Source organism: Allobosea sp. (assembly GCF_048595345.1).
In the GTDB taxonomy this organism is placed as follows: domain Bacteria; phylum Pseudomonadota; class Alphaproteobacteria; order Rhizobiales; family Beijerinckiaceae; genus Allobosea.
In genome coordinates this window covers 1-56,835 of the sequence record NZ_JBMDWH010000059.1, presented here as the reverse complement: position 1 = coordinate 56,835, position 56,835 = coordinate 1, and the positions used below count along the sequence as shown (strand labels likewise).

The 56,835-nt window shown below is 67.8% G+C and carries 48 protein-coding genes and 1 riboswitch (1 of these 49 only partly in view); of the genes, 23 read left to right on the top strand and 25 right to left on the bottom strand.

Annotation, left to right across the window (positions count from 1 at the left end; translation table 11 throughout):
* The 7 genes from aroQ to ACOJTB_RS06675 form a co-directional block, all read left to right on the top strand.
* Positions 1 to 224, top strand: partial view of a type II 3-dehydroquinate dehydratase gene (gene aroQ, locus ACOJTB_RS06705; RefSeq protein WP_420101748.1) — the final stretch only. It extends 235 nt beyond the left edge of the window; only the last 224 of its 459 coding nucleotides appear in the window; its start codon lies off the left edge, out of view; its stop codon occupies positions 222 to 224.
* Positions 221 to 1,276, top strand: coding sequence for a Gfo/Idh/MocA family protein (locus tag ACOJTB_RS06700; RefSeq protein ID WP_420101747.1), 1,056 nt, complete (start codon positions 221 to 223; stop codon positions 1,274 to 1,276). Before aroQ ends, ACOJTB_RS06700 begins: the two co-directional genes overlap by 4 nt.
* A complete protein-coding gene (locus tag ACOJTB_RS06695) occupies positions 1,273 to 2,103 on the top strand; it encodes a shikimate dehydrogenase family protein (RefSeq protein WP_420101746.1) in 831 nt (276 codons plus the stop codon). Before ACOJTB_RS06700 ends, ACOJTB_RS06695 begins: the two co-directional genes overlap by 4 nt.
* 15 nt (positions 2,104 to 2,118) lie before the next feature.
* Positions 2,119 to 4,026, top strand: coding sequence for a bifunctional sugar phosphate isomerase/epimerase/4-hydroxyphenylpyruvate dioxygenase family protein (locus ACOJTB_RS06690; protein ID WP_420101745.1), 1,908 nt, complete (start codon positions 2,119 to 2,121; stop codon positions 4,024 to 4,026).
* Between the two features lie 48 nt (positions 4,027 to 4,074).
* Positions 4,075 to 4,285: riboswitch (cobalamin riboswitch) on the top strand.
* A gap of 230 nt (positions 4,286 to 4,515) precedes the next feature.
* Positions 4,516 to 5,550: an ABC transporter substrate-binding protein gene (locus ACOJTB_RS06685; RefSeq protein WP_420101744.1), complete on the top strand. Its 1,035-nt coding sequence runs from the start codon at positions 4,516 to 4,518 to the stop codon at positions 5,548 to 5,550.
* A 10-nt stretch (positions 5,551 to 5,560) separates the two neighbouring features.
* Complete coding sequence (locus ACOJTB_RS06680) at positions 5,561 to 6,598, top strand: FecCD family ABC transporter permease (protein WP_420101743.1); 1,038 nt, start codon at positions 5,561 to 5,563, stop codon at positions 6,596 to 6,598.
* Positions 6,595 to 7,398: an ABC transporter ATP-binding protein gene (locus tag ACOJTB_RS06675; protein ID WP_420101742.1), complete on the top strand. Its 804-nt coding sequence runs from the start codon at positions 6,595 to 6,597 to the stop codon at positions 7,396 to 7,398. The genes ACOJTB_RS06680 and ACOJTB_RS06675 overlap by 4 nt, the downstream gene beginning before the upstream one ends.
* Before the next feature lie 29 nt (positions 7,399 to 7,427).
* Here the strand turns inward: ACOJTB_RS06675 and ACOJTB_RS06670 are convergent, their stop codons facing one another.
* The 12 genes from ACOJTB_RS06670 to ACOJTB_RS06615 form a co-directional block, all read right to left on the bottom strand.
* Positions 7,428 to 8,951, bottom strand: a complete 1,524-nt coding sequence (locus tag ACOJTB_RS06670) for a PAS domain-containing protein (RefSeq protein ID WP_420101741.1) — start codon at positions 8,949 to 8,951, stop codon at positions 7,428 to 7,430.
* Positions 8,952 to 9,075: 124 nt separating this feature from the next.
* Positions 9,076 to 9,270, bottom strand: coding sequence for a cbb3-type cytochrome oxidase assembly protein CcoS (gene ccoS, locus ACOJTB_RS06665; protein ID WP_420101740.1), 195 nt, complete (start codon positions 9,268 to 9,270; stop codon positions 9,076 to 9,078).
* Positions 9,267 to 11,468, bottom strand: coding sequence for a heavy metal translocating P-type ATPase (locus tag ACOJTB_RS06660; RefSeq protein WP_420101739.1), 2,202 nt, complete (start codon positions 11,466 to 11,468; stop codon positions 9,267 to 9,269). The genes ccoS and ACOJTB_RS06660 overlap by 4 nt, the downstream gene beginning before the upstream one ends.
* 2 nt (positions 11,469 to 11,470) lie before the next feature.
* Positions 11,471 to 11,992 carry a FixH family protein gene (locus ACOJTB_RS06655; RefSeq protein ID WP_420101738.1) on the bottom strand — a complete coding sequence of 174 codons (522 nt, stop codon included), beginning with the start codon at positions 11,990 to 11,992 and terminating at the stop codon, positions 11,471 to 11,473.
* A gap of 36 nt (positions 11,993 to 12,028) precedes the next feature.
* The gene (ccoG, locus tag ACOJTB_RS06650) at positions 12,029 to 13,465 is read right to left on the bottom strand and encodes a cytochrome c oxidase accessory protein CcoG (RefSeq protein ID WP_420101737.1); all 1,437 of its coding nucleotides are present in this window, start codon (positions 13,463 to 13,465) and stop codon (positions 12,029 to 12,031) included.
* A 1-nt stretch (position 13,466) separates the two neighbouring features.
* Positions 13,467 to 14,351, bottom strand: coding sequence for a cytochrome-c oxidase, cbb3-type subunit III (ccoP, locus tag ACOJTB_RS06645; RefSeq protein WP_420101736.1), 885 nt, complete (start codon positions 14,349 to 14,351; stop codon positions 13,467 to 13,469).
* Positions 14,352 to 14,354: 3 nt separating this feature from the next.
* On the bottom strand, positions 14,355 to 14,510 hold the full coding sequence (locus ACOJTB_RS06640; RefSeq protein ID WP_420101735.1) for a cbb3-type cytochrome c oxidase subunit 3: 156 nt from the start codon (positions 14,508 to 14,510) through the stop codon (positions 14,355 to 14,357).
* An 11-nt stretch (positions 14,511 to 14,521) separates the two neighbouring features.
* Positions 14,522 to 15,286, bottom strand: a complete 765-nt coding sequence (gene ccoO / locus ACOJTB_RS06635) for a cytochrome-c oxidase, cbb3-type subunit II (RefSeq protein ID WP_420101734.1) — start codon at positions 15,284 to 15,286, stop codon at positions 14,522 to 14,524.
* 11 nt (positions 15,287 to 15,297) lie between these two features.
* Positions 15,298 to 16,884 (bottom strand): cytochrome-c oxidase, cbb3-type subunit I, encoded by a 1,587-nt coding sequence (gene ccoN, locus ACOJTB_RS06630; RefSeq protein WP_420101774.1) that lies wholly within the window; start codon positions 16,882 to 16,884, stop codon positions 15,298 to 15,300.
* Positions 16,885 to 17,036: 152 nt separating this feature from the next.
* A complete protein-coding gene (locus ACOJTB_RS06625; RefSeq protein WP_420101733.1) occupies positions 17,037 to 17,768 on the bottom strand; it encodes a Crp/Fnr family transcriptional regulator in 732 nt (243 codons plus the stop codon).
* Between the two features lie 12 nt (positions 17,769 to 17,780).
* Positions 17,781 to 19,124: an oxygen-independent coproporphyrinogen III oxidase gene (hemN, locus tag ACOJTB_RS06620; RefSeq protein WP_420101732.1), complete on the bottom strand. Its 1,344-nt coding sequence runs from the start codon at positions 19,122 to 19,124 to the stop codon at positions 17,781 to 17,783.
* Positions 19,125 to 19,245: 121 nt separating this feature from the next.
* Complete coding sequence (locus tag ACOJTB_RS06615) at positions 19,246 to 20,418, bottom strand: zinc-dependent alcohol dehydrogenase (protein ID WP_420101731.1); 1,173 nt, start codon at positions 20,416 to 20,418, stop codon at positions 19,246 to 19,248.
* Positions 20,419 to 20,584: 166 nt separating this feature from the next.
* Here ACOJTB_RS06615 and ACOJTB_RS06610 point away from each other — a divergent pair, with 166 nt between their 5' ends.
* A complete protein-coding gene (locus ACOJTB_RS06610) occupies positions 20,585 to 20,854 on the top strand; it encodes a hypothetical protein (protein WP_420101730.1) in 270 nt (89 codons plus the stop codon).
* Between the two features lie 83 nt (positions 20,855 to 20,937).
* On the opposite strand, the gene ACOJTB_RS06605 is transcribed toward ACOJTB_RS06610, so the two are convergent.
* Positions 20,938 to 21,162 carry a hypothetical protein gene (locus ACOJTB_RS06605; protein ID WP_420101729.1) on the bottom strand — a complete coding sequence of 75 codons (225 nt, stop codon included), beginning with the start codon at positions 21,160 to 21,162 and terminating at the stop codon, positions 20,938 to 20,940.
* A 32-nt stretch (positions 21,163 to 21,194) separates the two neighbouring features.
* A complete protein-coding gene (locus ACOJTB_RS06600; protein WP_420101728.1) occupies positions 21,195 to 21,419 on the bottom strand; it encodes a hypothetical protein in 225 nt (74 codons plus the stop codon).
* A gap of 201 nt (positions 21,420 to 21,620) precedes the next feature.
* On the opposite strand from ACOJTB_RS06600, the gene ACOJTB_RS06595 reads away from it, so the two are divergent.
* Together ACOJTB_RS06595 and ACOJTB_RS06590 are read left to right on the top strand one after the other, a co-directional pair.
* Positions 21,621 to 21,812 carry a DUF3008 family protein gene (locus ACOJTB_RS06595; RefSeq protein WP_420101727.1) on the top strand — a complete coding sequence of 64 codons (192 nt, stop codon included), beginning with the start codon at positions 21,621 to 21,623 and terminating at the stop codon, positions 21,810 to 21,812.
* A 29-nt stretch (positions 21,813 to 21,841) separates the two neighbouring features.
* The gene (locus ACOJTB_RS06590; RefSeq protein ID WP_420101726.1) at positions 21,842 to 22,699 is read left to right on the top strand and encodes an SDR family oxidoreductase; all 858 of its coding nucleotides are present in this window, start codon (positions 21,842 to 21,844) and stop codon (positions 22,697 to 22,699) included.
* A gap of 94 nt (positions 22,700 to 22,793) precedes the next feature.
* Here ACOJTB_RS06590 and ACOJTB_RS06585 read toward each other — a convergent pair whose 3' ends face one another.
* The 4 genes from ACOJTB_RS06585 to ACOJTB_RS06570 form a co-directional block, all read right to left on the bottom strand.
* Positions 22,794 to 23,297, bottom strand: a complete 504-nt coding sequence (locus ACOJTB_RS06585; protein WP_420101725.1) for a YciE/YciF ferroxidase family protein — start codon at positions 23,295 to 23,297, stop codon at positions 22,794 to 22,796.
* Positions 23,298 to 23,410: 113 nt separating this feature from the next.
* A complete protein-coding gene (locus tag ACOJTB_RS06580) occupies positions 23,411 to 24,136 on the bottom strand; it encodes a Crp/Fnr family transcriptional regulator (protein WP_420101724.1) in 726 nt (241 codons plus the stop codon).
* Positions 24,137 to 24,193: 57 nt separating this feature from the next.
* The gene (locus ACOJTB_RS06575) at positions 24,194 to 24,922 is read right to left on the bottom strand and encodes a Crp/Fnr family transcriptional regulator (RefSeq protein WP_420101723.1); all 729 of its coding nucleotides are present in this window, start codon (positions 24,920 to 24,922) and stop codon (positions 24,194 to 24,196) included.
* Positions 24,923 to 25,045: 123 nt separating this feature from the next.
* Complete coding sequence (locus ACOJTB_RS06570; RefSeq protein WP_420101722.1) at positions 25,046 to 25,231, bottom strand: hypothetical protein; 186 nt, start codon at positions 25,229 to 25,231, stop codon at positions 25,046 to 25,048.
* 233 nt (positions 25,232 to 25,464) lie between these two features.
* Between ACOJTB_RS06570 and ACOJTB_RS06565 the strand changes: the two genes are divergently transcribed.
* From ACOJTB_RS06565 to ACOJTB_RS06540, 6 genes are all read left to right on the top strand, one after another.
* Complete coding sequence (locus tag ACOJTB_RS06565) at positions 25,465 to 25,776, top strand: hypothetical protein (protein ID WP_420101721.1); 312 nt, start codon at positions 25,465 to 25,467, stop codon at positions 25,774 to 25,776.
* 61 nt (positions 25,777 to 25,837) lie between these two features.
* The gene (locus tag ACOJTB_RS06560; RefSeq protein WP_420101720.1) at positions 25,838 to 26,497 is read left to right on the top strand and encodes a sensor histidine kinase; all 660 of its coding nucleotides are present in this window, start codon (positions 25,838 to 25,840) and stop codon (positions 26,495 to 26,497) included.
* 252 nt (positions 26,498 to 26,749) lie between these two features.
* Entirely contained in the window at positions 26,750 to 27,706 is a 957-nt protein-coding gene (locus ACOJTB_RS06555; RefSeq protein WP_420101719.1) for a hypothetical protein, read from the top strand.
* 4 nt (positions 27,707 to 27,710) lie between these two features.
* Entirely contained in the window at positions 27,711 to 28,985 is a 1,275-nt protein-coding gene (locus ACOJTB_RS06550; RefSeq protein WP_420101718.1) for an extracellular solute-binding protein, read from the top strand.
* 60 nt (positions 28,986 to 29,045) lie between these two features.
* On the top strand, positions 29,046 to 29,978 hold the full coding sequence (locus ACOJTB_RS06545) for a carbohydrate ABC transporter permease (protein ID WP_420101717.1): 933 nt from the start codon (positions 29,046 to 29,048) through the stop codon (positions 29,976 to 29,978).
* The gene (locus ACOJTB_RS06540) at positions 29,975 to 30,832 is read left to right on the top strand and encodes a carbohydrate ABC transporter permease (RefSeq protein ID WP_420101716.1); all 858 of its coding nucleotides are present in this window, start codon (positions 29,975 to 29,977) and stop codon (positions 30,830 to 30,832) included. The genes ACOJTB_RS06545 and ACOJTB_RS06540 overlap by 4 nt, the downstream gene beginning before the upstream one ends.
* A 75-nt stretch (positions 30,833 to 30,907) precedes the next feature.
* Here ACOJTB_RS06540 and ACOJTB_RS06535 read toward each other — a convergent pair whose 3' ends face one another.
* Entirely contained in the window at positions 30,908 to 32,749 is a 1,842-nt protein-coding gene (locus ACOJTB_RS06535; RefSeq protein WP_420101715.1) for a methyl-accepting chemotaxis protein, read from the bottom strand.
* Positions 32,750 to 33,058: 309 nt separating this feature from the next.
* Between ACOJTB_RS06535 and treZ the strand changes: the two genes are divergently transcribed.
* Both treZ and treY read left to right on the top strand, forming a co-directional pair.
* Positions 33,059 to 34,861, top strand: a complete 1,803-nt coding sequence (gene treZ, locus ACOJTB_RS06530; protein WP_420101714.1) for a malto-oligosyltrehalose trehalohydrolase — start codon at positions 33,059 to 33,061, stop codon at positions 34,859 to 34,861.
* Between the two features lie 150 nt (positions 34,862 to 35,011).
* On the top strand, positions 35,012 to 37,846 hold the full coding sequence (gene treY / locus ACOJTB_RS06525; protein ID WP_420101713.1) for a malto-oligosyltrehalose synthase: 2,835 nt from the start codon (positions 35,012 to 35,014) through the stop codon (positions 37,844 to 37,846).
* A gap of 115 nt (positions 37,847 to 37,961) precedes the next feature.
* Here treY and glgB read toward each other — a convergent pair whose 3' ends face one another.
* The 6 genes from glgB to ACOJTB_RS06495 form a co-directional block, all read right to left on the bottom strand.
* Positions 37,962 to 40,160, bottom strand: coding sequence for a 1,4-alpha-glucan branching protein GlgB (gene glgB, locus ACOJTB_RS06520; protein WP_420101712.1), 2,199 nt, complete (start codon positions 40,158 to 40,160; stop codon positions 37,962 to 37,964).
* Entirely contained in the window at positions 40,157 to 43,444 is a 3,288-nt protein-coding gene (gene treS / locus ACOJTB_RS06515) for a maltose alpha-D-glucosyltransferase (protein WP_420101711.1), read from the bottom strand. Before treS ends, glgB begins: the two co-directional genes overlap by 4 nt.
* On the bottom strand, positions 43,441 to 46,680 hold the full coding sequence (locus ACOJTB_RS06510; RefSeq protein ID WP_420101710.1) for an alpha-1,4-glucan--maltose-1-phosphate maltosyltransferase: 3,240 nt from the start codon (positions 46,678 to 46,680) through the stop codon (positions 43,441 to 43,443). The genes treS and ACOJTB_RS06510 overlap by 4 nt, the downstream gene beginning before the upstream one ends.
* A 176-nt stretch (positions 46,681 to 46,856) precedes the next feature.
* Positions 46,857 to 47,873, bottom strand: coding sequence for an ABC transporter substrate-binding protein (locus ACOJTB_RS06505; protein WP_420101709.1), 1,017 nt, complete (start codon positions 47,871 to 47,873; stop codon positions 46,857 to 46,859).
* Between the two features lie 47 nt (positions 47,874 to 47,920).
* A complete protein-coding gene (locus ACOJTB_RS06500; protein WP_420101708.1) occupies positions 47,921 to 48,787 on the bottom strand; it encodes an ABC transporter permease in 867 nt (288 codons plus the stop codon).
* 13 nt (positions 48,788 to 48,800) lie between these two features.
* Positions 48,801 to 49,583, bottom strand: a complete 783-nt coding sequence (locus ACOJTB_RS06495; RefSeq protein ID WP_420101773.1) for an ABC transporter ATP-binding protein — start codon at positions 49,581 to 49,583, stop codon at positions 48,801 to 48,803.
* A gap of 136 nt (positions 49,584 to 49,719) precedes the next feature.
* Between ACOJTB_RS06495 and ACOJTB_RS06490 the strand changes: the two genes are divergently transcribed.
* From ACOJTB_RS06490 to htpG, 5 genes are all read left to right on the top strand, one after another.
* Complete coding sequence (locus ACOJTB_RS06490; RefSeq protein WP_420101707.1) at positions 49,720 to 50,385, top strand: response regulator; 666 nt, start codon at positions 49,720 to 49,722, stop codon at positions 50,383 to 50,385.
* Positions 50,372 to 51,742, top strand: a complete 1,371-nt coding sequence (locus ACOJTB_RS06485) for a sensor histidine kinase (RefSeq protein WP_420101706.1) — start codon at positions 50,372 to 50,374, stop codon at positions 51,740 to 51,742. The genes ACOJTB_RS06490 and ACOJTB_RS06485 overlap by 14 nt, the downstream gene beginning before the upstream one ends.
* Before the next feature lie 197 nt (positions 51,743 to 51,939).
* The gene (locus ACOJTB_RS06480) at positions 51,940 to 54,309 is read left to right on the top strand and encodes an Orn/Lys/Arg family decarboxylase (protein ID WP_420101705.1); all 2,370 of its coding nucleotides are present in this window, start codon (positions 51,940 to 51,942) and stop codon (positions 54,307 to 54,309) included.
* 13 nt (positions 54,310 to 54,322) lie between these two features.
* Positions 54,323 to 54,862 (top strand): GNAT family N-acetyltransferase, encoded by a 540-nt coding sequence (locus tag ACOJTB_RS06475; protein ID WP_420101704.1) that lies wholly within the window; start codon positions 54,323 to 54,325, stop codon positions 54,860 to 54,862.
* Between the two features lie 160 nt (positions 54,863 to 55,022).
* The coding region (htpG, locus tag ACOJTB_RS06470) for a molecular chaperone HtpG (RefSeq protein ID WP_420101703.1) at positions 55,023 to 56,835 on the top strand (1,813 nt) is incomplete at its 3' end.

Genomic DNA, 56,835 nt, shown 5'->3' with positions numbered 1-56,835 from the left:
TCACCCACACCTCGGTCGCGCTGCTCGACGCGCTCAACACCTTCGAGGGCCCGGTGATCGAGTGCCATATCTCGCAGGTCCACAAGCGCGAGGCCTTTCGCCACCATTCCTATGTCGCCATGCGGTCGGACGGGGTGATCGCGGGCTTCGGCACGCAGGGCTATCAGCTCGGCCTGCGCCGCATCGCGAAGCTGCTCGACGAGGCCGGAAAGGCTTCCGCGTGACGAAGGTCCGCATCGCCGTCGTCGGGGCCGGCCTGATCGGCCGGCGCCATGCCGAGCATGTCGCGAGCGAGCCTCGCGCCGCGCTCTCGGCGATCGTCGATCCCTCGCCGGCGGGCCGTCAGGAGGCCGAACGCCTCGGGGCGCCCTGGTTCGCCAGCTTTGCCGAGATGCTCGCCGCGGGGCGGCCGGAAGGCGTCGTCATCGCCACGCCGAACCAGCTCCACGTCGCGGGCGGATTGGAGGCGATCGAGGTCGGCATTCCGGCCATCGTCGAAAAGCCGCTCGCGGACAACCTGGCCGGTGCGGCGCGCCTCGTCGTCGCCGCCGAACGGGCCGGTGTGCCGCTGCTGACCGGCCACCACCGCCGCTACAATCCCATGGTCGCGAAAGCCAAGGAGATCCTCGACAGCGGTCGGCTTGGCCGGGTGCTGACGCTGAGCGGCCAGTTCTGGCTGATGAAGCCGGACGAGTATTTCGAGGTGCCCTGGCGCAGGGAGGAGGGGGCGGGGCCGATCCTGCTCAATCTGATCCATGACATCGATCTCTTCCGCTATCTCTGCGGAGAGATCGTCTCGGTTCAGGCACTGAGCTCGAACGCGGTTCGCGGCCACGCCGTGGAGGAGACCGCCGCCATTCTGCTGCGCTTCGAGAGCGGAGCGCTCGGCACGGTCACGGTCTCCGACTCGGTCGTCGCGCCCTGGAGCTGGGAGCTCACCACCGGCGAGAACCCCGCCTATCCGCAGCAGGACCAGTCCTGCTACCAGATCGGCGGCACCCATGGCGCACTTTCCATCCCGCAGCTCGAAATCTGGTCGAACCGGGACAAGCGCGGCTGGTGGGAGCCCCTGCAGCGCGAGCGCGTGCCCTTCCTGCCGGACGATCCGCTGAAGGTGCAGATCCGGCATTTCTGCGATGTCGTCCGCAACGGCGCCGCGCCGATTTCCTCCGGCCGCGAAGGGCTGAAGACGCTCGCCGTCATCGATGCGGTGAAGCGCGCGATCCGCACGGGCGAGGCGGCCAGCCCGGCGATCCCCGAAGGCGTGGCCGCATGATCTCCGGAACCACCCGCCTGATCGCCCATCTCGGCTACCCGACGGGGAGCTTCAAGGCGCCACTGATCTACAATCCCTATTTCGAGCGCGAAGGCATCGATGCCGTCGTCGTGCCGATGGGGTGCAAGGCAGAGGATTACCCGCAGTTCCTGGGGCTGGTGTTTCGGCTTTCCAACGCGCTCGGCGCCCTCGTGACGATGCCGCACAAGGTGACCACGGCGGGGCTGGTGGACATCATCTCGCCGACGGCGGCGATCGCCGGCGCCTGCAATGCGGTGCGGCTCGACGAAGAGGGTCGTCTCGTCGGCGATATGTTCGACGGCGAGGGCTTCGTTCGCGGCCTGCTGCGCAAGGGGTGCATTGTCGCAGGTTGCAGGGCGCTCGTCGTCGGGTGCGGCGGCGTCGGCTCGGCCATCGCCGCCTCGCTGGCGCGCGCCGGGGCGGCGAGGCTCGCGGTCTACGATACGCATGCCGCGTCCGCTGAGGCCCTGGCCGGCCGCCTGCGCCGGCACTATCCCCGGCTCGAGGCCGCTACCGGCTCGAACGACCCGGCCGGCTTCGACATCGTCGTCAACGCCACGCCGCTCGGCATGGAGCCGGGCGATCCGCTGCCGCTGGATGTCGCGCGGCTGGCGCCGGAGGCTTTCGTCGGCGAGGTGGTGATGAAGCAGGACGTCACGGCTTTTCTCGCGGCAGCGCGGGCCCGTGGCTGTCGAACCCAGATCGGCACCGATATGCTTTTCGAGCAGATCCCCGCCTATCTCGAATTCTTCGGCCTTCCTACCACCACGGCCGAGGATCTCAGGAGCGTGGCCAAGCTTGGCTGAAGAAGGACAGGACGCATGATCCCCTCCATCGCGACCGTCTGCGTCTCCGGCACGCTGCAGGAGAAGCTGGAGGCCATCGCCGCCGCGGGCTTCAGGGCGGTCGAGATCTTCGAGAACGATCTCATCGCCTTTCCCGGCTCGCCCGCGCAGGTGAGGCGCATCTGCGCCGATCTCGGGCTTGCGATCGTCACCTGCCAGCCCTTCCGCGATTTCGAGGGCATGCCCGAAAGCCGCCGCCAGCGCGTCTTCGACCGGGCCGAGCGCAAGTTCGACCTGTTGCAGGAGCTGGGCAGCGACATGCTCTTCGTCTGCTCCAACACCTCGCCCGAGGCGCAGGCCGGCATCGACCGCCTCGCGGAGGATTTCGCGGAGCTCGGCGAGCGGGCGGGCCGTCGCGGGCTCAAGGTCGGCTACGAGGCGCTGGCCTGGGGCCGCCACATCTTCGACTATCGCGACGCCTGGGAGATCGTGCGCCGGGCCAACCGGCCGGAGGTCGGGATCGTGCTCGATTCCTTCCATATCCTGTCGCGCAAGCTCGACGTGTCCGCCATCGGCGCCATTCCACGCGACAGGATCGCGATGGTGCAGATGGCGGACGCGCCGCTGCTGCAGATGGATTACCTGTCCTGGAGCCGCCACTGGCGCTGCCTGCCGGGGCAGGGCGATCTGGATCTGGCGGCCTTCATGCGCGCCCTCGCATCGACCGGCTATGACGGGGTGCTCTCGCTGGAGATCTTCAACGACCGCTTCCGCGCCGGCTCCGCCCGCTCGGTGGCGCTCGACGGCCACCGCTCGCTGATCTGGCTCCTCGATGAGACCGCGAGGCAGAGCGGCAGGCCTGTATCCGGGGCCGTGCCGATGCCGCCCCCGGGCCCGGTCGAGGCCGTCGAATTCATCGAATTCGCGGTGGCGGAGATCGAGCGCCCCGGCTTCGAGAGCCTTTTGCGCGCTCTCGGCTTTTCGAAGACCGGCACGCACCGCTCCAAGGAGGTCGCGCTCTGGCGCCAGGGCGATATCCGGATCGTGCTGAACAGCGAGGATGACGGCTTCGCCCACAGCTACCAGATCACGCACGGCACCTCGGTCTGCGCGCTGGCGCTGCGCGTGCCGGATGCGCAGGCTGCGACCGCCCGCGCCAAGGCGCTGCTCGACGTGCCCCATGCTGGCGCGGTCGGCCCGGGCGAACTCGACATCCCCGCCGTGCGCGGGCTCGGCGGCAGCCTGATCTACTTCATCGACGGCGGCTCCGCGCTCGGGCGCTGGTCGCAGGTCGATTTCGAGCCGACCGGCGAGGCGGGCCCCGATGCCGGCCTGACCGGCGTCGATCACATCTCGCAGACGATGCAATATGAGGAGATGCTGACCTGGCTGCTCTTCTATTCTTCGCTGTTCGACACCAGGAAGACTCCGAGCCAGGCCGTGCTCGATCCTGGCGGCGTCGTCCAGAGCCAGGTGGTCGAGAGCGGCCTCGACGGCCGCAACGGCCATGGGCTGCGCCTCATCCTCAACGGGTCCCAGAGCCACCGCACGCTCTCGGCCCGTTTCGTCACCGATTTCTTCGGCTCCGGCGTGCAGCACATCGCCTTGACCACCGACAACATCGTCGGCACGGTCCGCAACCTCGTGGCGAACGGCGTCGCCATGCTGCCGATCCCGGAAAACTATTACGACGACCTCGAGGCTCGATCCGATTTGCCGGCTCACGAGATCGACGTGCTGAAGGCGCTGAACATTCTCTACGACGGCGATGCCGGCGGCAGCTTCCATCAGGCCTATACCCAGACGCTCGATGGCGGGCTGTTCTTCGAAATCGTCCAGCGCGACGGCTATGCCGGCTATGGCGCGCCCAATGCAGGTATCCGCCTGACGGCGCAGGCGAGGCTCGCGAGGCCGATCTCCATGCCGTCGCCCCTGGGTCATTGAAGCTTCGGTGCGCGGCGATCCCGCCTTGACGGCTGCCGGCGACTCTCTAAGCTGATCGGCGATCGAGGTTCTTCGGGCACTGCCCGAAGCTAAGAGGGAATTCGGTGAGGCGCGGCAGCGCCGAAGCCGAAGCTGCCCCCGCAACTGTAAGCGGCGAGCCCTTCGTCCATCGTCCACTGGCGCCTGCAGCGCCGGGAAGGCCGGGCGAAACAGGCGCTGACCCGCGAGCCAGGAGACCTGCCCCGACCGCTGAAGACGTCTTTCGGGCGGGGTGCTCCGATGGATGTGCCGGGATCGGGGCGTCAAGGCGCCTTGCGAATGGTCACGTCCGCCTGCTCCCGCCCTTCATCTCGGGGAGCGATGACCATCATGTCCACATTCATTCAGTCGCCTTTGGCAGCGTCATGCGGCGAGGCCGCCCTCCGCTTGACGCGGCGGTTCGTCAGGCGCTATCGCAAATGTAACATTGTTACATACCGAGAGCCTCCGATGTCGCCGTCCCGCCGCTTGATCCCGTCCCGCCCGGTTCTCGGTGCGCTTTTGATCCTCGCGCTCACCGGCGCCGCGTCAGCCGAGCCGACGCGCTACCCGCTGACGCTGGAGAATTGCCGCGAGACAATCACCTTCACCGCGCCGCCCAAGCGCGTGGTGTCGGTCGGCCAGACGCAGACCGAGATCCTCTACGCCCTCGGCCTCGGCGACCGCGTCGTCGGCACGGCCGTCTGGTTCTCGCCCGTCGCCAAGCCCTATGAGGCGATCAACGCCAAGGTGAAGCGCCTCGCCGATAATGATCCGAGTTTCGAGGCCGTGCTGGCGCAGGACCCCGATCTGGTGACCGCCATGTTCGAGTGGCACATCGGCCCCAACGGCATCGTCGGCAAGCGCGACCAGTTCGCCAAGGTCAAGGTGCCGACCTATGTCTCGCCCACCGACTGCGTCGGCAAGGACAATAGCGGCGGCGGCGACGGCGTGCGCACCACCATGTTCACCATGGACCTCGTCTACCGGAACATCCGCGAATTCGGGCAGATCTTTGACGTCTCCGATCGGGCCGAGCAGCTCGTTGCGTCCCTGCAGGCGCGGGAGCAGAAGGCGGTCGAGGCCGTCGCGAACCTGAAGGCGAAGGATCTGTCGGTGGCGCTGTGGTTCTCCAGCAAGGACATCAAGGGCGATGCCTTCATGGCCGGCAAGAACGGCGTGCCGGGCTATATCCTCGCCAAGCTCGGCGCCCGCAACGTCATCGAGACGACCGAGGAATGGCCGCTGGTGGGCTGGGAGACGATCGCCGCCGCCAACCCCTCCGTCATCGTGGCGGTGAAGATGGATCGCCGCCGCTTCCCGGCCGACGATATCGAGAAGAAGCTGGACTTCCTGAAGACGGACCCCGTCGCCAGCAAGCTCGACGCCGTGAAGAACGGGCGCATCGCCGTGATCGACGTCGCCGCTACCCGCGCCGGCATCGACACGGTGGACGGCATCGAGACCCTGGTGCGCGCCCTCGCCGGCTTCCGTCCGGTCAACTGAGGCGCGCGCCTTGAGCCATGCTGCCCATGGGCCGAACTGGCCGTTGCGCATCGGCGCCGGCGTCCTCGCGCTCGTCGCGCTGGCGCTCGCCATCGCGCTGGCGGTCACGGTCGGCGAGATGCGGATCCCCCTCGACATCGCGCTGCGGGCGCTCGGCAACGGGCTGTTCGATCTCGGCCTGCCGGTCAGCGCGATCCAGCAGGGGGTGATCTTCGACTACAGGCTCAGCCGGGCGCTGATGGCGGCGCTGTGCGGCGGCTCGCTGGCGATCTCGGGCGCGATCCTGCAGGCGCTGCTGCGCAATCCGCTGGCCGAGCCCTATATCCTCGGCATCTCGGCCGGCGCCTCCACCGGCGCCGTCGCGGTGCTGATCCTGGGGGTCGGCGGGATGACGCTCGGCCTGTCGGCCGGCGCCTTCATCGGCTCCTGCGCGGCGCTGGCCGTGGTCGCGCTCTTGGCCTCGGGCGCGGGCGGCGCGAGCGACCGGGTCATCCTGTCCGGCGTCGCCGCCTCGCAGCTCTTCAACGCCGCCACCGCGACCATCGTCACGACGCTCGCCAGCGCCGAGCAGGCGAGGGGCGTGATGTTCTGGCTGCTGGGCAGCTTCGGGGGCGTGCGCTGGCCCGATCTGTGGATCGCGACACCTGTCGCCCTCGCCGGTTTCGCCATCTGCATGGTCCACGCAAAGGCGCTCGACGCCTTCGCCTTCGGGGTCGATTCCGCCGCCGCGCTGGGCGTGGCGGTGACGCGGGTGCGCGTGGTGCTGTTCGTCACCACGGCGGTCATCACGGCGGTGATGGTCTCGATCGTGGGAACGGTCGGCTTCGTCGGGCTCGTCATCCCGCATGCGGCGCGTTTCCTCGTCGGCTCCGGCCATGCACGGCTGCTGCCGGCTTGCCTCGTGGGCGGCGCGCTGTTCATGATCGGGGCCGACATCCTGTCGCGCATCCTGATCCCGCAACAGATCCTGCCGATCGGCGTCGTGACGGCGCTCTTCGGCGCCCCGGCCTTCGCGGTCATTCTCTACCGTGCCAGGAGGCGCTCGTGACCCTTGCCGCCAGGACTGTCAGCTGGGGGGTCGCCGGTCGCATGATCGTCGACGGCATCACGCTGGAAGCGGCGCCGGGGCGAATCCTCGGCCTGATCGGGCCCAACGGCTCGGGCAAGTCGAGCCTGCTGCGGCTGCTCTGCCGCCTGCGCAACGTCGCAAGCGGCGTGGTGACGCTCGACGGGCGGGACATTGCCGGGGTGCCGCGCCGGGAGCTGGCGCGCCGCCTCGCCTTCGTCGAGCAGCAGGCGACGACCGAGGTTCAGCTGTCCGTCTGCGACGTGGTGCGCCTCGGCCGCACGCCGCACCGGGCCGCGCTCGCCTCCTGGAGCCCCGCCGACGAGGCGGCGGTGGACGAGGCGCTCGGCCGCGTCGGGCTGCAGCACCGGCACGATCAGCTCTGGCATACGCTCTCCGGCGGCGAACGCCAGCGCGTCCATATCGCCCGGGCCCTGGCGCAGGAGCCGAGCGAACTCATTCTCGACGAGCCGACCAATCACCTCGACATCCAGCACCAGCTCTCGATCCTGACGCTGATCCGCAGGCTCGGCATCACCTGCATCATCGCCCTGCACGATCTCAATCTCGCGGCGCTCTATTGCGACGAGATCGCGGTGATGCAGGAGGGGCGGCTGGTCGCCGCCGGCGCGCCGGAGGCGGTGCTGACCGAAGAGATGATCCGCTCGGTCTTCGGCGTCGCGGTTGCCATCCGCCCGGGCGTCTCCGGCCGGCGCCATATCGAGTATCTCGTCGATGCCCCGCCGCTTGCGGTGAGGACCGCCCCGGTCAGCGCCGCTTGAGGTGATCCGGCCTGCCCGGCGGGCGCTTCTCAATCCTGGGCGAGATGGCGGCGGAAGATCTCCTCGTCCTCGGCCGCGACCGGCGTCTTGTCCTGGTCGGGCACCGGCGCGACGAGCTTGAAGACGACGCCGCTCGGCCGGAAATCGATCGAAGCCTTGCCGTCGAGCTCGGCAGCGAGCACGGCCTCGATCAGCCTCGTGCCGAAGCCGCGCCGGGCCGGCGATCCGGGCACTGGCGGGCCGCCGAACTCGTGCCAGCGGAACTCGAGCATATCGGTCGAGGCGTGCTTGACCACATGCCAGTCGACGACGACATGGCCGTGGGGCACTGAAAGGGCGCCGTATTTCACTGCGTTCGTCGCCAGCTCGTGCAGCGCCAGCATCAGCGCCATGGTGCCGCGCGGCGGCATCTTCAGATCCAGCCCATGGATCGAGAAGCGCTCGCCTTTCGGGATGTCGAAGGAAGCGGTGGCCGCCGCCACGATCTCGGGAATGGTGGCGCTGTTCCAGTTCTCCCGCGTCAGCAGATCATGCGCGCCGGAGAGCGATTGCAGCCGCGCGCTGATCACCGAGCGCGCCTCGCCGATCGATTCGGCGTTGCGCAGCGACTGGGTGACGATCGACTGCACGGTTGCCATCGAGTTCTTGACCCGGTGCTTGAGCTCGGCGGTGAGGATGTGCCGCTGCTCCTCGTTGCGCTTGGAGTCGGTCAGGTCGATGATGATGCCGGACAGGCTGCTGACCGTGTCGTCCACGCCGATATGCGGCCGCGCCCGCGCCATCAGCCAGCGGGTCTCGCCGGCGGGCGTTCTGACGCGGAATTCCAGCTCGAAATCGGTGCCCGTGTCGCGCGCGGCCATGATCGCGGCCTCCAGCCTGACGCGGTCATCCTCGATCGCAGCGGCCTTCATGTCCTCGAAGGCGAAGGGGTCGCTCGGCAGCTTGCCGAAATTGCGCTTGCAGATATCCGAGCAGGTCAGGCGCAGATCCGGGAAGGTCAGCGTCCAGGAGCCGAGCCGCGCGCCGGTGAGGATGAAGCGGGTACGCTCCTCGGACAGGCGCAGATCGCGGGTGCGGCGCTCCACCGCCTGCTCCAGCGCATCGCGATCCTTCTCCAGCCGCACCAGCCGGTCGCGCTCCAGCGTCACGTCCAGCTGCGAGGCGAAGAAATAGGTCAGGCGCCCGTCTTCGTCGAAGACCGGCGAGATCAGCACGCGGTTCCAGAACTTCGTGCCGTCCTTGCGGTGGTTGATGATCTCCATCTCGATCTCGGCGCGGCGGCGGATCGCGTCGCGCAGGCGGTCGATATCGGCCGGGTCGGTTTCCGGCCCCTGCAGGAAGCGGCAGTTGAAGCCGATGATCTCCTGCCGCGAATAGCCCGTCAGCCGGATGAAGGCCTCGTTGCAGAAGACGATGGGGTTATCGGGCTTGTTGGGATCGGTGATGAGCATCGGCATCCGCGTTGCGCGGACGGCGGAAGCGAACGGATCCGATGATTTACCGACGCGGTCGATTTCCGCGTCGATACGCGCATGCTCGTCGCTGGCGTTCATAAAGGATCCTGCTGCCGCACCGTTTCCCCCGCTGCCGACTTGCGTCCTTTAGCAGCGCCGTCCAGCGAACGAAAGCGACGAGCGGGCTTCCGGTTCCCGGATGTCGGATGGGCAGCGCGCCCGATCAGCGCGGCCGACGCAGGCTGTCAGCCGCAACAGGCTCGTCCGGCTGCGGTCCGATGTCGTCGTCGCGCAGCACCCGCCAGCCGGCCCCTTCCAGATCGACGAACTGCCCGGTGCGCATGCACCAGAAGAAGGCGCCGAGCCCGGCCAGCCCGAGGCCGAGCGCCAGCGGCAGAAGGATCACGATGATGTTCATGCCGGTTCCTCCCCGGTGCTCCGGGCCGGGCGGCCGCGCAGCGCGTTGAGCGTCACCACGAGCGAGCTGCCCGACATCGCGGCGGCGGCGACGAGCGGCGTCACCAGCCCCGCCACGGCGACCGGCACGGCGACGAGATTGTAGAGAACGGCGAACCAGAGATTCTGCACCATCAGCCTGCGGGCGCGGCGACCGATGGCAAGCGCCTGCGCCACCGGCAGCAGACCATCGCCCATGAAAACGACATCGGCCGCCGCCTGGGCGAGATGGGTCGCGCTGATCGGCGACATCGAGACATGCGCCCCCGCCAGCGCTGGAGCATCGTTCAGCCCATCGCCGACCATCAGCACCTTGCGGCCCTTCGCTGCGAGTTCCTCCAGCAGGGCGAGCTTCTCGCCCGGCAGCAGCCCGGCGCGGACGGTCTCGACGCCGAGGGCGGTGGCGACCGGCCCCACCGCATCGGGCCTGTCTCCGGAGAAGATGGCGACGCGCAGCCCCTCGGCCCTCAGCCGGTCGATCGTTTCCAGGGCCTGCGGCCGCAGCTTCTGGCCGATGGCGATCGCGATCCGGGTCTGCCCATCGCGATAGGCGATGAGCGAGGCGTTCGGATAGGCCGCGAGCGCCGCCTCGGCCTCGTGCTCCGCTCCGCAGAAGGAGACGCTGCCGAGCCGGCGCTCCGCGCCTTCGACCGTGACGGCGAGGCCCTGGCCGCTGACCTCGACCACGCCGCCGGCCGGCCGGCCCGAGCCCAGCGCCCTGACCAGCGCCTGAGCCAGCGGATGGCGGCTGGCGGCAGCGAGCGAGGCGATGGCCGCGCGCTGCTCCGGCGGCAGCGCCTCGGGATTGAGGATCTCGGCCTCGGGCAGGGTCAGAGTCCCGGTCTTGTCGAAGACGACGGTGTCGACCTCGGCCAGACGTTCCAGCGCATCGCCCTGCTTCAGCATCACCCGCCGCTGGAACAGGGCAGAGGCGGCGACGACCTGCACGGCGGGGATCGCCAGCCCGAGCGCGCAGGGGCAGGTGATGATCAGCACGGTGATGGCGATCACCAGCGCCTGCTGCCAAGCCAGCCCGAGGGCGAGCCAGCCGAGGAAGCTGGCGAGCGCCGTGGCATGCACCATCGGCGCATAGAGGCGCGCGGCCCTGTCCGACAGCCGGACATAGCGCGAGCGGCTTTCCACCGCCTGCGCCATTAGACGGTCGATCTCGTCGAGCAAGGTGCCGGCGCCGACCCGTTCGACCCGTACCCGCAAGGCGCCCGAGAGGTTGAGCGTGCCGGCATAGACCCGCGCCCCGCGCGCCACCGGCAGAGCCGGCGTCTCGCCCGTGACGAGGCTCTGGTCCAGCGCCGAGCGGCCATCCTCCACCAGCCCGTCGACGCAGACGCGCTCGCCCGGGGCGACCATGACGAGATCGCCGGCCCGGATCGCCGCGATCGGCAGCGAGACGGCGCTGCCATCCGCATCGAGCCGCGTCGCGGTTTCCGCCTTCAGCGCGGCGAGATTGCCGGCGAGGTCGCGGCTGCGGCGCCGCATCAGCTGGTCGAGATACCGCCCGATCAGCAGGAAGAAGAGGAGCATCACCGCCCCGTCGAAATAGGCGTGCTGGCCGTGATGCCAGGTCTCGACCACCGACATGCCGAGCGCCAGCACGACGCCGAGCGTGATCGGCACGTCCATATTGACGCCGCTGGCGCGCAGCGCCCGCATGGCGCTCTCAAAGAAGGGCCGTCCCGCATAAGCGGCGGTCGGCAGCGCGATGAGGGCCGACAGCCAGTGGAAGAGATCGCGCGTGGAGGGCTCGATATCGCTGGCATTGCCCGACCAGACCGAGACCGAAAGCAGCATGATGTTCATGGCCGAAAAGCCGGCGACGCCGAGGCAGCGCAGCAGCCGCCGCTCTTCCCGCGCATCGGCGTCCTCCTGCCCGCCGGGCAGGAAGGGATAGGCCTTGAAACCGAGGCTTGCCAGCCGCTCGATCACCGTCTCGGGCTTGAGCGCTCCCTCGCGCCATTCCACGGTGACGCGCTTGAGCGCGAGGTTCACCCGCGCCGTCAGCAATCCGGCCTCGCGCTGGAGCCCGTCCTCGATCGCATGCATGCAGCCGGCGCAGCGGATGCCGTCGACAGCCAGCTCCATGCCGGCCGTGCCCTCCGGCCCGTGGCGCACGAACACCGAGAGATCCTGCATGGCGGCCATGGTCAGTCCTTCAGCGCGATGCGGTTCTGCGAGACGAAGACCGTCTCCTCGCCTTGGAGGGCGGTGATGCCGAGCCCCCAGCGGCCGGCATGGACCTCGCCCAGCGCGATGCCGTAGAGCCCGGGCGCCTCCTCGGTCAGGAGGGCGGCGCGATCGAGCCCATGGGTGGCGGGGTGCTCGAGCACGACCGAGACGCGCAGCCCAGTGACCGGCGCCCCCAGCCGGTCGCGCATGGATAGGGCGATGCGCACACCGCCATCGACGCGCCGGACATCGCCCTCGGCGGACCAGCCGCGACCATCCTGCGCGCGCATGCGCTGGAACTCGCCGTTGAAGCGCTGGCTCGTCTCATAGGCGCTCTTGGCGTCGAGCCCCGGCATGGTCCGGATCGCCATCGTCATCATCGTCGCGTTGACGCCGGCGACCACGAGGAAAAAGCCGACGAGGCTCGCCAGCACGAGGAGCCCGGTCACCTCGAAGGGGCGTCGCGGTTCGGCCGGGCCGGCCGGCAGCTCGATCGGCATGATGAAGGCTCCGCAGCAGGACATGCTGTCCTCGTCTCAGGGGGCGATGAAATGATCCTGCGTGCGGACGACCTCACCCGCGAAGAGGTCCGACGCCGTGAAGGTGATCGTCTGGCTCTGCGCCAGGGGGGTGTCGTGCGGCACCGTCACCAGCACCCGGACCTCGCGCGAGGAATCGGGGGCGACGCTGACGATCGGGCGCAGATCCGCCGTGGCGGCGACCCCGATCGCCTCGATGGCGATGCCGGAGAGACCGGAGACGGTAAGGGCGAAGGGGCGCTCCTCGGGCCGCTTGTTCAGGATGCGCAGGCTGTAGGCATTGCGCAGCGAGCCGTCCTGCAGCCGCACGAAGAGCGGCGCACGCTCGTGCAGCACCGAAAGACCCGCCGTGGCGCGCGTCGCCAGCTGCCAGAGCATCGCGCCGCCCACGATCGCGATGAGCCCGAGATAGATCAGCGTCCGCAGCCGCACGATGCGGTAGATCGGGGTCAGCCCCGCCTGCCGGCGCTGGATGTTGGCCTCCGTGTCGAAGCCGATCAGCCGGGGCGGGCGGCCGATCTTGTCCATCACCGTGTCGCAGGCGTCGATGCAAAGCCCGCATTGGATGCAGTCGAGTTGGGCGCCGTCGCGGATGTCGATGCCCATCGGGCAGACGACGACGCATTGCTGGCAATCGACGCAGTCGCCCGCCGGCCGGCCCTCGGCCCGCAGCCGGGCCGCCTGCTTCACCGAGGCGCGCGGGTCGCCCCGATCGTAGCGATAGGTGACGTTCAGCGCCTCGTCGTCTGTGAGCGCCGCCTGGATGCGCGGCCAGGGGCACATGAACTTGCAGACCTGCTCGCGCATATGCCCGGCGAGCGCATAGGTCGTGAAGGTCAGGATTCCGATCCAGACATAGGCCATCATCGGCGCATGGAACGTGGCGAGCTCGCGCACCAGCGTCGGCGCATCGGCGAAGTAGAGCACCCAGGCGCCGCCCGTCCACCAGGCGATCATGACCCAGCTGAGATGCTTGGCGGCCTTGCGCCAGAGCGTGTCGAGGCTCCAGGCCATGCCGTCGCGGATCATGCGCTCGCGCCGGTCGCCCTCGAAGACGCGCTCCACGGCGAGGTAGAGATCGGTCCAGACGGTCTGCGGGCAGAGATAGCCGCACCAGATGCGCCCGGCGACCGCGTTCATCAGGAACAGGACGAAGGCCGCCATCACCAGCAGGCCGGTGAAGTAGTAGACCTCCTGCGGCCAGATCTCGATGAAGAAGAAGTAGAAGCGGTTGTTCGCGAGGTCGAGCAGCACCGCCTGGTTCGGCAGGTTCGGCCCGCGATCCCAGCGCAGGAAGGGCAGCAGGTAGTAGATCGCGAGGCAGAGGACCAGCAGAGCCCATTTCAGGCGCCGGAACGGGCCCGAGACGCTCTGCGGATAGACCTTCTTCGACGCCGCGAAGAGCGGCAGGTCCTCGGCCTCGCCGATCGACACCTCACTGCCCTCCGCCGAGCGAATGGATATAGACGGTAAGCGACTTGATCGTCGTCGGATCCAGCCGCGTGGTCCAGGCCGGCATCACGCCGCCGCGGCCATTCGTGATGGTCTCGGTGATCGAGGCGAGGTCGTTGCCATAGAGCGTGATCGCATCGCTGAGATCGGGCGCGCCCAGCTCCGGATTGCCCTTGCCCTGCGGGCCGTGACAGGCGGCGCAGGTCTCGGCGAAGATCGTGCGGCCGCGGGCGAGATCCGCCTTCGGCTCGGTCGAGAGGCCCGAAAGCGTGCGGACATGGTTGGCGACGGCCGCGATCTCGTCGCGCTTGAGGATGCCGTCCTTGCCGAAGGCCGGCATCTGGCCGATGCGGGTGTCGGGATCGGTCGCAGCGCGGATGCCGTGCTGGAGCGTCTGCTGGATCGTTTCCAGCGAGCCGCCCCAGAGCCAGTCGTCGTCGTTGAGGTTCGGGAAGCCCTTGGCGCCCGCCCCGCCTACCCCGTGGCAGGCGACGCAATTGTCGCCGAAGGCGGCCTTGCCCTGCGCCATGGCGAGGCGGAAGAGGTTGGGATCGGCCTTGATCTGCGCGAGGGACGCATCCGCCAGCCCCGCGGCCTGGGCCGCGCGCGTGGCCTGCAGCGCCGCCATGTCCTTCTCGATCTCGATGCGGGTGGCGTAGCCCAGCACGCCCTTGGTCGCGCCGTCGATCAGCGGCCAGGCCGGGTAGACGACCCAGTATCCGATCGACCAGACGATGCAGGCGTAGAAGATGCCGAGCCACCAGCGCGGCAGCGGCGTGTTGAGCTCGCGGATGCCGTCCCATTCATGGCCGGTGGTGGCGATGCCGGTCTGGGCGTCGATCTCGGGGGCGTGCGTCTTCGGGTCCATCGCTCAATCCTCCTGCAGGGGCTGCAAGGCGGCCTGTTCGAAGCGGCTGCGGTTCTTCGGCCAGAAGGCGTAGGCGCAGACCCCGAGGAAGATGCCGACGAAGTAGAGGAGCCCGGCCGACTGCGCGAAACGGGCCAGCATGTGGTAGGTGGAATCCATCGCGGCCTCGCTCAGCGGATATTGGCTTTGTCGTCGTAGAGCTTGAAATCGACGAGCGTGCCGACGCCCTGCAGATAGGCGATCAGCGCGTCGGCCTCGGTGATGCGGCCGGGATCGCCGTCGAAATCGCGGGCCTGCGCCTTGGGGTAGCGCTTGGCGAGATCGTCCTGCCCGGGATGGTCAGGCGCCGCCTGGGCCTTGAGGTCGACCAGCGCGGCGCCGATCATCGCGTCGGTATAGGGCACGCCGCCCAGACGATTGGCGCTCATCTCCGCCGCGATGTCGCCGGCCTTCAGCTCGTTGCGGAACAGGAAGGCGTAGCCGGGCATGATCGATTGCGGCACGATCAGCCGTGGATCGGTCAGGTGCAGCCGGTGCCATTCGTCCGAATACTTGCCGCCGACGCGGGCGAGATCCGGCCCGATGCGCTTGGAGCCCCATTGGAAGGGCTTGTCGTACATGCTCTCGGCGGCAAGCGAGTAATGCCCGTAGCGCTCCACCTCGTCGCGCAGCGGCCGGATCATCTGGCTATGGCAGTTGTAGCAGCCCTCGCGGACATAGATCGCCCGGCCCGCCAGTTCGAGCGGGGTATAGGGCCGCATGCCCTCCACCTTCTCGATCGTGTTCTTCAGGTAGAACAGTGGGGCGATCTCGACGAGGCCGCCGACCGAGATCACCAGCAGCACGCCGATGATCAGCAGGATCGAGTTGGTCTCGAAGACCTTGTGCCGGGACCAGAGCGAACGGCGGCCGGCTTGTGTCGCGATGTTGGACATGGGTGCGATCCTCAGGCGGCGGCGAGCTGCGGCTGGATCCGCGCCTCGGGCTCCGAGGCCTCGGCCTCGCCGGAACGCACGGTCATCCAGAGGTTGAAGGCCATGATCAGCGCGCCGATCAGGAAGAGCGCCCCGCCCAGCGCGCGGATGACGTAATAGGGGTGCATCGCCGCCACGGTCTCGATGAAGGAGTATTCAAGGAAGCCGAGCGCGGTATAGGCGCGCCACATCAGGCCCTGCATGATGCCGGCGACCCACATCGACGAGATGTAGAGCACGATGCCGAGCGTCGAGATCCAGAAATGCCAGTTGACCAGCTTGAGCGAATACACTTCGCGGCGGTTCCACAGCCACGGAACGAGGCAATAGATCGCGCCGAAGGAGATGTAGGCGACCCAGCCCAGCGCGCCGGAATGGACATGGCCGACGGTCCAGTCGGTGTAGTGGGACAGCCCGTTCACCGCCTTGATCGACATCAGCGGGCCTTCGAAGGTGGACATGCCGTAAAAGGCCAGCGAGACCACCATCATCCGCAGCACCGGGTCGGTGCGCAGCTTGTCCCAGGCGCCCGAGAGGGTCATGATTCCGTTGATCATGCCGCCCCAGGAGGGCATCCACAGCATGATCGAGAAGGTCATGCCCAGCGTCTGCGCCCAGTCGGGCAGGGCGGTGTAGTGCAGATGATGCGGGCCGGCCCAGATATAGAGGAAGATCAGCGCCCAGAAATGGATGATCGAGAGCCGGTAGCTGTAGACCGGCCGGTTCGCGCGCTTGGGCACGAAATAGTACATGATCGCGAGGAAGCCGGCGGTCAGGAAGAAACCGACCGCGTTGTGGCCGTACCACCACTGGAACATCGCGTCCTGCACGCCCGACCAGACGATGTAGGATTTCGGCGAGAGCACCGAGGCCGGGATCGTCAGATTGTTGCCCAGATGCAGGACGGCGATGGTCAGGATGAAGCCGAGATAGAACCAGTTGGCCACATAGATGTGGGGCTCCTTGCGCTTGGCGAGCGTCGCCAGGAACACCAGCAGATACACCACCCAGACGATGGTCAGCCACAGATCGGCATACCATTCCGGCTCGGCGTATTCCTTGCCCTGGGTGATGCCGAGCAGGTAGCCGGTGCCGGCGATGACGATGAAGAGATTGTAGCCGAGCACGACGAACCAGGGCGACAGATTGCCCGCCAGCCGCGCCCGGGAGGTGCGCTGCACCACGTAGAACGAGGTGGCGAGCAGGACATTGCCGCCGAAGGCGAAGATCACCGCCGAAGTGTGCAGCGGCCGCATCCGGCCGAAATTGGTCCAGGGCAGGTCGAGGTTGAGCGCCGGAAAGGCGAGCTGGGAGGCGATCAGGAGACCGACGGCGAAGCCGGCTATGCCCCAGACCATCGCCGCGACCGTCGCGAATTTCACCGGCTCCATATTGTAGTTGGGCTTGCCGTCGATCTCCTGAGGCACCGGCAGGCTGCGCCCGTCGAAGGCGCGGTTGCCGATGAAGAGGATGGTGCCGAGTGCGGCCAGGATGCCGACCACGGCGTGGAAGGCGAAGGCGCCGCTCTCGGTCAGGCTGGCGATCGGCAGCAGGCCCATGGCCGCGGTGCCGGCGAGCGCGATTCCCACCATTTCCCCGGCCGTCAACCGCCTGACCGGATATCCGATCCCTGCCATCGTCTCGCCCCGCATACCCTGTTTGTCCTGATAGGGGGCTTAGGCCTCGCTGCTTCCCGTGGCCTTGATGCAGATCAACCGGGCCGCTTCCAGGAGCGGTAGCGCGGCGCCTGGCCGGGCCGGTGGGGCACCACGGCCGCGCTCAGCCGCTGCGGATCGAGCAACGTCACCCCGCCAGGCACGACTCCGAGCGAACCTTCCGCCGACAGCCGGCCCAGCACGCGGCTCACGGTCTCGATGGCGAGGCCCAGATGGTCGGCGATATCCTGCCGGCTCATGGGCAGCTTGAGCATGGGCTCGGACTCGCTGCCGGTGCTGCGCTTGTGGAAATCGAGCAGGAAGCTCGAAATCCGCTCATCCGCCGTCTGCCGGCCGATCCAGGAGAGCTGCCGCCGCAGCCGCGACAGGTCCCGCACCGTGCGCGCCAGGAGCTGCGCGGCGAGCACCGGCTCTCGCGCCAGCAGCCCCGCCAGCGCGGACCGGTCGATCAGGCACAGGCTCACCGCGTCGATCGCCTCGGCGCTGAGATCGTTGAGCCCCTCGTCGAGATTGAGCGCGTCGCCCGCGACGGCGAAGCTGACGATCTGGCGGCGCCCGCCGGAGAGGGTCTGGAACAGGCGCACCGTCCCGCTGCACAGGATCGCGACAGGCCCGGCGGGTTCGCCCTGCCGAAAGATCATCGTGCCCGGTGCGGCCAGGCGCTGCGGCAGCGGCTGCGCCGGGCCATAGTCACGCCAGAGGCAGGCGGCGCAATCGCTGCGGGTCATCGTGCCGGTCCGGCCGGCGGCATCGAAGGAATGTGCCATGGCGAAGCCTCCTCACACGGCCGGGCTGAAGCGGCGCGCGGCCTGGTCGAGATGGCTGTCGAAGGCCGAGGCGATCTTGCGTGCCATCAGCCGGGTCTCGTCGTGGAGGCGGATACGGCTGCCCTGCAGTGTCACCAAGCCTTCCGCGGCGAGCGGCGCGAGCTTGAGCAGCGAGTCGTCCAGCAGCCCGCGTGGCGCGCCATGGCGGGCACAGATCGCGCCGATATCGACATCGAGGTCGCACATTAGCCGCTCGATCACTTCCGCCCGGAGCCTGTCGTCGGCGCTGAGCCGATAGCCCTTGGCCGTGGCTGGGCGCCGCTGCGCGAGCGCCTGCGCATAACGGGCGAGCACGGTGTCGTTCTGGACATAGCCCTGCGGCAGCCGGCCGATCGCCGAGGCACCGAGGCCGATCAGGACTTCGCAGGCATCGGTGGTGTAGCCCTGGAAATTGCGGTGCAGCCGGTTTTCGTCGAGCGCCCGCGTCATCGCATCGCCCGGCAGGGCGAAATGGTCGAGGCCGATGCGGCGATAGCCGGCCGCCACGAGCCGGCCCGCGATCGCCTCCGCCTGTTCCTGGCGCGCCGCGCCGTCCGGAAGCTGCGCCTCGTTGATGCGGCGCTGATGCTTCTTGAAGCCCGGCACATGCGCATAGCCGAAGACCGAAATCCGGTCCGGCGAAAGGGCGAGGCTCTGCTCCACCGTGTCGAGGCAGGAGGCGACGGTCTGGAGCGGCAGGCCGTAGATCAGATCGAGGCTGATCGAAGCGATCCCCGCCTGCCGCAGTCCGGCCACGGTGCCGGCCGTCTGTTCGACGCTCTGGACCCGGTTGATCGCCTTCTGAACCTGCGGGTCGAAGCTCTGGACGCCGAGGCTCGCCCGGTTGACGCCGTTTTCGGCGAGGGCCGTGATCATCGCCGGATCAAGCCGGCGCGGATCGATCTCGATGGCGATCTCGGCATCGGCGGCGAAGTCGAAGGCTCGGTGCAGGCGCCCCATCAGCGCCGTGAATTGCTCCGGGCAGAGAATCGTCGGTGTGCCCCCGCCGAAATGCAGGTGGCGCACCGGCAGCCTGCGGCCGGCCCGCTCGGCGACGAGGTCGATCTCGTCATGCAGCGCGTGGAGATAATCCGCGATCGGCCCGCCGCGCAGCGCCACCGTGGTGTGGCAGCCGCAATACCAGCACATCGACCGGCAGAACGGCACATGCACATAGATCGAAGCGTCCAGCCCGCCGGGCAGCTGCGCGAGCCATCGGCCGTAATCCTCGGGCCCGATCGCGGCATCGAAATGCGGCGCGGTCGGATAGCTCGTATAGCGGGGAAGCCGTTCGTCGCGATAGGAAGCCGGGCGCATCGGGGACCGCATCGTTGAGAGATCTCGACGAGCGATACGCCAGGCCGATGTGGCACACTTTGATCTGGGACAAGGGCCTGCGCCGGAAAGGCGAGTTCCGGCGCCGGCTCGCGCAAAGGCGTCAGGGCGTCATCACCACCTTGATGCAGCCATCGGCCTTGTCGCGGAAGGTGCGGTAGAGTTCGGGGCCGTCCTCCAGCCCGGCCCGGTGGGTGATGACGAAGGACGGGTCGATCTCCCCGTTCAGAACCTTCGCCAGCAGCGGCTCGAGATAGCGGTGGGTATGGGTCTGCCCCGTCTTGAGGGTGAGCCCCTTGTTCATGAAGGCGCCCATCGGCACCTTGTCGAGAAAGCCGAGATAGACGCCCGGCATCGAGATCGTGCCGCCCTTGCGGCAGCACATGATCGCCTCCCGCAGCACATGCGGCCGGTCGGTGCCGAGATAGAGGCTGGCCTTGACCTTGTCGACGACGGCGTCGACCGAGCCGCCCGCATGCGCCTCCGCGCCCACCGCGTCGATGCAGCGGTCGGGCCCGCGCCCCTTGGTCATCTCCATCAGCCGGTCATAGACATCCGCATCGTCGAAATTCACGATTTCCGCCCGCCCGGCCCCGGCGGCAAGCGCCAGCCGCTCCGGCACGTTGTCGATGGCGATCACCCGGCCCGCCCCCAGCATCCAGGCCGACTGGATGGCGAACTGCCCGACCGGCCCGCAGCCCCAGACCGCGACCGTGTCGCCGGGCTCGATCTCGGCGTTCTCGGCGGCCATGTAGCCGGTGGGGAAGATGTCGGACAGGAACAGCACCTGCTCGTCTGGAATGCCATCTGGAATCTTCACATGCCCGACATCGGCATAAGGCACGCGTAGATATTCAGCCTGCCCGCCCGCGAAGCCGCCGAGCATATGCGAATAGCCGAACAGGCCGGAGGGCGACTGGCCCATCAGCTTGCGGGCCTGCTCGGCATTGGGATTGGAGCGGTCGCAGAGCGAGAACATCTGCTTGCGGCAGAAAAAGCATTCCCCGCAGGCGATGTTGAACGGCACCACGATGCGGTCGCCGACCTTGAGCTTGCCGACCGCGCTGCCGACCTCGACGACCTCGCCCATGGTCTCGTGGCCGACGATGTCACCGGCCTCCATCGTCGGCGTGTATCCGTCATAGAGGTGCAAGTCGGAGCCGCAGATGGCGCAGGCGGTGACCTTGATGACCACGTCCCGCGCATCCTCGATTTGCGGATCGGGAACCGTGTCGCAGCGAATGTCGCTCTTTCCGTGCCAGCGCAGTGCCCTCATCGATCGCTTCCCTCTGTCGCGCAGCCGCGCCCCGTCGTTCGGAGGGGCAACCGCCGGGCTCCCGCTGCCGTTCGGGGGGCTCCGGTGCGGGTGCGTGGGCGTACCGAGCCGGGGCGGGGATCGCTCCGCTCCGTTCTGTCTGGATGACAGCGGAAGGAGACAGGCGATGACCGGCAGGGAATGGGCGCTCGCATTGGCCGAGCGCTATCAGGGAACCGACTGGATGGCGGAGCTCGCGCGCCGAAGCGGCGAGCCGCGCGACAAGGTGGAATGGCATCTGCAGGAGGAGATGGAGCCTCCGCCCGCGATCGCTCAGGCGGCGGAGTCGCTTCTGGCGGACAAGCCGACGAGGGACCTGCCGCGCGGGGATTTGAACGCCGATGATCTGCCCTTCTCTGGCGTTCCGGAATTCATGGGCAGGCTGCACAAGGACTGAGAGCGAGGCTCGCGCGGACATCGTCAGCGCGCGGGAACAACCCTTCGCGCGAGGGATGGCATAGCCCCTCGCGCGAAAGCCGGTCAGCCCGATTTCGGGCCCTTGGGGTCGCGCTCGCGGCCATGGCCGCTGCCCTGCGTGGCATCGCCATCGCCGGAGAGCACGACCGGGTTCGCGCTGTGCAGCCCGCCCGCATTGGGCTTGGCCGGCGTCGGCGCGTACTGGCCCTGCGCATCCTTCTGGGCCGGGGTCCCGCTTGCGGCATCCCGCTTCAGCTTGCGGTCGGTCTCGTCGCTATGCTGCGTCATGATCATCTCCTGATCGCTCCGTCTGCCCGCCATCAGCGATGCTTGTTGGCCGGAAGGCCCTGCTCTTCACCCGGCTCATAGGGCGCGTGCGGCCCGGTGACATGGCCCGAGCGCGGATTGGGTCCGGGCCGCGTCTCGCTCTCGGTGCCAGGCTGTCCGGGACGGCGCGGCGTGTCCATCGGGCGCGGCGCGGCACTGTCGCCGTCGAGGCCGGGTGCTCCGTCCGGCAAAGCCTGCCGGTTCTCGATCTCCGTCATGGCGTCCTCCTGTGTTCCGAAGCGAACGGGCCGCGCGCGGAGGAGTTCCGGCCGGCCGCACCGCGCGCGCCCTTTGCCGCATCCCGCACGCAGCGCGTCCGTCATCGCACCGCAGGGAACCGGTCCGGAGCGCGGGCCGTTGGCCGGGCATGCGCGGCCCTGTCGGCCGCAACCCCGCCGCTCGCCAATAGGGAGATCGCCATGCCCGCCCGATCCGCCGCTCAGCAGAAGGCCGCCGGTGCCGCGCTCGCCGCCAAGCGCGGCCACATCAAGAAAAGCGAACTCAAGGGCGCCTCTCGCGAGATGGAGAAAACCATGAGCGAGAAGGAACTCGACGAGATGGCCTCGACCAAGCGCAAGGGAAAGCCCGAGCACGTGGACAGCGGGTCGTGAACCCGATCAACCGAAACGAGGAAGCCGACATGAACGCACATCCCAAGCCGCCCTTTCCGGACCAGCGTCAGCCCATGCCCGGGCGGACCGGCGCGATGGACCCGCGCCCGGACCATGGCGAGGAAAGCTATGTCGGCTCCGGCCGGCTGGCCGGCAAGCGCGCCCTCATCACCGGCGGCGACAGCGGCATCGGCCGCGCCGTCGCGATCGCCTTCGCCCGCGAGGGGGCCGATCTCCTCATTTCCTATCTGAATGAGGACGAGGATGCCCGTGAGACGGCCGAATGGGTCGAGAAGGCCGGCCGCAAGGCCGTGCTGGTGCCGGGCGATATCCAGGATCCGCAGCACTGCCGCGCGCTCGTCGACAAGGCGGTGGCGGAGCTGGGCGGGCTCGACATCCTCGTCAATAACGCCGCGCATCAGGCGAGCTTCGCCAAGATCGGCGACATCTCCGACGAGGAGTGGCAGCTCACCTTCGCGGTGAACATCCACGCCATGTTCTATCTCACCAAGGCGGCCGTGCCCCATCTGAAGCAGGGCGGCAGCATCATCAACACCGCCTCGATCAATGCCGACAAGCCGAGCCCGGCGCTGCTCGCCTACGCCACGACAAAGGGCGCGATCCAGAACTTCACCGCCGGCCTCGCCCAGTTACTGGCCGGCGAGGGCATTCGAGCCAATGCGGTGGCCCCCGGGCCGATCTGGACGCCTCTGATCCCCTCCACCATGCCGAGCGAGGCCGTCACCTCCTTCGGCAAGCAGGTGCCGATGCAGCGCCCGGGTCAGCCGGCGGAACTGGCCACCGCCTATGTGATGCTGGCCGATCCGCTGTCGAGCTATGTCTCCGGGGCGACCATCGCGGTGACCGGCGGGCAGCCTATCATCTGAATCGCCTTGCCCTCGCGAGGGCCCAGCAAAAAGCCCCGCCGGCTCGCACCGGCGGGGCTCTCTTTTCGTCGGCGGTCGGAGCGCGCCGCTCGGATCAGGCCGCGCGGCGGTTGATGCCGCCGGTGGCAAGCGAGGTCAGCTTCTCGTCGGTGGCCGCTTCCTCGTCGAGATTCTGCTGCAGCAGCGCCGCGCAATCCTCCCGGCCGAGCTGTTTGGCCCAGGCCACCAGCGTGCCGTAGCGGGTGATCTCGTAATGCTCGACAGCCTGTGCGGCAGCGATCAGCGCGGCATCCAGCACCTGCTTGTCCTCGACCTCCCCGGCGATCTCGTTGGCCTCTGAAATGATCCCGTCGATGGCGGGGCAGGTGACGCCCTTCTCCTCGACGCCGTGCTGGCGGAAGACCTGGCGCAGCCGCTCGATCTGCCCTTCGGTCTCGCGCAGATGCATTTCGAAGCCCTGCTTCAGCTCGGGCGCGGTCGCCTTCGCAATCATGTCCGGCAACGCCTTCGTGATCTGGTGCTCGGCATAGTAGATGTCCCGCAGCGTATGGACGAACAGATCGTCCATCGTCGCGATGTCCTTGGAAAACCAACCCATTCCGGAATCTCCCTGTCGGTGAGGACGCCCCCCGGCGCCTGACGGGGCAACCAGCCGCGACCGAGCCCGTTCCGCCGGGGTCGGAACCGGACGCTGGAGGCCCGCAGCCTCGGTCAGAGGATCTTCTGGTCGAGATTGAGATAGGTGCCATCGAACTCGGCCAGCCGAAGCAGGCCGTCCCAGTCATGGATGACGATCTCGAACCCCTCCCAGCTGACGAGGCCGGTGGCGCGCAGCTCCTGGATCGTGCGGTTCATATGCACTGGCGAAAGGCCGAGCGCGTCGGCGAGTTCGCCCTGGGTGATCGCGAGATTGAGCTGCCAGTCGCGCGCCCGATCCACCAGCCGCAGCCGCAGATAGGTCTCGCACAGCAGATGGGCGAGGTGGGCGAGCGCCCGGCTGCGGCCGAGACAGGCGATCCAGGCCCGCTGGATCGCCGCGTCCACCGCGGTGAGCAGCCACAGCACGCGCCCCAGCGACGGCTCGGTGTCGATCACGCGAGCGATTTCGCCATGCGGGATGAAGGTCGCGACGCAGTCGGACAGGGCGGTCACGCCATGGTCGATCTCTTTCAGGATGAAGCCATGCAGATCGACGAAATCCCCGGCGAAGTGCAGGGCGGTGAATTGGCGTTTGCCCTCGCCGTTGATGGTCTCGCGCGCGGCGATGCCGTCCACGATCACGCAGGATTCGGAGAGGCGCGAGCGGCCGAAGATGATCGGCGCGCCCCTGCGATAGGAGCGGTGGTTCCGCCGCATCGACAGAAGGAGCGCCTCCTGTCCGGATGTCAGCGGGACCCTCGCCCTCAGCAGATGCAGCAATGGGCCCAGGCTGTCCATCAAGTCACCTCGAAATCGAGGCGCACGCTAAGCGCTCCGGCTCACGCCCAGGCTAACCTATGTTAACGCGGAATGGTTGTCCTCAGGGATGCGTCGCGCCGTCACGTTCGGGGACATGATCGCCTGTGGCTCGACCGTCTGCGGCGAGGCCCCGCTCCAGCTTTGGGCAAAGGCAAGGAGTCCGGGCCGATCGAGAACTTCGATGCGGCCGCGCTTGGAGCGAATCAGGCGCTCGCCTTCCAGGACATGCAGGGCGACGGTCACGCCAGAGCGCCGCACGCCCAGTGCCCGCGACAGGTCGTGATGGGTCACCACGATCAGATCGCTGGCGAGGATGGCGCTGCAGCGGGCGACCCAGCGCGCGACGCGGCGTTCCAGCGTCAGGGCTACGGTCTCGGCCGCCTCTTCGAGGAACTGGGCGGTCGCTTTCAGGGCGTAGACCGCGAGCCGCTCGCGCAGCTTGCCGTCGGTCGCCACCACCTCGCGCAGCTGGCGCAGCGACACGCAGATGAAGCCGCCGGGCCGGAAGACCTCGGCGAGGATCGGCGGGAACTGCCCGGTGAACAGCCGCTGCAGGCCGATCACATCCCCGCGCATGGCGAAACCCACCTGAAAGCGGGTCGTCTCGCGCTGGAGCACCAATGTGGCGATGCCATCGACCGGGAAATACACCATCTCGTCGATGGCGAGCTGCGCACCGGCACGCAGGTTCAGCCTTTTTGCGATCGGGGCCAGCCTCTCGGCCAGTTCGTCACGCGGAAAACCCCCCCGGGGTTCGCAAGTCACAAGGCGCCTCCTCTTGGGAAACGTCATCCTGCCCCGCCGTTGCAGCTCTCACATTAACATGCGTTATGCCGGCCCGGCCTTTTTGTCTTGGGGCCGCGTGGCTGCCCCGCGTCCGGCGCGGGGTCAGGCTAAGCTGTCCGGCTCGGCCGCGTCGCGGAACCTGGCTACGGCCTTGGCCGCCAGATCCTGCTCCTCCTGCCCCGCCTGCAGCAGCCCTGCGACGATATAGGCGAGGCGAAGCCGGGCCCGCTCGCGCAGGGCAGGGTCGTCGGGCAGCGCTCCGCTGACGACAGCCCACGCTGCGTCCACCGCCGCCTGAGCGCGCGCGATCTCCCCCGGACTCCTCAGTGAAGAAAAAGGCAAACCATCCCCGTCGGCAGCACGAACCGCGCGAGAATACCGTCTTGCATGCCTCCGTCCAGGCCATTGTGCGCGGCCGGACAGAGCGGGAGGTGCCTGTCATGGGATAAGGCGCGCGCTCCCGATCCGATGAAACTGGTGTGGCTACGGTCCAACCCCTTATGGAAGGAGCCTGGCCTATGATGGAGCGTGCGTCACCTTACGTCGTCAGCATCGCCTGGTACGAAGAAGACGATTATCTCTGCCTGTCCGGCTGCGATGGACGCGGGCAGGCCACTAGCGTCCCTCCCGCCTATTCGGCATGGCGGACGGAGGCCACGAGCAGCGTCTTTGCCCTGCTGGAGGCAGGGCGCGCGGTCGACCTCGTCACCGTGCGGGCCGGCCCCTATCACCGCTGGCTCGGCCCTCGGCCCGATACGCGGCAAGCGCGCTCGCACTATGTGGCGAGCTGTTCGGCGGGGTCCCAGGCGCCCCGTTGCGGCGAATCGGCCTGATCCGTTTCGGTCCCGGCTGCGTAGAAAGGGGCTTGTAGCCAAACGACGAAAGCCGCCGGGAATGGATGACGATCGGCGCCCGCCCCCTTCCGCCGATAGGCTGCGCGCTTCCGGCACCGCAGAGGCCCGGCCGCTGGCCAAGGGCGTTGGCGGCCAGGGACGTTCCGGCTCGGCCCTCGCGCTGCTGCGCCGGTCGCTCGCGCGTCCCGGGGGCTGCGCCGATGTCGAGGCTTATGCGGGCCGGGTGGTCGATCGGCTGGACGCGCTGGCCCGGGCGCAGGCTGCGGCGGAGCCGACGGGGCGCATCGGCCTGCAGGCCCTGATCGCCGACCAGATGCTGCGCTTCCGGATCCGCGAAGGCGAGCTGCTGCGGCTGGAAGGGCCGGATCTCTGGTTCCGTCCCTGGCCGGGGCATGTCATGGCGCTCGCCATCCACGAGCTCGCCATCAATGCGATCGAGCACGGCGCCCTGGGCGGAGATGGCCTGCTCGATGTGGTCTGGCGTCTCGAGGGCGAGCGGTTGAGCCTGCTCTGGCGCGAAACCGGGGGAACGCCCACCGCCGCCCCGGCCACGACCGGCTTCGGCATGGAGATGCTCGGCCCTGTGCTCCGGGAGGAATTCGGCGCCGAGACAGGGCTTGACTGGTCTGGGTCCGGCCTTGTCTGCCGAATCGCATTCCCCTGGTCTCCGATGATCGGCTCCGCGGCAAACGAGGGCTGAACCGGCAGGACCCCGAAAGGGATTCCGCGCCGCGTCGGTGACCCGGCGACCGGAACCTGGGCCATCGCGCCTCCGAACGGGCCTGCTGCCAGTATATAAGGTCCTGGTGGAGCATCGGATTTTTCAACAAGTCCAGTCCGCCTTTCTGCGGTGCGCTCCAGGGCGGGCTGGACTCTCCCGTCTCAATTGGTTCTATAGTGGTCCTATGAGGACCTTATCCGCCGCGCAGAATCTGCCTCAGGACGGCAGGCGATGACCGCACCGCCGGCTACGCTGCGCGCCCAGAGCGGCGCCGAGAGTGCGGCTCGCCCGTCGGCGTGGCACGTTGTCTCGGCGGCGAGCGCGCAGGGCAGCGCGCCCTTCAACGAGGATGGCGTGGGCGTGCGGGGTGCGCATGCCTGGATCATCGACGGCTCCGCCTTCTTCACCGGCCCCTCGCGCCTCGCGGGCACCTCCGAGGGGGCATGGCTCGTCTCCACGATCGACCGCTGGCTGCGCGACACCGAACTCGCGCCGCTGACCCTGCCGCAGATCGCCGCCCGGCTGGACGCCCATCTGACGGACTGTGATGCCGCGCTCGGCCCGGCTGCGTCCGAGCGCGGCGATGGGCAGGGCCCGACCGCCGTCTTTGCCCTGCTGCGGCTGACGGCCGAGGGGGAGGGCTTTCGCGCCGAGGCCATGCTGGTGGGGGACGTCTGCGTGCTGATCGCGGACCGGGACCGGGTCGCCCGCTGGACCGATGAACGGGCCCAGCCCTTCGAGGCGCGCACCATCGCGGCTGCGAGCGCCGCCGGCCGCCCCGAGGCGGGAGCGATCGCTCCGGACGCCTTGGCGCAGGTCATCGCCAATCGCCGTTCGCTCAACCGCGATGGCGGTTACTGGGCCATTGCGCCGGGGCAGCCCTGGCGGCAGGGGCTGCGCACCCTCTCCCTCGACCTGTCCGCAGAGGCGACGCTGCTGCTGGCGACGGACGGTTTCATGCGCCTCGTCGACATGATGGAGCGCTATGACGATGGCGGGCTGCTGGCGGCCACGACGCAGCGCGGTGCGGCGGCGATGATCGCCGAGCTGCGCGACATCGAGCGCGAAGACGGCCGGGCCGAACGCTTCGCGCGGGTGAAGCTCCATGACGACGCCACCGCGCTCATGCTGCGCCCCGGCCGCGCCGGGCCTGACGAAACCACCCATGAAAAACAGAACGGGGAGTAGAGGCATGTCGATCGCGACCACACTCAAAGCGGGGCTGAAGACGCGCATTCTGGCGGGGCTGGCGCTGGGCGCGCTGGCCGGCGCTATGCTGCTGGGGGCGCCGGCGCGCGCGCAGGATCTCACCATGTGGAGCTGGCGGCAGGAGGACAAGGCGGCCTATGCCAAGCTGATCGCCGCCTTCCGCAAGCAGCATCCCGACATCAACGTGAAGTTCGAGGCTTTCGAGGCCGCCAATTACAACACGGTGCTCTCCACCGCGCTCGCCGGCGGAACCGGGCCCGATATCGTCCAGGCGCGCTCCTATGGAACGCTGGGCGTCGGCAAGCCCGATTATCTGGTGCCGCTCGACAAGAGCGCCGTGCCGGAGCTGTCGAACTTTCCGGACTCGGCGCTCGCCGCCGAAACCATGCGCGCCGACGGCAAGCTCTATGCGGTGCCGCTGGCCTCGCAGACCATGCTGATCATCTACAACAAGGAGCTGTTCGAGAAAGCTGGGGTGACGCCGCCCGGCACCTGGGACGAACTGGTGACCGTGTCCAAGACGCTGAAGGACAAGGGCATCACCCCCTTCGGCAACGGAACCGCCACCGCCTGGCAGAACGAGACCATCGTCGGGGCGCTGCTCTCCTCCCAGATCGGCAAGGCCTTCGAGCAGGATGTGCTGGCGGGCAAGGCCGATTTCACCGATCCGCGCTTCGTCGGCGCGCTGACGAAGCTCGACGAGATCAAGACCTATTTCGCCCCCAACTTCTCCGGCGTGGACTATGCCGCCTCGCAGCAGCTCTTCGCGACCGGCCGGGCGGCGATGTTCGCCGGCGGTTCCTTCGAGATCGCCAATTTCCTGCGCCAGAATCCGAAGCTGAAGCTCGGTCTCTTCGCCTCTCCGGTGGCCAAGGCGGGCGATCCGCGCCTCGTCGCGCTCTATTACGACGGGGGCTACGCCATCAACGCGGCCTCGAAGAACAAGGACGCGGCGCTGAAATTCCTGCGCTTTCTCGGCACGCCCGAATTCGGCACGCTGTTCTCCAACGAGCTGCAGAACATTTCGCCGATCAAGGGCGTCGCCTTCGAGAATCCGCTCCTCAAGGAGGTCTCGACGCTCAACCAGAGCGCGATGTCCTACATCATGCTCGTGAACTTCCGTTATCAGGAGCCGAGCGGCTCCGTGCTGCTGCAGGCGGGCGTGCAGAAGATGCTCGCCGGCAAGGCGACGCCGGCCGAGATCGGCGCCGAGATCACCAAGGGCATCGCGACTTACTATCCGCCCTTCAGGAAGTGATCGGCCGGGCGCAGCAAGCCCCACGGGGCTGCTGCGCCCTCGCGTCCGGCGAGCGAGCGCATGACGACATCCCACCGCAACCGCGAGCGGCGCCGCCGCGCCGCCTGGATCGGCTTCCTCATCGCCCCCGCCCTGGCGACGATGCTGCTCTTCGTCGTCTGGCCGCTGCTGACCGCGCTGAGCTCGGCGTTCTACCGCTGGGACGGCATGGCGCGCGGCGCCTTCGTCGGCTTCGCCAATTTCCGCGACGTGCTCGTCGGCGACCATTTCGCGGCGCTGACCTGGCGCGCCTTCGGGCATAATCTCTTCGTCTTCGCCGCGCTGTTCCTGGTCCAGAACACGGCCGGCTTCCTGCTCGCCTGGCTGATCTACCGCGAGCCCTTCGGCTATCGCTTCCACCGCATCGCGATCTTCCTGCCGGTCATCCTGTCGACGGTGCTCGTCGGCTTTCTCTGGAAGCTGTTCCTCGATCCCAATTTCGGGCTGGTGAACCAGCTTCTCGAGATGACCGGGCTCGGCGCGCTGCGCCAGCCCTGGCTCGGGCAGGAAAGCACGGCTCTGCCGGCGCTGATCCTTGCCAATGCCTGGCATTGGGTGGGCTTTCCGGCCCTGGTCTATCTCGCCGGCATGCAGCGCATTCCGCGCGAGATCCTGGAGGCCGCCAAGCTCGACGGATGCACCGGCTGGCAGACGTTGACCCGCGTGGTCTGGCCGCTGGTGGTGCCTTCGACCACCATCACCCTGACCCTGCTCTTCATCGGCGCCTTCAACTGGTTCGAGCTGCCTTACATCATGGCCGGGCTCGACGGCTCGCCCTATGGCGCCACCGATGTTCTGGGCCTGTATTTCTACCGCACCGCCTTCGGCAACCAGGCCGGCGGCATCCAGGATTTCGGCCATGGCAATGCCCTGGCCGTGCTGATGTTCCTGTTCATCGCCGCCGTGGCCACGGTCATCACGCAGTATCTGCGCAAGCGGGAGATCGCGCTGTGAGCGGGCGCCGGGACGCCAACGATCCGCTGTTTCCGCGCGCCGGCGCCGGCAGTCTGCTCGCCGCCGTGGTGCTGGCCGGCAACACCGTGCTGATGCTCTACCCGATCGTCATCATGGTCTTCTCCGCCTTCAAGACCACAGCGGAGATTTTCGACGCCCCCTTCGCCGCGCCCGATTTCACCTATATCGAGAATTTCCGCCGGATCTGGGGGGAGACGAGCCTGCCGGGCTATTTCCTCAACTCGGTCGCGATCACCGCCAGCTCGATCGCGCTGACGCTCGTCCTGGGAACGATGGCGGCCTATGCGCTGGCTCGCTACCGCTTCCCTGGCAATTCCGCGATCTTCATGCTCTTCCTCGCGGGGCTGATGCTGCCCCTGAAGCTCGCGGTGATCCCGCTCTTCCTGCAGATGCGGGATTTCGGCCTGCTCGACACGCGCACCGGCCTCGTCCTGATCTACACGGCGATGGGGCTGCCTTCGACGATCTTCATCATGACCGGCTTCCTGCGCACGCTTCCGGTCGAGCTGGAGGAGGCGGCGCGGATCGACGGCGCTTCCGAGCCGCGCATCATGCTCTCGATCATGCTGCCGCTCTCGGCCCCGCCGATGGTGATCGCGGCGATCCAGAACGCGGTGCCGACCTGGAACGACTTCTTCTTCCCGCTTGTGTTCATTCAATCGGACGGGCGCAAGACCCTGCCGCAGGGCCTGTCCGTCTTCATGGGCGAATACACCACCGATTGGGGCATGCTCTTCGCCGGCCTGACCATCGCCGCGCTGCCGCTGACGCTGGTCTATATCGCGATGTCCCGCCAGTTCATCAGGGGCATGACGGCAGGGGCCGTGAAATAGGTCTGCGCAAGCCGAAAGGCCTGGCCGAAGCCAGGCCCTCGCCGAGACAGGGGGGCAATCTGCCCGAGCCGGCGATCAGAACTCTTCCCAGCCGGAATCGCCTCCGGACGCCGTGCGACGCGGCTGCGGCGCGGGCGCCGGGGTGCGGGCCGCGGCGCGGGGCTGCGTGACGCGGGCCATCTGGGCCGCGACTTGGCGCAGCTCTTTGACGCCCTCGGCCGGGCGCTGGGCCGCGCCGGTCATGCCCTTGACGGTGAAGCCCGCGACCAGGCTCTGGAGGGCGCCGGTCGCCGTCTGCAGTTCGGCGGCGACGCTCGCGCTCTGGTCCGCCATGGAAGAGTTGCGCTGGGTCATCTCGTCCATATGGGCGACGACCTTGGCCACCTCCTCGATGCCGTTGGCCTGTTCGCGGGACGCGCTCTTGATCTCGTCGAGAGCGGCCGAGACGCTGGTCGAGGAGGTCACGATCTCGGACAGCGCCGCGCCGGCCTGCTGCACCAGCTTGACGCCGCCGGCGACCTGGTCGGTCGAGTTGATGATGAGCTTCTTGATGTCGTTGGCGGCGTCGCTGGAGCGCTGGGCCAGGGTGCGCACCTCCGAGGCGACGACGGCGAAGCCCTTGCCGGCATCGCCGGCGCGGGCCGCTTCCACCGCCGCGTTGAGCGCCAGCAGATTGGTCTGGAAGGCGATGTCGTCGATGACCCGGATGATCTCGCCGATATCGCTCGACGCCTTCTCGATGCGCTCCATCGCGTTCACGGCCTCGCCGACGATGCTGCCGCCGCGATGGGCGACGCCGTTGGCGGTGTTGCCGAGATTGGCGGCCTCGCAGGCGCGCTCGAAGCTCTGCTTCACCGACGCTGCGAGCTCCTCCGTCGTGGCGGCGGTCTCTTCGAGGGAGGCGGCCTGCTCTTCCGCGCGCTGCGCCAGATCCTTGCTGTCGGCGCCGATGCGGTTCGAGCCGGAGCTGATGCGCTCGGAAATGCCGCCGACGGTCTGGATCACGGTCGAGAAGCTGTCGAGCAGATCGTTGATGCCGCTGCACAGCTGCCCGACCTCGCCCGTCTTGCCGGCGAGCGGGATGCGCTGCGTCAGATCATTGGCCTGCGTCGCGGCGATCACTGCGCGCGTCTCCGCGACAGCGGTTTCGAGCGTCGCGGCGGCCATGCGCGTGGCGGTGATGTCGGTGGCGTATTTGACGACCTTGTAGGGGCGTCCGACCGAGTCGAGGATGGGGTTGTAGCTCGCCTGCAGCCAGACCTGCCGCCCGCCCTTCGCGATGCGCAGATACTGGGCTTCGTCATGCTCGCCGCGCCCCAGCTTCTGCCAGAACTGCGCATAAGCCTCGCCGCCGCGCTCGGAAGGCTGGACGAACAGCGCGTGTTTCTGGCCCTTGATCTCGGCCAGGGTGTAGCCCATCACCTTGAGGAAATTGTCGTTGGCGTCGAGAACGTTGCCCAGAAGGTCGAATTCGATCACCGCCTGCGATTTTCGGATCGCGGCCAGCTGCCCCTCGGCATTGGCGACGGCCTCCTTGATCGGGGTGATGTCGGTCGCGTATTTGATGACCTTGAACGGCTTCTGCCCGTCCGTGCCGCAGATCGGCGTGTAGGTGGCCTGGAGCCAGACCCGCCTGCCGCCTTTCGCCACCCGGGCGAATTGCGCCTGGAACGCCTTGCCGCTCTTCAGGTCGGACCAGAAACTGCGATAGGCCTCGCTGTTCCGCTCCTCCGCGGGCACGAAGATCGCATGGTGCTGGCCGATCACCTCGCCGCGCTCATAGCCGACGGTTTGCAAAAACATCTCGTTGGCGTCGAGAATCTTGCCGTCGAGATCGAATTCGATCACGGCTTGCCAGCGCCGGATCGAGCGGGCTTCAGCCTCCGCCTGCCGGCCCGATTTTCCGAAGAAACCCATTGTGCTGTCCTGGTCAGAGGCATTTACCTGTCGTCAATCAAGTTCCCTTGGGTCGGTTAGTAAAATGTTACTTCGACGGGCGGTTGCGCAGGAATTTTCCACTCAGCCTCCCCGATGTGCATTTGGCGGCGATGCGGGACGTCAGGGGCACCCTTTCGGTGCCGTTTTGCCCATTCCGACGCCATGTTCGGCTGCGCCGATGCGAGCGGGCGGCCAGGCGCCGCATGGTCGGCCCCGGACCAAGGGGCCCGATGGGAAACCGCCGTGGAGCCGTGGCGTTATGCCTGCGTTCGGCATTGGGGGAAGACGATGTTCCGCGTCCACGACTATCCGTTCGGGGCCAGGCTGACGGGCGATGGCGCCCTGTTCCGTCTTTGGGCGCCATCCGCCGACACGGTGCGACTCTGGACCCCCCAGGGCGAGCACACGATGGAGCGCGATGCGCAGGGCTGGCACAGCGCGAGGGTGGCGGATGCCGCAAGCGGCATGCTCTACCGGTTCCGCATCGGCGACCTCATGGTGCCCGATCCGGCCTCCCGCTTTCAGCCGGACGACATCGACGGGCCCAGCATGCTCGTCGATCCTGCCGGCTATCGCTGGTCGGACGGCGAGTGGCGCGGCCGCCCCTGGGAGGAAGCGGTCATCTACGAGCTGCATGTCGGCACCTTCACGGCCGAAGGCACCTATCGGGCCGCGCTGCGGCGACTGGAAGGGCTCCGCGATCTCGGCATCACCGCGATCGAGCTCATGCCGATCGCGGATTTCCCCGGCTCGCGCAGCTGGGGCTATGACGGCGTGCTGCACTATGCGCCCGACAGTGCCTATGGCGCGCCGTCCGACCTCAAGGCGCTGATCGACCATGCCCATGAGCTGGGGCTGATGGTGTTTCTGGACGTGGTCTATAACCACTTCGGTCCGCAGGGAAATTATCTCCCCGGCTATGCCAGCCCCTTCTTCACCGAGCGCCATCAGACCCTGTGGGGCGCCGGAATCAACTTCGACGGCGAGCATGGCCGCATCGTGCGCGACTTCTTCCTGCACAACGCCCTGTATTGGCTCGACGAGTACCATTTCGATGGGCTGCGCTTCGACGCGGTGCATGCCATCGCCGACGACAGCAAACCGCATTTCATCGCAGAACTGGCGAGCCATATCCGCTCGGAGCTGCCGGGGCGACACATCCATCTGATCCTCGAAAACAACGCGAACGAGGCCCGCTGGCTCGAACGCGGCGAGAGCTTCGAGCCGACCCTGCACACGGCGCAGTGGAACGACGATATCCACCATGCCTGGCACCGCCTCCTGACCGGCGAGGAGGAAGGCTATTACGGGGATTACCGGGACCCGGCCGCCCATCTCGGCCGCTGCCTCGCCGAGGGCTTCGCCTATCAGGGCGAGGCCTCGGGGCACGATGGCGGCCATAGGGGCGAGCCTTCCGCCCATCTGCCGCCCTCCGCCTTCATCTCTTTTCTGCAGAACCACGACCAGATCGGCAACCGCGCCAGCGGCGACCGGCTGGTGACGCTGGCGCCTCCGGAGCGCCTCTCCCTCGCCCGCGCCGCACTGCTGCTGGGGCCACAGATCCCCATGCTGTTCATGGGCGAGGAATGGGGTGCGACCACCCCGTTCCAGTATTTCGTCGACTTCACCGACAGCGATCTCGCCAAGGCGGTTCGGGAAGGGCGGGCGCGGGAGTTCGCCGGTTTCGGGGCGTTCAGCGACGAAGCGCTGCGCGACGCCATTCCCGACCCGACCGCGGACACCACCTTCGCGCATTCGCGGCTGAACTGGGACGAGCGCGAGGAGCCGGCCCATCGCGGCGTGCTGGAGGAGACCCGGCGCCTCCTCGCGGTGCGGGCGAAGTCCATCGCGCCGCTGCTGGCCTCGCCCTATCGTGGTGGCCGCTGGACCCGCTCCGACGATGATCTGCTCGACGTCTCCTGGGATTTCGCGATCGGGTCGATGAGGCTTCTGATCCATCTCGGCGAGAGCGCGTGCGAGGTTCCTGTCCCCTCCGGCTGGGACATCGCCTGGGCGAGCGAGGGCATCGTTCCTGCCGAGGCGGTGACGCTCACGCCCTGGAGCGGCGCGCTGCTGATCCGCCGGCCCTGACGCTGCGCGCCGGTTTCCCCGGCCGCGAGGAACACGGGCGCCATTCGCGCGCTTATGGAGGCGGGCCTGCGCGGCGGGCTCGTTCAGGGCCGCATCTCGGCCACCCGACACCGTTCTCAACCCGTGCCTCAGGGCCTTCCGGAAGCAACCATGACCTCAGGGCCCAGCAGCCACCCGCAAGCGCTCCATGGCGGCTCGTCCGCAGGCTCCGGCCAAAGCAGGGTGCAAGGGGAGGCGCCGCCGCGCGCGACCTACCGGATCCAGTTTCACAAGGGCTTCGGCTTCGACGATGCGGTGGCGATCGTGCCGTATCTGGCGCAGCTGGGCGTCAGCCATCTCTATGCCTCGCCGATCCAGACCGCGCGACCGGGCTCGACTCATGGCTACGACATCGTCGACCATGGCTCGATCAATCCCGAACTAGGCGGTGAAGCCGGCTTCGAGCGGCTCTGCGAGGCGTTGAAGGCCAGCGGGCTCGGCCTCATCCTCGATATCGTGCCCAATCACATGGGCATCGGCGGGGCCGACAATGCCTGGTGGCTCTCCGTCATCGAATGGGGCCGGCTCTCGCCCCATGCCGCCGCCTTCGATATCGACTGGGAGCGCAGCGGTGCCGAGGGTAAGCTGGTCCTGCCTTTCCTCGGCAAGCGCTATGGCGAGGCGCTGGAGCAGGGGGAGCTGGAACTCGCCTTCGATGAGGCGCAGGGCGGCTTTTCGATCTGGCATTTCGAGCATCGTTTTCCGATCTCGCCCCTGAGCTATCCGATCATCCTCGACCGCATGCTGATGGTGGCCGAGCCCGATGATCCGGGCTTTCGCGAGGTGCTGGCGGTCTCCGCCCGTCTGCGCAGCCTCGCCGAGGATCAGGTGGCCGCGACCGAAGCCGGCGTGGTCGAGACCTGCGAGGCGCTGAAGCAGCGCTTCGCGGCCGCCGTCTCCGCCTCGAACGGCCTTCAGGACGCGCTGCGCCGGGCCTTGTCCCTGATCAACGGCATGGCGGGCGTCGCCGAAAGTTTCGACACCCTGCACCGCGTATTGGAAATGCAGAGCTATCGCCTCGCCTTCTGGCGGGTCGCGGCGAGCGACATCAATTATCGCCGCTTCTTCGACATCAACACCCTGGCCGGCGTCAGGGTGGAGGATTCCGAGATATTCCGGGCGACGCATGCGCTGATCCTCGATCTCGTCCGCCGGGGCCGCATCCAGGGGCTGCGCATCGACCATATCGACGGGTTGGCGGACCCCGCAGGCTATCTCGCGACGCTTCAGGCACAGATCGGGCCGGGCTTCTACATCCTCGCCGAAAAGATTCTCGGCCATGACGAGCGTCTGCGGCCATGGCCCCTCTCCGGCACCACGGGCTACGACACGCTGAACCTCATCGACGGCGTGCTGGTCGATCGGGCCGCTGCCGACTCGATCGGCGCCACTTTTCTTGAGGTTTCGCGCCAGACCGAGGACTACGACGCGCAGTTGCGCCGTGCCAAGCGCGAGATCATCGAGAACAGCTTCGCCAGCGAGCTGGAGGTGATCGTCTCGGATCTCGCCCGCATCGCCTTCGCCGATCGGCGCACCCGCGACTACACCCCGAATGCCATGCGCCGGGCGCTCATCGAGATCGTCGAGCGCTTTCCGGTCTATCGCAGCTATGTGGTCGACCGGGCCGATCCGCAGGACAGGGCGCTGATCGAGTCGACGGTCGCGGCCGCCGCCCAGGCGACCGCCCTGCCGGACCGGACCCTGCATCGCTTCATCGCGGCCGTGCTGATGGGCGATGGCGAGGACGAGGCCATGCCGGCGGCGATGGTGGAGCACCGCGCCCGCTTCCGACGGCGCTTCCAGCAGCTCACCGGGCCGGTCACCGCCAAGAGCGTCGAGGACACGCTGTTCTACCGCTATGTGCCCCTGCTCGCGCTCAACGAGGTCGGCGGCGAACCCGGCGATTTCGGCTTCTCGCCCGAGGCGTTCCACGCCGCCAATGCCGAGCATGCCCGCCACTGGCCTCATGCGATGATTGCGACCGCCACGCACGACACCAAGCGCGGCGAGGATGGCCGCGCGAGGCTGTTGGCGCTCTCGGAAATGCCGGAGCGCTGGAGCGATATCGCCCGGCTGTGGGCCAGCTCCCGCGGGCAGTCGGCGTCGCATCAGGGCGGCCCCGATGCCACGGACCGGCTGATGATCCTGCAGCAGGTGCTGGCCTCCTGGCCGGTCGCACTGCTCGATCAGGACGATGCCGGGGAACTCGCCGCCTATCGAGACAGGCTGCAGGGCTGGGTCGAGAAGGCGCTGCGCGAGGCTAAGCGCCACAGCAGCTGGACCCATCCGCGCGAGGCCTATGAGACCGCGGCCAAGGATATGATCGCCCGCATGCTGGAGCCCGGCAGCGCCTTTCTCCAGCATTTTCGCCCGCTCGCGCAGGAGCTCGCGCAGCGCGGCATGGTGAAGAGTCTGGCCCGAACCGTGCTCAAGCTGACCCTGCCCGGCCTGCCGGATTTCTATCAGGGCACCGAATTCTGGGATCTGGCACTCGTCGATCCCGATAATCGGCGGCCGGTCGACTACGCCGGTGCAGCCGCAGCTCTGGCGCAGGAGCGTCCGATCGGCGAATTGCTGGCGGGCTGGAAGGATGGGCACATCAAGCAGCGGCTTACACGCCTGCTGTTGGCCGATTGCGCGGCCGTCCCGCATCTCTATGCGCAGGCGGGCTACCGCCCGCTGACGCTCGATGGAGCCGGTGCCGAACGGTTCCTGGCCTTCGAGCGCGCTCTGGAGACTGAAAGCCGCATCGTGCTGGTGACGCGCCTGAACGCGGCTGCGCCCGCCGACGCCGGCCAGGGCGCCGCCGGCAGTGCCAGCCTCGCGCTCCCGGCCGGCGACTACCGCGATCTGCTGAGCGGGCAGCAGTGGCGGCTGGAGGATAACAAGGCTCCGGTTGCGGAGTTGCTGTCACAGCTTCCCGTCGCCGTGCTCGCCCGCGTCTGAAGGACGTCGGGCTCGGGCCGCAGGCGCGGTTCCAAAACAATCGCCGTCATTCCAGGCTCATCGCTGGCGCGGTGACCCGGAGTGGCGGCGATCTTCGTCCTGGAGCTGTGAGTCCTCAGTCGCGCGGGCCGACCAGGATCAGCGTGGCCAGCGGCGGCAGAACGAGATCGAGGAAGGCCGGCTCGCCGCCATGCCCACCCTCGCGGGCGTCGACACCGCCGCCATTGCCCAGCCCCGAGCCGCCATAGATGTCGGCATCGCTGTTGAAGACCTCGCGCCACCAGCCGCCTGCGGGAATTCCGACGCGATAGCCCCAGCGCGGCACGGGCGTCATATTGACGAGGACGAGAACCGGCTCGGCGCCGGGCGCCGTTCGCAGATAGGCATAGACGCTCTGCTCGGCGTCGTTCTCGATCAGCCAGCGAAACCCGTCGGGACGCGCATCGCCGACATGGAGCGCAGGCAGGTCGCGGTAGAGGCGGTTGAGGTCTCCGACCAGCTGCTGCACGCCGCGATGGCGCGGATCCTTCAGCAGGTCCCAGTCGAGCTCTCCATCATGGTTCCACTCCCGCCTTTGGGCGATCTCGCCACCCATGAACAGCAGCTTCTTGCCGGGATGCGTCCACATGAAGCCGAGGTAACCGCGCAGGCCGGCGAATTTCTGCCAGTCGTCGCCCGGCATCTTCTCCAGCAGCGAGCCTTTGCCGTGGACCACCTCGTCATGCGAGAGCGGCAGAACGAAACGCTCCGAATAGGCGTAGACGAGCCCGAAGGTCATCGCCTGATGGTGATGGCGCCGGTGGATCGGGTCACGCTCGACATAATGCAGCGTGTCGTGCATCCAGCCCATGTTCCATTTATAGGCGAAGCCGAGGCCGCCATCGCGCACGGGCGCGGTCACGCCGGGCCATGCGGTCGATTCCTCCGCGATCATCACGGCGCCGGGGCAGCGCTCGGCCACGATGGTGTTGAGCCGGCGCAGGAACTCTACCGCTTCCAGGTTTTCTCGCCCGCCATGGATGTTCGGCACCCATTCGCCGGGCTGGCGGCTGTAGTCGCGATAGAGCATCGAGGCGACGGCATCGACGCGCAGGCCGTCGACATGGAAATGCTCCAGCCAGTAGAGCGCGCTTGCGAACAGGAAATTCGCGACCTCGCGCCGGCCGAGATTGTAGATCAGCGTGTTCCAATCCTGATGGAATCCCTCCCGCGGATCCTCATGCTCGTAGAGGGCCGAGCCGTCGAAACGGGCGAGGCCATGGGCGTCGGCCGGGAAATGCGCCGGCACCCAGTCGAGGATCACGCCGATGCCGGCCTCATGGCAGGCCTCGACGAAGAGGGCGAAATCCTCCGGCTCGCCGAAGCGCCGCGTCGGCGCGAACAGGCCGAGCGGCTGATAGCCCCATGAGCCGGCAAAGGGATGCTCGCTCACCGGCAGCAGCTCGACATGGGTGAAGCCCATCGCCTTGGCATAAGGCACCAGCCGGCGCGCGAGGCCGCGCCAATCCGGGCTCTCGCCCCCGGCCTCTCGCACCCAGGACCCCGGGTGCAGCTCGTAGATCGAGATCGGCGCCTCGGCCTGCTGGCGGGCGGCGCGGCCGGCCATCCACTCGGCATCGTTCCAGCGATGCGGCTCCTGCCGCGGCACGATCGAGGCGGTGCCGGGCGGCAGCTCGGCCGCCCGGGCTACCGGATCGGCCTTCTGCGGCAACAGATAGCCCTGCGCATCCACCAACTCGTATTTGTAGAGCTCGCCGCTGCCGAGCCGGGGGATGAAGAGCTCCCAGACGCCGCTGCCGCCGCGCCGGCGCATCGGGTGGCGCCGCCCGTCCCAAACATTGAAATCGCCGACGACCGAGACGCGGCGGGCATTCGGCGCCCAGACGGCGAAACGCACGCCGCGCACGCCATCGACCGCCACCGGGCGGGCGCCGAGTGCGCTGGCGAGATCCAGATGGCTGCCCTCGGCGATCAGATGGATGTCGAGGTCGCCCAGAAGCGCGCCGAAGCCATAGGGATCCTCGGTCTCCTGCTCACCGCCCGGCCAGCGGATCAGCAGCCGGTAAGGGCCCGGTTCGATGTCGCCGACGAAGAGACCCTCCGGCTCGGAGCGCCGCAAGCGGACCGGTTCTTTCGCGCTGTCCGCCTGCACTGAAACGCTTTCGGCGCCTGGCACGAAGACCCGCAGATAGCGCCCGCGCTCACCCTGATGCGGACCAAGCACGGCGAAGGGATCGCCGAGCCTTCCGGCCGCGAGTGCCTCCGCCGTCGTCGCGTCGAGGGCCGGAACCCGGTCGATCGTCGCGTCGGTCATCGCGGCTCCTCCTGCGGCAGCATGGTGTCGAGAAGCTGTGCCAGCCCCTGCAGCGGCACGGCGAGCCAATCCGGCCGGTTGTTCAGCTCATAGCCGATCTCGTAGGCCGCCTTGTCGATCAGGAAGAGATCGAGCAGGGCCCTCTCGTCCTCGCCATCCGAAATCGCGGCCCCGATCGTCTCGCGATAGGCCTCCACCAGCGCGGCCGGCATCGTCTCGCGGAAGCGCGCCGCCAGCTGGTCGTAGCGCTCCTCGCGGCCCGATGCGGCACCGAGGCGCCGCCCCGCCGCGAGCGCGTAATCCAAGGAGCGCAGAATGCCCGCGACATCGCGCCAGCCGCTGTCCTTCGCCCGCCGCTCCGCCAGAGGCTGCGCCGGCTCGCCCTCGAAATCGATGATGTAGACGTCGCCGCTCGCCACCAGCACCTGGCCGAGATGGAAATCGCCATGGACCCGGTGGAGCAGGCTGCCGCGCGCCCGGCGGCACAGCGCCTCGACATGCGCCATCAGCGCGTCCCGCCGCGACAGCACGCGCTCGGCCAGCCCCGCCTCGTCCGGCCCCAGCGTCTCGCGCCGGCGAGCCAGCCCCGCACAAGCCGCGTCGATGCGGCCGAGGATGCGCTCGCGCCAGCGCTCGACCTGAGCCTCTCCGGCGGTTTCGGGGCTGAACGCGGGATCCTCGCTCGGTTGCGCCAGCACCAGATGCATCTCTCCGAGCCGCCGCCCGAGCAGCCGCGAGAACCCATCATAGATCGCCAGAAGATCGCCGAGCTCGTGGTCCTCTCGCGCCATCTCGTCGAGCGCCCGCCCGATATAGGACATGGTCCATTCCCAGGCGTCGCCCTCGCCGGGCACATAGGCTTGGACGACCGCCATCACCTCCTCTTCGCCCTGCGCCGGCACATGGACGATCTCTCCGATGAGAGCAGGGGCGTTGGCGAAGCCGCGCGCGGTGAGGACGCGCGTCATCTCCGCTTCCGGATGCTGCCCCGGCGACAGCCGCCTGAACAGCTTGAGCATCAGCTTGTGATCCACGATCACGGAGGAGTTGGACTGCTCGGCCGAGAGCCAGCGGACGGGATCCTCGGATCCGATCGCGAGGGCGTCGCAGGCTGCCGTCGGCCGGAACGAGACCTGGCCCGCCGAACTTTCGATCGTCTCATTGCTCTTGAGAAGCGAAAGCAGTTGATGGATGAACTCGGGCAGGGTGAAGGCGTCCGTCAGATAACCGATGCGCCGCCCGCGACGCACCCGCGCCAGCGCCAGCTGCTGCGGCAGCGCGGTGCTAACCTGATCGTCCCAGCCGATGCCGAGCGGCAGCAGATAGCGATCGGTTCCGCCGGGTTGGCGGGCATCGACGGCGACGAGGGCCGCCTCGCGCCCCGCGCCGATTCGGGCGGTGTAGGCCACGCACGCCTCCTCGATCGGCTGGTCCTTGGTGGCGAACCAGCGGCGCTTGGCGAGGTAGGGCGGCAGGATCTGCGTCTCGAAATCGCGCCGGTGCTGCGGTGTGATCATCTCCTCCGCGCCGCCGCGCAGCACGAAGGTCATGAAATCCGGCATCGGCTCGGGCGCCTGGCTGAGCCAGGACGGAACCTGCGCGTCCTTCGCCAGCACGAACCAGTAGAAGCCGTAGGGCGGGAGGCTGATGAGGTAGTTCAGCTGGCCGATCACCGGGAAGACGGCGTTGCCCAGCATTTCGACAGGGTGCTGGCCGGCGAACTCCGCCAGATCGAGCTCGAAAGCCTGCGCCGAGCGAGACAGGTTCGCCACGCACAGGATCGTCTCGCCGTCATGTTCGCGCAAATAGGCGAAGGCCTTGCGGTTCTTCGGATAGAGGAAGCGGAGCGTGCCCCGGCCGAAAGCCTTGTGCTCCTTGCGAACGGCGAGAATGCGCCGCGTCCAGTTCAGCAGCGAATGGGAGTCGCGCATCTGCGCTTCGACATTGACGGCGTCGAAGCCATAGAGCGCGTCCATGATCGGTGGCAGCACGAGGCTCGCGGGGTCGGCCTTGGAGAACCCGCCATTGCGATCCGGCGACCATTGCATCGGCGTGCGCACGCCGTCGCGGTCGCCGAGGAAGATGTTGTCGCCCATGCCGAGCTCGTCGCCGTAATAGATCACCGGCGTGCCGGGCATCGAGAGCAGCAGGCTGTTCATGAGCTCGATGCGGCGCCGGTCGCGCTCCAGCAGCGGGGCGAGCCGCCGGCGGATGCCGAGATTGATGCGGGCGCGCTTGTCGGCCGCATAGAAGTTCCAGAGATAGTCGCGTTCCTTGTCCGTCACCATTTCGAGTGTCAGCTCGTCATGGTTGCGCAGGAAGATCGCCCACTGGCAGTTTTCGGGAATGTCGGGCGTCTGCCGCATGATGTCGGTGATCGGGAAGCGGTCTTCCTGCGCGATCGCCATGTACATGCGCGGCATGAGCGGGAAGTGGAACGCCATGTGGCATTCGTCGCCCTCGCCGAAATAGGCCTGCGTGTCCTCGGGCCACATATTGGCCTCGGCCAGCAGCATCCGGTCCGGATAGGCGGCATCGAGTTCGGCCCTGATCTTCTTCAGGATGTCGTGGGTCTCCGGCAGGTTCTCGTTGGAGGTGCCGTCGCGCTCGATCAGATAGGGCACGGCATCGAGGCGCAGCCCGTCGACACCCAGATCGAGCCAGAAGCGCATGATGCCGAGCACCGCCTTCAGCACCGCCGGATTGTCGAAATTGAGGTCCGGCTGGTGCGAATAGAAGCGGTGCCAGTAATAGGCGCCCGCCGTCGCGTCCCAGGTCCAGTTCGAGCGCTCGGTGTCGAGGAAGATGATGCGCGTACCGGAATAGAGCTGGTCGTTGTCGGACCAGACGTAGAAGTTGCGATGCGCCGAGCCGGGCTTGGCCAGCCGCGCCCGCTGGAACCAGGGATGCTGGTCGGAGGTGTGGTTGATCACGAGCTCGGTGATGACCCGCAGGCCGCGCTCATGCGCCGCCCTGATGAAGCGCTTCACATCCGCGACGGAGCCGTAATCGGGATGCACCGCCTTGTAGGCGGAGATGTCGTAGCCGTCGTCGAGCCGCGGCGAAGGGTAGAAGGGCAGGAGCCACAGGACGTTGACGCCGAGGCTGACGATATAGTCGAGCTTCGCCATCAGCCCCGGGAAGTCGCCGATGCCGTCGTCATTGGCATCGAAGAACGACTTCACATGCAGCTGGTAGATGATCGCGTCCTTGTACCATTGCGGATCGCGCGCATCGGGCTGCGGCGCGGATGCGATCGTCTCGGCATTGAACGGCGCGTTCATGACAGTGCTCCCCCGGGCATGGTGATCCGCCAGATCGAGAACGGCGCGCTATGGGGATCGAGATGGATGGTCTGGGTCTTGCCGTGCCAGGTGAAGCGATGGCCCAGCATCAGGTCTTCGACGGCGACGGCCGCGTCGTCCGAACTGCCGAACTCCCAGAGTGGCACTTCGATCATGGCCGAGTGGGCGTTGTGCGGATCGAGATTGACCGCGACGAGAATAATCTCGTCGGAATCGGCGTCGCGCTTGCCGAAATAGAGGATGTTGTCGTCGGAGGCGTTGTAGAAGGTGAGGCCGAGATGGCTCTGCAGAGCCGGATGGGCCCGGCGGATCGCGTTGAGCTTCGCAATCTCGGCGACGATGTTGCCTGGCGCCTGCCAGTCACGCGGCCGGATCTCGTATTTCTCGCTGTCAAGATACTCCTCCTTGCCGGGGACCGGCGCGGATTCGCATAGCTCGAAGCCGGAATAGACGCCCCAGAGGCCCGACAGCGTCGCCGCCAGCGCCGCCCTGATGAGAAAGCCCGGTCGGCCGGATGTCTGCAGGAAGACGGGGTTGATGTCCGGCGTGTTGACGAAGAAATGCGGCCGATAGATCTCTCGCGCCGGCGCGGCGTTGAGCTCCGTCAGATACTCGGTCAGCTCCGCCTTGGTGTTGCGCCAGGTGAAATAGGTGTAGGACTGCGAGAAACCGACCTTGCCGAGACGGTACATCACCTTCGGCCGGGTGAAGGCCTCGGCGAGGAATAGCACGCCCGGATCGCGCGAGCGGATATCCGCGATCAGCCACTCCCAGAACGGAAACGGCTTGGTGTGCGGGTTGTCGACGCGGAAGATCCGCACGCCCTGATCGCCCCAGAATTGCACCGCGTCCCGAAGCGCCAGCCACAGATCGGGAACGGCACCCGGCGCATAGAAGTCGACATTGACGATGTCCTGATACTTCTTGGGCGGGTTCTCGGCATAGCGCATCGAGCCATCCGGCCGCCACGAGAACCAATCCGGGTGCTGCTTGAGCCAGGGGTGGTCGGGCGAGCACTGGATCGCGAAATCCAGCGCGATTTCCAGCCCGTGCCGGCCGGCTTCCCTCACCAGAGCAAGGAAGTCCTCGAGGCTGCCGAGTTCGGGATGGATCGCGTCATGGCCGCCCTCGGCCGCTCCGATCGCATAGGGGCTGCCGGGATCGTCGGGGCCGGCGACGAGACTGTTGTTGCGGCCCTTGCGGTTGGTCTTCCCGATCGGATGGATCGGCGGGAAGTAGAGCACGTCGAAGCCCATGGCCTGGATCGCGGGCAGACGTCCGATCACGTCGCGGAAGGTGCCGTGCCGGCCCGGATCATCGGTGATCGAGCGCGGGAACAGCTCGTACCAGCTGGAGAAACCGGCGGCCTCGCGATCCGCTTCCACCGTGAAGACGCGCTCGGCCCCCGTCGCATGCGGGCGCGGGTCGGCCTTCGCCATCGCGCCGGCCAGCGGGTCGGCCAGCAGTAGCGCGCTGTCCTCGTCGGGCGAGGCGCCGAGGCGGGCCAGATGTGCTTCGATGACGGCGCGCTCGTCCGGCCCGGACCCCGCCGCGAAACGTTCCAGCAGCATCCGGCCTTCCGTGATTTCGAGCCTCAGATCGAGCCCCGCCTCGCGCTTCTTGGCGAAGTCGCGCCGGAAGGTGCCGAACTCGTCCCACCAGGCCTCGATGGAGAAATCGTGCGGTCCCACCCGCAGCAGGGGAAACCCGCCCTGCCAGCGATCATTGCCGCGCGGTCGCATCGGCGCGCGTGACCAAGCCTCTTCGTCGCGCGGCTTCCAGCGCAGCTCCGCCGCCAGCACCTCATGCCCGTCGCCGAAGATATCGGCCGTCACGGTCACGATATCTCCAATGCAGCGCTTCACCGGGAAGCGCCCGCCCTCGACCACCGGCTGCACGGCCTCGATCGCGATGCGCTGGCGCGCCACCGTTGCCCGCTCCGGGAGGGGGACGGGTTCTGCTGCCAGAACGGGCTTCGAGGGGCGCAGATCGACGCTCGCCGCGCTTGCGGGCGGCAGTTGCAGCATCTCCGAGGCCGGGGCAGGAGAAAGCCCGAGCCGGGCGGCCTGTGCTTCGATCGCGAACGGCAAGGCGTTGACCGGATCGCGATTGATCACGATCAGGCGGGGCGCCGTCTCCTCGCCCTGCCGCAGCACCACGCTGACACGCTCGCTGAGCCGCAGCGGGCGCATTTGCCCGTCCGCCTCCAGCTCCAGCGCGCTCGCCTGCGCATTGACCCCCTGGACGCTGCCGCGCAGATCCGCGGTTCCGGCGCGCGCCACCGCGAAATCCTCAGGCGCGGCGTGCTGGAAGGGGCTTTCGATCCCGTATTCGAAGCCCATCGGCAGCAGCCACCCATCGGCCAGCAGGGCTGCTGTGGCGCAGGCGATCTCGGCGCGGCGGATCCAATCGCCGGGCCGGCGCGCCGGGCTGCGCGCTGCGAACGGATGGCCCACGACCCCGATGAGACCGGCGCCGCCGTTTCGCGACGCCGTGTGAGAGGCCTCGATCAGACCCGCCGGGTCCTCGCCGGCGAAATCCGTGCGCGGGCTCACCCAATCGAACAGATCCGCCGCGGCCGAGAAGCCCTCCGGCGAGGCGCCGTCCATCCAGCCGAAGGCTTCGAAAAGACCCCGGTCGCGGGCGGGGCCGAGGATCGCGGCGAAGATGTCGAGCGGCAGCGTGCCGGCCTCGTGGCAGCGCACGCCGCATATTCCGAGCCGCTGCCACGCCAGAACGCGCTCGGCCCAGACGGCCGCGAGCCGCTCGCGTTCGGGCGCGTGGTCAAAGCGGGCTTGTGTCGCCTCTGGGTTCGTCAGGCTGCGCGGGTCGAGGCCGGAAGCCTGCGGCCGGTGCCACAGATCCGGCTGGTCCTGCGCGAGCACGCCGCCCGCGGCCGCCCGCGCGATGGTGAGGTCGATCCACAGCTCGAGGCCGAGTTCGCGGCAAGTCCCCGCCAGCGCGGAAAGCCGCTCATCGGCAGCCTCGCCAGCGATGCGGCCCAGATCCTGCGTCAGCAGCAGATCGGCCGAGGAACCGAAAGGCCAGCCGAGCAGAATATGCGAAAACCCGAGCTCCTGAGCGGCCCGGGCGGCCTCGTCCCAACCGATGTCCAGACCGATCCAGGGATGGAGATAATAGAGCCGGCGGGCACGCCCGGTGCGGCGCGCGCGCTGGGTGTGCGCAGCGTCTTCCTGCGGCAATGGGCTGGCCAAAACAGCACTCCGTTCTCCCGTCAGACGAGGGGAGAACGGTTGCCGGATGGCGCGGGTTCCGAATTTTCCCGAAGAGGAGCGCCGCTGCGCGGCCGGCGGAGACGTCCGGCCGGCCCCCCATCAGCCCCGGTCCAACCGCGCAGAAGCCCGGCCGTCGCAGCCGGCGAAGACCGCGATCAGCTGCCCGGACGGGCGGCGATCTGCGGCACCCACATATCGCTCCATTTGGCGGGCTTCAGCTTGATCGAGCCCGCCTTGTGCAGGAATTCGGCGTATTGGAGCACGCCTTCCGGGGTCGTGGTGAAACGCGAATCCTTGTCCTCGATCATCTGCTGGATCTCGGCCGCGTCGACCTTCACCTTCGAGCTCTTGGCGTAGATCTCGGCGGCGAGCTTCTTGTCCTTCTCGATCAGGGCGTTGGCGTCGTCCATCGCGTCGATGAACGCCTGCGTCATCTTCGGGTTGGCATCGACGAATTTCTTCGGCGCGAAGGTCACGTCCAGCGTCATGTTGCCGAGATAGTCGACCGAGTTGAGCACGCGGTGGACGTTCGGCGCCTTGGCCTCGATGTACTGGAAGGGCGGCGAGGTGAAATGGGCCTTGATCTCGGTCTTGCCGCCGATCAGCGCGGCCAGCGCCTCGGGATGGGGCAGCGAGACCGTCATCGGGTCCATCTTGGCATAGTTGGCATCGCCGAAGACCTTGGCGGAGATCATCTGCAGCGTCACCGCCGCCAGCGAGGTCTTGATGCCGGGCAGGGCGATCTTGTCGTTGGCGGTGAAGTCCTGCAGCGACTTGATCTTGGGATCGTTGGTCATCAGCCATTGCGAGGTCGAGCTCATGCCCGAGACGCCGACCACCTCGACGCCCGGGATGCCCTTCGCCTTGGCCCAGAGCGTGACGAAGCCCGGCGCGCCGGTGCCGGCGAAGTCGAGCGTGCCGGCAATCATCGCGTCGTTGATGACGTTGCCGCCGTCGAGCATCAGCCAGTTGACCTTGATGTCGCCGAGGCCGGCGGCCTTGGCGCGCTTCTCGAGAAACTGCTGGTCCTGCATCACGATGAGCGGCAGGTAGAGAATGCCGAAGCCCTTGGAGATGCGGACTTCGGAGACCTCCGCCTTGGCGGGCGAGGCGAGCGCCGCGCCGATGGCGAGCGCGGCGACGGCGCTGCGGATCACGATTTTCAGTGACATGGTGGTCCTCCCTGGGTGACGGCCGTTCGGCCTGTTGAATGCGGATATCAGTGCTGCATGCCCCAACGCCGGATCGTCTTGCGCTCGATCGTGGCGAAGATCACGTTCTCGACAAAGAGGCCGATCAGGATGACGGTGAACAGGCCGGCGAAGACGTTCGCGGTCTCCAGCTGGTTGCGGTTCTCATAGATGAACCAGCCCAGCCCGCCAGAGCCGGACGAAACGCCGAAGACGAGTTCTGCGGCGATCAGGGTGCGCCAGGCGAAGGCCCAGCCGACCTTGAGCCCGGTCAGGATCGCCGGGAAAGCGGCGGGGATCAGGATGAGGCGCACCAGCTTCAGCCCGCGCAGCCCGTAGTTCAGCCCCACCATGCGCAGCGTGTTGGAGACCGAGCGGAATCCGGCATGGGTGTTGAGCGCGATCGCCCACAGCACCGAATGCACCAGCACGAAGATGATGCTGCCGGTGCCCAATCCGAACCAGATCAGCGCCAGCGGCAACAAGGCGATGGCCGGCAGCGGGTTGAACATCGAGGTGAGCGTTTCCAGCAGGTCTGCGCCGATGCGCGAGCCGATGGCGAGCGTGGTGAGCACGGCGGCGAGCCCGATGCCGATGCCGTAGCCGATCACCAGCGTCTGCAGCGAGACCATCATGCGCGCCGGAATGACGCCGTTGGCGATATTGCCGATGAAAGCCTCGACCGTCTGGCCGAAAGTGGGGAAGAGCAGCGGATTGCCGAGCCAGTTTCCATAGAGCTCCCAGGCCAGAGCGAGAGCGGCGAGGATCACGCCCTTGCGCACGAAACCGAGGCGATAAATCCGCTCGAACCAGCCGAGGGTCTTGGCGATGACGGGCGCGTCGCTGGAATGGACGTCGCGGATGATTTCAGGGCGGAAGCTGACGAGATCGGTCATGATGTGTGTCCCGTCAGTGATGCGCGAAGAGCATGTCGTTGATGCGGGTTTCGAGCGCGGCCTGCTCGCCGGTGCCCATCTTCTCTGCCGGCACGCTGTTGAGCTCGGCCTTGACCTCGCCGGGATGCGGCGAGAGCAGCAGGATGCGCGTGCCGATGCGGATCGCTTCCTCGATCGAATGGGTGACGAAGAGCACGGTGAACTTCGTGTCGTCCCAGAGCCGCAGCAATTCGTCCTGCATCTTGCGGCGGGTGAGGGCGTCGAGCGCCGCGAAGGGCTCGTCCATCAGCAGCACGTCGGGCTCCATCGCCATGCCGCGGGCGATCGCCACGCGCTGCTTCATGCCGCCGGACAGCATATGCGGGAAGCTGTCGATGAACTTGGTCAGGCCGACCTTGTCGATATAGGAGCGGGCGCGCTCCTCGGCTTCCGCCGCGCCGGCGCGGCCCGATGCCGTCAGCGCGAAGACGACGTTCTCGCGCACCGTCTTCCAGGGCAGCAGCTGGTCGAATTCCTGAAACACCATCATGCGGTCCGGGCCGGGGCCGTGGACCTTGCGGCCCTTCAGGCTGATCTGCCCCTCGACCGGCGTCAGATAGCCCCCGATCGCCTTCAGCAGAGTGGACTTGCCGCAGCCGGAGGGCCCCAGCAGCACGAAACGGTCGGACGGGTAGACGTCGAAGGAGACGCGCCGCGTCGCGGTGACGATCGCATCTGGCGTCTTGTATTGCAGCGTAACCCCGTCCACGCTGAGCAGCGGCGAAAGCGCCGGAGTAGCGGCGGTTGAAGCGGACATGGCTGTGGCGTGGGTCGACTGCAGCATCGGACCTCCCTTGACGATCGTTTCCCAGCGCACTTAAGGGCGCTTGGCGAATGCAGTAGCATCCGCAACTGACTTGAAACTGACTCCTGAAATCCCGAAGGAATTTCGCTTGCGCGTGCTCGTCGTCGAGGACACTGCCGACATCGCCGAGGCTGTGGTGATGCGGCTCGAAAAGATCGGCCACGCCGTCGATTGGGAGCGGGACGGCGCGGTCGCCGCCGAGCTTCTGGCGGTGCAGGGCTATGACCTGGTGATCCTCGACCTCAGCCTGCCGGGACAGGACGGCCTGGCGATCCTGAAGGGGATGCGGGCGCGCAAGCTCAAAACGCCCGTGCTGGTGCTGACGGCGCGTTCGGCTGTCGACGAGCGCATTGGCGCACTCGATCTGGGCGCCGACGATTACCTGGTCAAACCCTTCGATTACGGCGAGCTGGAAGCGCGCGCCCGCGCCCTCCTGCGCCGCAGCGCCGGCCAGTCCGACAATCTGCTGTGCGTCGGGCCGCTGGCGATCGACCGCGCCGGGCGCGTCGCCACCATCGAAGGGCGCCCGCTCAATCTGACGCGGCGGGAACTCACCGTGCTGGAGATCCTCGCCATGCGGCCGGAACGGATCGTGCCGAAGGAGGAGCTCGTCGAACAGCTCTTCAACTTCGACCAGGAGGCGAGCCCGAATGCCGTCGAGCAGTTCGTGACCCGGCTGCGGCGCAAGCTCGGCGACGCGCCGGTCGAGATCCGCACCCTGCGCGGCTTGGGCTATCAGCTTGCTCCGCTCTGAACTCCAGCTCTCGCTGCGGTTCCGCATCGTCGCCGTGCTGGCGGCCGTGCTCGTGAGCGGGGCGGTGGCGCTCGGGGTCGTCGCCTGGCACTCCGCCGCCGTGGCCGCGCAGCAGGCCTATGATCGGCTGCTCAGCGGCGGGGCGGTGCAGATCGCCGAGAACGTCTTCGTGCAGGGCGCGACCGTGGCTGTCGAGCCGCCGGTTTCGGCCATCGCGACCCTCTCCGCCTATGATCTCGTCTTCTACAAGGTGGTCGATCCGCGCGGCGTCGTCATCGCCGGCTATGAGGATCTCGCCTCCGATGCCGACCCCGTCGCGGCCCGTCGCGGCACGGTGCTGGAGGATGGGCAGTATCTGGGCCAGCCGGTTCGGATCGCGACGCTGGCCCGCGAAGTGGATCTGCCCGACTCGCGCGGCTGGGTCACGATCGTCATCGCCCAGACGGTCGAGGCGCGCCGGGCGCTGGCCTGGGACCTCACCTTCAAGGCCCTCGCCATCATCGCTGTGGTGAGTCTGTGCGCCCTGGCGGCGACGGCCTGGGCGCTCGGCCTCGCGCTGGAGCCGCTGACCCGGATCGAGCGCGAGATCGCCGGACGCAAGCCGGATGACCTGCGGCCCATCGGCGTCGCTCCGCCGGTCGAGATCAGTGCGCTGGTCCATGCCATCGACGGCTTCATGCGCCGCCTGTCCGACCGTATGGCGCTGATGCAGCGCTTCATCGCTGACGCGGCGCACCAGATCCGCACGCCGCTCGCGGCGCTCGACGCGCAGCTGGAGATCCTGCAGGCGACGCCCTCGGCCAGGCGCAAGGCCGAGGCGATCCAGCGTGTCCGAGAGCGGGCGGCCGAGCTCGGCCGGCTGACCGGCCAGTTGCTGGATCATGCGATGGTGATCCACCGCAGCGATGCGATGGCGGCCCAGCCGGTGGCACTGAACCCGCTCGCCAAGTCGGTGCTCGCCAAGGCGGTGCCGCTTTCGCTGCCGCGCGAGGTCGATATCGCCTTCCTCCCGGATGCGGCGGAGCCGGTGGTGGCCGGCGACGCCGTGAGCCTGCGCGAGGCGCTGGGTAACCTTATCGACAATGCGCTGAAGCACGGCGCGCGCGGCCGGCTGACGGTCGCGATCGGCTCCAACGAGGCGATGGGCTGGGTCGAGGTCGCCGATGACGGGGATGGCTTTCCCGCGCCGCCGGAAACCCTGCTTCCGGCTTTCGCCAAGGGCGAGCAGTCCACCGGCTCCGGCCTCGGCCTGTCGATCGCGGCCGAGGTTGCACGCGCCCATCAGGGCGAGCTGACGGTGCTGCGCGAGGCGGGGCTGACGCGGGTGCGGCTGAGCCTGGCCCGCCGGCCGCGCTGACGGGGCCGGGCCTGCGGCGCGGTCCTTGCTGATTGTCGCGGAACTGTCGCAACCTTCCTCCATGGCTTGCGGTTCTGAGAAGGCGGCAGCGGGTCGCAGGAGGGCGCGAGCCCCTTTGACCGCAAGGGCTGCCATAACGAGGATATCGGCCGCCCAGGACGCGCCCGCCCGGGCGAGAGGCGGCCCGCGGAGCCGGCATGGACTATTTCAGGCGCTTCACCTTCCTGTTCGCGACGCCGAACTTCGATGCCGAGGATCTCGAAGGCATCCGCTTTCACCAGATCATCGACGAGATCGAACGCTCGGGCTTCGAGGTCGTGAAGGCCCGCAAGCTCGAGGATGCCGAGATCGCGGTGCAGACCGACGCCGCCATCGGCTGCATGGTGGTCGACTGGGGCAAGAAGGGCCTCGAGGGCAAGACCGCCGCGCTCATCAACCTGATGCGGCGCCGCGGCCTCGATTTCCCGATCATCCTGCTGATCCGCCGCAAGCGCTTCGAGGACGTGCCGGTCGAGGTGCTGGACTTCATCGACGGCTACATCTTCCTCTCCGAGGAAACCCCGCCCTTCATCGCCAAGAGCCTCATCAGCCGCCTCAAGCAATATGCCGAGACGCTGAAGACACCCTTTTTCGGCGCGCTGGTCGACTATGCCGAGGAGGGCAACCACCTCTGGACCTGCCCGGGCCATAATGGCGGCGTGTTCTACAGCCGCAGCCCGATTGGCCGGGTCTTCATGGAGCATCTGGGCGAGGCGGTGTTCCGCGACGACCTCGACAATTCCGTGCTCGATCTCGGCGACCTTCTGACACATGAGGGCCCCGCGCTGAAGGCGCAGAAGGAAGCCGCCCAGATCTTCGGGGCGGAGAAGACCTATTTCGTGCTGAACGGTACCTCGACCTCGAACAAGGTCGCGCTGGCCGCGCTCGTCACCGACGACGACCTCGTGCTGTTCGACCGCAACAACCACAAGGCCGCCCATCACGGCGCGCTGCTGATCTCCGGCGGCATCCCGATCTATATCCCCACCGCCCGCAACGCCTGGGGTCTGATCGGCCCGATGCGCTGGGAGGCCTTCGACGAGGAGGCGCTGCGCGAGCGCATCCGCACCAATCCGCTGGTGAAGGACAAGGATGCCTGGCAGAAGCCGCGGCCCTTCCGCGTCGCCGTGGTCGAGCAATGCACCTATGACGGCACGATCCACAGCGCCCAGATGATCCTCGATAAGATCGGGCATCTTTGCGAATACATCCTCTTCGACGAGGCCTGGGCCGGCTTCATGAAGTTCCATCCGCTCTATGCCGGGCGCTTCGCCATGGGCCTGACCGGGCTGGGCCCCGAGTCGCCCGGCATCATCGCCACGCAATCGACGCACAAGCAGCTGGCGAGCTTCAGCCAGGCCTCGCAGATCCACATCAAGGACCGGCACATCAAGGGTCAGAAGCGGCGCGTCGAGCATCGCCGCTTCAATGAAAGCTTCATGCAATACGCCTCGACCTCGCCCTTCTATCCGCTTTTCGCCTCGCTCGATGTCGGCGCGCAGATGATGAAGGGCCGCTCCGGCGAGGTGCTTTGGGACGACACGATCCGGCTCGGCATCGAGCTGCGCAAGAAGATCCGCGCCGTGCGCCGCGAATTCGAGGAAAAGGAGACGCGGCCGGAGCGGCGCTGGTTCTTCGAGCCCTTCGTGCCGGACCGGGTCAGCATCGCCGATGCCGCGCGCGAGGGCGGCGTCCACGACCTTGCCTGGGAGATGGTCGCCACCGACCGCCTCGCCAGCGACCCCTCCTACTGGCAGCTCGCGCCGCAGGCCGGCTGGCATGGCTTTTCCGGCATGGAGCCGGGCTTCGCCATGACCGACCCCAACAAGCTCACACTGCTGACGCCCGGCTTCGACCCGCTCACCGGCGCCTATGAGGAGCACGGCATCCCCGCGCCGATCGTCGCGCAGTTCCTGCGCGAGAACCGCATCGTCGCCGAGAAGAACGACCTCAACTCCCTGCTCTTTCTGCTGACGCCGGGCGTCGAGGCGAGCAAGGCGGGCACACTGATCAGTGGGCTCGTCGCCTTCAAGAAGCTCCATGACGACAATGCCCTGCTCGAGGAGGCGATCCCGGAGTTCTACCGCCGCCGCCCCGGCCGCTATGCCGGGGTGCGGCTGCGCGATCTGTGCGGCCAGATGCATCGCTTCTTCCGCGATCACGACGTCAGCGGCCTGCAGAACCGCCAGTTCTCACCGGAGCATCTGCCGGAGATGGCGATGTCGCCGCATGACGCGGCCCGCTGCCTTACCCGCAACGATGTCGATTATCTGCCGATCGACGCCCTTGCCGGGCGCATTGCCACGACGCCCTTCGTGGTCTACCCGCCGGGCATCGCCACCATCGTCCCCGGTGAGCGCCTGAGCGAGCGTGCCAAGCCCATGATCGACTATCTCAAGATGTTCGAGGCCTGCTTCAACGCCTTCCCGGGCTTCGAGGTGGAAATCCAGGGCGTCTATCGCGAGTTCGACGCGGAGGGCCGCGTGCGGCTGCACACCTATGTCGTCAGCGAGACCGACGGGCGCTGAGGCCAGGCGCGATATGGATAGCGATCTTCCCGTTCTGGTGCGTCCCTCGCGGGACGACGATGTCGAGCCGATGCTGGCGATCTACCGCCGCCATATCCGCCGCGGCGTCGAGGCTGGCGTCGAGGATACAGGTTCCCCGCAGCCGGACGATCTGCGCGACCGTCGCAAGAACCTGCGCAACCGGCGCCTGCCGCATCTGGTGGCGACGCGCGGCGGCGAGGTCGTGGGCTACGCCTATGTCGTGCCCTTCCGCAAGCGCCCGGCCTATCGTTTCGCGGTGAAGCACTCGATCTACGTGCATCACGAGCATCTCGGCCGCGGCGTCGGCCGGCTGCTGATGCAGGCCCTGATCGATGCCTGCGCGGCCGCCGGTTTCCGCCAGATGATCGGCTATATCGATGCGGAGAACACGGCTTCGCTCACGTTGCACGAGCGCTTCGCCTTCGCCCGCGTCGGCCTGCTGCCCGGCGTCGCCTATCGCTATGGCCGCTGGTGCGACAGCGTGATGGTGCAGCGCTCGCTGGGCGCCGGCGCGACGCAGCCCGCTTCCTGAAGCGTCCGCCCCCGCCTGCGGATTCCGGCCCATCCGTGCCCGGCTATGCGAAAGACCGCGCCCGGCCCTTGAACTCGACGAACGGGCAACCAGATCAGCGCCGCCGGGATGTCCGGCAAAACCTCGCATCGCCGTTTCGATCGCTTATCCGGAAACCATGATGACCACCGCCAGCACCGAGCAGCGCAGCTTCGAAGCCGACGTCTCCCGTCTCCTGCACATGATGGTCCATTCGGTCTATTCCGACCGGGACGTTTTCCTGCGCGAGCTGATCTCGAACGCGGCCGATGCCTGCGAGAAGCTGCGCTACGAGGCGATCGAAAAGCCCGAATTGCTCGGCGAGGAGCCGAAGCTGGCGATCGCGATAGCAGCCGATCCCGAAGCCGGCCGGCTGGTCCTCTCCGACAACGGCATCGGCATGAGTCGCGACGAGATGATCGAGGCGCTGGGCACGATTGCCCGCTCCGGCACGCGCAGCTTCATGGAGAAGGTTGCCTCGGCGGAAGGCAAGGAAGGCGCGCAGCTCATCGGCCAGTTCGGCGTCGGATTCTACTCCGCCTTCATGGTCGCGGACCAGGTCGAGGTCGTCAGCCGCCGGGCCGGCAGCGAGGAGGCCTGGGCCTGGGCCTCCGACGGGAAGGGCGCCTTCACCGTCTCGCCCGTCGCCGCGGAGGAGGCCCCGGCGCGGGGCACCCGCGTGACGCTGCATCTGATGGAGGATGCCAAGAGCTATGCCGAGCGCTGGACGCTGGAGCGCATCGTCAAGGAGCAGTCCGGTCACGTGCCGGTTCCGATCACGCTGATCGACAAGCCGGGTGCCGAAGCCCAGACTCTCGCCTACGGCGCCGCTCTGTGGACCAAGCCCAAGAGCGAGATCACGAAAGAGGATTATGCGGATTTCTATCGCGGCCTCGCCGGCCAGTATGACGAGCCGGCCGCGACCGTCCATTTCCGCGCCGAAGGCCGTCACGAATACACCGCGCTCGCCTTTGTCCCCGGCTCGCGCCCCTTCGATCTCTTCGATGCCGACCGCAAGGGCCGCATCAAGCTCTATGTGAAGCGCGTCTTCATCACCGACGAGGCGGAGTTGCTGCCGCGCTATCTGCGCTTCGTGCGCGGCATCGTCGACACCTCCGATCTGCCGCTGAACGTTTCGCGCGAAATGATCCAGGACAGCCCCTTGCTGGGCGCGATCAAGAAGGGCGTGACCAGCCGCGTGCTCTCCGACCTCGCCAAGCTCGCCGAGCAGGACGGCGAGACCTTCGCCAAGATCTGGGAGAATTTCGGCGCCGTCATCAAGGAAGGCCTTTACGAGGACTTCGAACGTCGCGAGCAATTGCTCGGCCTCTCCCGCTTCCGCTCGACGGCGTCGGGCGAGGGCTGGCGCAGCCTCGCCGATTACGTCGCGGCGCTGAAGGAGAACCAGACGGCGATCTACTACATCGCCGGCGACGATGCCGCCCGCATCGCCGCCTCGCCCCAGCTGGAGGGCTTCCGCGCGCGGGGGATCGAGGTGCTGCTCCTGTCCGATCCGGTCGATAGCTTCTGGGTTTCCGCGGGGCTCGACTTCCAGGGCAAGCCGTTCAAATCGGTCACGCAGGGCGCCGCCGATCTCGGCCTCGTGCCCCTGCTCGACGGCGCCGCGCCGGCGGCCGAGACGACGCCGGAAACGCAGGCGCTGATCGCAGCGATGAAGGAGGCGCTGGCCGGGGAGGTCGCCGATGTGCGTGCCTCGGACAGGCTGACCGAAAGCGCCGTCTGCCTCGTCGCTGCCGATTCCGGCCCCGACCGGCAGTTCGAGCGCATGCTGAGCGCCGCGGGCCGCGTCGCCAGCGCCGCCAAGCCGATCCTCGAGATCAATCCGCGCCACCCCGTGGTCGCGGCGTTGGCCGGCGCGCAGGACGAGGCGCTGCGCGCGGATGTCGCGCATCTTCTGCTGGACACCGCCCGCGTGCTCGACGGCGAACGCCCGG

What these genes read in the sequence shown, in the direction of transcription:
- ACOJTB_RS06695 (WP_420101746.1), top strand. Translation starts at nt 1,273, where the DNA reads ATGATCTCCGGAACCACCCGCCTGATCGCCCATCTCGGCTACCCGACG.
- ACOJTB_RS06690 (WP_420101745.1), top strand. Translation starts at nt 2,119, where the DNA reads ATGATCCCCTCCATCGCGACCGTCTGCGTCTCCGGCACGCTGCAGGAG.
- ACOJTB_RS06685 (WP_420101744.1), top strand. Translation starts at nt 4,516, where the DNA reads ATGTCGCCGTCCCGCCGCTTGATCCCGTCCCGCCCGGTTCTCGGTGCG.
- ACOJTB_RS06670 (WP_420101741.1), bottom strand. Translation starts at nt 8,951, where the DNA reads ATGAACGCCAGCGACGAGCATGCGCGTATCGACGCGGAAATCGACCGC.
- ccoS (WP_420101740.1), bottom strand. Translation starts at nt 9,270, where the DNA reads ATGAACATCATCGTGATCCTTCTGCCGCTGGCGCTCGGCCTCGGGCTG.
- ACOJTB_RS06660 (WP_420101739.1), bottom strand. Translation starts at nt 11,468, where the DNA reads ATGGCCGCCATGCAGGATCTCTCGGTGTTCGTGCGCCACGGGCCGGAG.
- ACOJTB_RS06655 (WP_420101738.1), bottom strand. Translation starts at nt 11,992, where the DNA reads ATGCCGATCGAGCTGCCGGCCGGCCCGGCCGAACCGCGACGCCCCTTC.
- ccoP (WP_420101736.1), bottom strand. Translation starts at nt 14,351, where the DNA reads ATGGACCCGAAGACGCACGCCCCCGAGATCGACGCCCAGACCGGCATC.
- ACOJTB_RS06640 (WP_420101735.1), bottom strand. Translation starts at nt 14,510, where the DNA reads ATGGATTCCACCTACCACATGCTGGCCCGTTTCGCGCAGTCGGCCGGG.
- ccoO (WP_420101734.1), bottom strand. Translation starts at nt 15,286, where the DNA reads ATGTCCAACATCGCGACACAAGCCGGCCGCCGTTCGCTCTGGTCCCGG.
- ccoN (WP_420101774.1), bottom strand. Translation starts at nt 16,884, where the DNA reads ATGGGCCTGCTGCCGATCGCCAGCCTGACCGAGAGCGGCGCCTTCGCC.
- ACOJTB_RS06625 (WP_420101733.1), bottom strand. Translation starts at nt 17,768, where the DNA reads ATGGCACATTCCTTCGATGCCGCCGGCCGGACCGGCACGATGACCCGC.
- hemN (WP_420101732.1), bottom strand. Translation starts at nt 19,124, where the DNA reads ATGCGCCCGGCTTCCTATCGCGACGAACGGCTTCCCCGCTATACGAGC.
- ACOJTB_RS06615 (WP_420101731.1), bottom strand. Translation starts at nt 20,418, where the DNA reads ATGAGGGCACTGCGCTGGCACGGAAAGAGCGACATTCGCTGCGACACG.
- ACOJTB_RS06610 (WP_420101730.1), top strand. Translation starts at nt 20,585, where the DNA reads ATGACCGGCAGGGAATGGGCGCTCGCATTGGCCGAGCGCTATCAGGGA.
- ACOJTB_RS06605 (WP_420101729.1), bottom strand. Translation starts at nt 21,162, where the DNA reads ATGACGCAGCATAGCGACGAGACCGACCGCAAGCTGAAGCGGGATGCC.
- ACOJTB_RS06600 (WP_420101728.1), bottom strand. Translation starts at nt 21,419, where the DNA reads ATGACGGAGATCGAGAACCGGCAGGCTTTGCCGGACGGAGCACCCGGC.
- ACOJTB_RS06595 (WP_420101727.1), top strand. Translation starts at nt 21,621, where the DNA reads ATGCCCGCCCGATCCGCCGCTCAGCAGAAGGCCGCCGGTGCCGCGCTC.
- ACOJTB_RS06590 (WP_420101726.1), top strand. Translation starts at nt 21,842, where the DNA reads ATGAACGCACATCCCAAGCCGCCCTTTCCGGACCAGCGTCAGCCCATG.
- ACOJTB_RS06585 (WP_420101725.1), bottom strand. Translation starts at nt 23,297, where the DNA reads ATGGGTTGGTTTTCCAAGGACATCGCGACGATGGACGATCTGTTCGTC.
- ACOJTB_RS06580 (WP_420101724.1), bottom strand. Translation starts at nt 24,136, where the DNA reads ATGGACAGCCTGGGCCCATTGCTGCATCTGCTGAGGGCGAGGGTCCCG.
- ACOJTB_RS06565 (WP_420101721.1), top strand. Translation starts at nt 25,465, where the DNA reads ATGGAGCGTGCGTCACCTTACGTCGTCAGCATCGCCTGGTACGAAGAA.
- ACOJTB_RS06560 (WP_420101720.1), top strand. Translation starts at nt 25,838, where the DNA reads ATGGATGACGATCGGCGCCCGCCCCCTTCCGCCGATAGGCTGCGCGCT.
- ACOJTB_RS06555 (WP_420101719.1), top strand. Translation starts at nt 26,750, where the DNA reads ATGACCGCACCGCCGGCTACGCTGCGCGCCCAGAGCGGCGCCGAGAGT.
- ACOJTB_RS06550 (WP_420101718.1), top strand. Translation starts at nt 27,711, where the DNA reads ATGTCGATCGCGACCACACTCAAAGCGGGGCTGAAGACGCGCATTCTG.
- ACOJTB_RS06545 (WP_420101717.1), top strand. Translation starts at nt 29,046, where the DNA reads ATGACGACATCCCACCGCAACCGCGAGCGGCGCCGCCGCGCCGCCTGG.
- ACOJTB_RS06535 (WP_420101715.1), bottom strand. Translation starts at nt 32,749, where the DNA reads ATGGGTTTCTTCGGAAAATCGGGCCGGCAGGCGGAGGCTGAAGCCCGC.
- treZ (WP_420101714.1), top strand. Translation starts at nt 33,059, where the DNA reads ATGTTCCGCGTCCACGACTATCCGTTCGGGGCCAGGCTGACGGGCGAT.
- treY (WP_420101713.1), top strand. Translation starts at nt 35,012, where the DNA reads ATGACCTCAGGGCCCAGCAGCCACCCGCAAGCGCTCCATGGCGGCTCG.
- glgB (WP_420101712.1), bottom strand. Translation starts at nt 40,160, where the DNA reads ATGACCGACGCGACGATCGACCGGGTTCCGGCCCTCGACGCGACGACG.
- treS (WP_420101711.1), bottom strand. Translation starts at nt 43,444, where the DNA reads ATGAACGCGCCGTTCAATGCCGAGACGATCGCATCCGCGCCGCAGCCC.
- ACOJTB_RS06505 (WP_420101709.1), bottom strand. Translation starts at nt 47,873, where the DNA reads ATGTCACTGAAAATCGTGATCCGCAGCGCCGTCGCCGCGCTCGCCATC.
- ACOJTB_RS06500 (WP_420101708.1), bottom strand. Translation starts at nt 48,787, where the DNA reads ATGACCGATCTCGTCAGCTTCCGCCCTGAAATCATCCGCGACGTCCAT.
- ACOJTB_RS06495 (WP_420101773.1), bottom strand. Translation starts at nt 49,583, where the DNA reads ATGTCCGCTTCAACCGCCGCTACTCCGGCGCTTTCGCCGCTGCTCAGC.
- ACOJTB_RS06480 (WP_420101705.1), top strand. Translation starts at nt 51,940, where the DNA reads ATGGACTATTTCAGGCGCTTCACCTTCCTGTTCGCGACGCCGAACTTC.
- ACOJTB_RS06475 (WP_420101704.1), top strand. Translation starts at nt 54,323, where the DNA reads ATGGATAGCGATCTTCCCGTTCTGGTGCGTCCCTCGCGGGACGACGAT.